At 71.1% G+C, this 56,602-nt stretch carries 58 protein-coding genes, 1 tRNA gene and 1 pseudogene (2 of these 60 cut by a window edge); 49 read left to right on the top strand and 11 right to left on the bottom strand.

Annotation, left to right across the window (positions count from 1 at the left end; all coding sequences use genetic code 11):
* Positions 1-1,249, top strand: partial view of a M4 family metallopeptidase gene (locus IE241_RS14910; protein ID WP_373300672.1) — the final stretch only. Its footprint begins 1,619 nt before the window's first position; 1,249 of the gene's 2,868 nt are visible here — the last part of the coding sequence; its start codon lies off the left edge, out of view; its stop codon occupies positions 1,247-1,249.
* Positions 1,250-1,372: 123 nt separating this feature from the next.
* Here the strand turns inward: IE241_RS14910 and IE241_RS14905 are convergent, their stop codons facing one another.
* Positions 1,373-2,242 (bottom strand): lysozyme, encoded by an 870-nt coding sequence (locus tag IE241_RS14905; RefSeq protein WP_190022178.1) that lies wholly within the window; start codon positions 2,240-2,242, stop codon positions 1,373-1,375.
* Between the two features lie 289 nt (positions 2,243-2,531).
* Here IE241_RS14905 and IE241_RS14900 point away from each other — a divergent pair, with 289 nt between their 5' ends.
* Positions 2,532-2,963, top strand: a complete 432-nt coding sequence (locus IE241_RS14900; protein WP_190022228.1) for a MarR family winged helix-turn-helix transcriptional regulator — start codon at positions 2,532-2,534, stop codon at positions 2,961-2,963.
* Between the two features lie 46 nt (positions 2,964-3,009).
* Here IE241_RS14900 and IE241_RS14895 read toward each other — a convergent pair whose 3' ends face one another.
* Positions 3,010-3,774: a protein phosphatase 2C domain-containing protein gene (locus IE241_RS14895; RefSeq protein WP_190022177.1), complete on the bottom strand. Its 765-nt coding sequence runs from the start codon at positions 3,772-3,774 to the stop codon at positions 3,010-3,012.
* 248 nt (positions 3,775-4,022) lie between these two features.
* Here IE241_RS14895 and IE241_RS14890 point away from each other — a divergent pair, with 248 nt between their 5' ends.
* From IE241_RS14890 to IE241_RS14870, 5 genes are read left to right on the top strand one after another with little or no spacing between them, the layout of a single operon-like run.
* Positions 4,023-6,725, top strand: coding sequence for a sensor histidine kinase (locus IE241_RS14890; RefSeq protein ID WP_190022176.1), 2,703 nt, complete (start codon positions 4,023-4,025; stop codon positions 6,723-6,725).
* On the top strand, positions 6,722-7,231 hold the full coding sequence (locus IE241_RS14885; RefSeq protein WP_190022175.1) for a roadblock/LC7 domain-containing protein: 510 nt from the start codon (positions 6,722-6,724) through the stop codon (positions 7,229-7,231). Before IE241_RS14890 ends, IE241_RS14885 begins: the two co-directional genes overlap by 4 nt.
* The gene (locus tag IE241_RS14880; protein ID WP_190022174.1) at positions 7,228-7,686 is read left to right on the top strand and encodes a DUF742 domain-containing protein; all 459 of its coding nucleotides are present in this window, start codon (positions 7,228-7,230) and stop codon (positions 7,684-7,686) included. Before IE241_RS14885 ends, IE241_RS14880 begins: the two co-directional genes overlap by 4 nt.
* The gene (locus IE241_RS14875; protein ID WP_190022173.1) at positions 7,667-8,317 is read left to right on the top strand and encodes a GTP-binding protein; all 651 of its coding nucleotides are present in this window, start codon (positions 7,667-7,669) and stop codon (positions 8,315-8,317) included. Before IE241_RS14880 ends, IE241_RS14875 begins: the two co-directional genes overlap by 20 nt.
* 10 nt (positions 8,318-8,327) lie before the next feature.
* Positions 8,328-9,602 carry a styrene monooxygenase/indole monooxygenase family protein gene (locus tag IE241_RS14870; protein WP_190022172.1) on the top strand — a complete coding sequence of 425 codons (1,275 nt, stop codon included), beginning with the start codon at positions 8,328-8,330 and terminating at the stop codon, positions 9,600-9,602.
* Between the two features lie 52 nt (positions 9,603-9,654).
* Here the strand turns inward: IE241_RS14870 and IE241_RS14865 are convergent, their stop codons facing one another.
* From IE241_RS14865 to IE241_RS14850, 4 genes are all read right to left on the bottom strand, one after another.
* The gene (locus IE241_RS14865) at positions 9,655-10,821 is read right to left on the bottom strand and encodes a C40 family peptidase (protein ID WP_229899253.1); all 1,167 of its coding nucleotides are present in this window, start codon (positions 10,819-10,821) and stop codon (positions 9,655-9,657) included.
* 194 nt (positions 10,822-11,015) lie between these two features.
* Entirely contained in the window at positions 11,016-11,303 is a 288-nt protein-coding gene (locus IE241_RS14860) for a DUF8847 domain-containing protein (RefSeq protein WP_229899251.1), read from the bottom strand.
* Positions 11,304-11,351: 48 nt separating this feature from the next.
* Complete coding sequence (locus tag IE241_RS14855; protein WP_190022171.1) at positions 11,352-12,104, bottom strand: TetR/AcrR family transcriptional regulator; 753 nt, start codon at positions 12,102-12,104, stop codon at positions 11,352-11,354.
* An 86-nt stretch (positions 12,105-12,190) separates the two neighbouring features.
* Positions 12,191-13,126, bottom strand: coding sequence for an AurF N-oxygenase family protein (locus IE241_RS14850; RefSeq protein WP_190022170.1), 936 nt, complete (start codon positions 13,124-13,126; stop codon positions 12,191-12,193).
* Positions 13,127-13,252: 126 nt separating this feature from the next.
* Between IE241_RS14850 and IE241_RS14845 the strand changes: the two genes are divergently transcribed.
* Both IE241_RS14845 and IE241_RS14840 read left to right on the top strand, forming a co-directional pair.
* Positions 13,253-14,380 (top strand): ferritin-like domain-containing protein, encoded by a 1,128-nt coding sequence (locus IE241_RS14845; RefSeq protein ID WP_190022169.1) that lies wholly within the window; start codon positions 13,253-13,255, stop codon positions 14,378-14,380.
* Positions 14,381-14,536: 156 nt separating this feature from the next.
* On the top strand, positions 14,537-15,370 hold the full coding sequence (locus tag IE241_RS14840) for a polysaccharide deacetylase family protein (RefSeq protein WP_190022168.1): 834 nt from the start codon (positions 14,537-14,539) through the stop codon (positions 15,368-15,370).
* An 89-nt stretch (positions 15,371-15,459) separates the two neighbouring features.
* Here the strand turns inward: IE241_RS14840 and IE241_RS14835 are convergent, their stop codons facing one another.
* Positions 15,460-17,007 (bottom strand): amino acid permease, encoded by a 1,548-nt coding sequence (locus tag IE241_RS14835; RefSeq protein ID WP_229899249.1) that lies wholly within the window; start codon positions 17,005-17,007, stop codon positions 15,460-15,462.
* Between the two features lie 116 nt (positions 17,008-17,123).
* Positions 17,124-18,095, bottom strand: coding sequence for a hypothetical protein (locus tag IE241_RS14830; RefSeq protein WP_229899247.1), 972 nt, complete (start codon positions 18,093-18,095; stop codon positions 17,124-17,126).
* Positions 18,096-18,711: 616 nt separating this feature from the next.
* Between IE241_RS14830 and IE241_RS14825 the strand changes: the two genes are divergently transcribed.
* The 4 genes from IE241_RS14825 (at position 18,712) to IE241_RS14810 (ending at position 20,912) form a co-directional block, all read left to right on the top strand.
* Positions 18,712-18,996, top strand: a complete 285-nt coding sequence (locus IE241_RS14825; protein WP_190022167.1) for a hypothetical protein — start codon at positions 18,712-18,714, stop codon at positions 18,994-18,996.
* Positions 18,996-19,241, top strand: coding sequence for a hypothetical protein (locus IE241_RS14820; RefSeq protein WP_190022166.1), 246 nt, complete (start codon positions 18,996-18,998; stop codon positions 19,239-19,241). The genes IE241_RS14825 and IE241_RS14820 overlap by 1 nt, the downstream gene beginning before the upstream one ends.
* 257 nt (positions 19,242-19,498) lie before the next feature.
* A complete protein-coding gene (locus IE241_RS14815) occupies positions 19,499-19,705 on the top strand; it encodes a type II toxin-antitoxin system HicB family antitoxin (RefSeq protein WP_229899245.1) in 207 nt (68 codons plus the stop codon).
* A gap of 268 nt (positions 19,706-19,973) precedes the next feature.
* A complete protein-coding gene (locus IE241_RS14810) occupies positions 19,974-20,912 on the top strand; it encodes a pentapeptide repeat-containing protein (protein ID WP_190022165.1) in 939 nt (312 codons plus the stop codon).
* Positions 20,913-21,215: 303 nt separating this feature from the next.
* Here the strand turns inward: IE241_RS14810 and IE241_RS14805 are convergent, their stop codons facing one another.
* Both IE241_RS14805 and IE241_RS14800 read right to left on the bottom strand, forming a co-directional pair.
* The gene (locus IE241_RS14805; RefSeq protein WP_190022164.1) at positions 21,216-22,463 is read right to left on the bottom strand and encodes an NsdA family TPR-like regulatory protein; all 1,248 of its coding nucleotides are present in this window, start codon (positions 22,461-22,463) and stop codon (positions 21,216-21,218) included.
* Between the two features lie 156 nt (positions 22,464-22,619).
* The gene (locus IE241_RS14800) at positions 22,620-22,973 is read right to left on the bottom strand and encodes a GntR family transcriptional regulator (RefSeq protein WP_229899243.1); all 354 of its coding nucleotides are present in this window, start codon (positions 22,971-22,973) and stop codon (positions 22,620-22,622) included.
* A 477-nt stretch (positions 22,974-23,450) separates the two neighbouring features.
* Between IE241_RS14800 and IE241_RS14795 the strand changes: the two genes are divergently transcribed.
* The 21 genes and pseudogenes from IE241_RS14795 (at position 23,451) to IE241_RS14700 (ending at position 38,955) form a co-directional block, all read left to right on the top strand.
* Positions 23,451-23,723, top strand: a complete 273-nt coding sequence (locus IE241_RS14795; protein WP_308433688.1) for a DUF6284 family protein — start codon at positions 23,451-23,453, stop codon at positions 23,721-23,723.
* Entirely contained in the window at positions 23,723-24,379 is a 657-nt protein-coding gene (locus tag IE241_RS14790) for a GGDEF domain-containing protein (RefSeq protein ID WP_190022163.1), read from the top strand. The genes IE241_RS14795 and IE241_RS14790 overlap by 1 nt, the downstream gene beginning before the upstream one ends.
* On the top strand, positions 24,376-25,083 hold the full coding sequence (locus IE241_RS14785) for a hypothetical protein (protein ID WP_190022162.1): 708 nt from the start codon (positions 24,376-24,378) through the stop codon (positions 25,081-25,083). Before IE241_RS14790 ends, IE241_RS14785 begins: the two co-directional genes overlap by 4 nt.
* Positions 25,080-26,153 (top strand): DUF2637 domain-containing protein, encoded by a 1,074-nt coding sequence (locus IE241_RS14780; protein ID WP_190022161.1) that lies wholly within the window; start codon positions 25,080-25,082, stop codon positions 26,151-26,153. Before IE241_RS14785 ends, IE241_RS14780 begins: the two co-directional genes overlap by 4 nt.
* Complete coding sequence (locus IE241_RS14775; protein ID WP_190022160.1) at positions 26,150-26,497, top strand: hypothetical protein; 348 nt, start codon at positions 26,150-26,152, stop codon at positions 26,495-26,497. The genes IE241_RS14780 and IE241_RS14775 overlap by 4 nt, the downstream gene beginning before the upstream one ends.
* Positions 26,497-26,883, top strand: coding sequence for an RRQRL motif-containing zinc-binding protein (locus tag IE241_RS14770; protein ID WP_190022159.1), 387 nt, complete (start codon positions 26,497-26,499; stop codon positions 26,881-26,883). Before IE241_RS14775 ends, IE241_RS14770 begins: the two co-directional genes overlap by 1 nt.
* A 23-nt stretch (positions 26,884-26,906) precedes the next feature.
* On the top strand, positions 26,907-27,158 hold the full coding sequence (locus IE241_RS14765) for a hypothetical protein (protein ID WP_190022158.1): 252 nt from the start codon (positions 26,907-26,909) through the stop codon (positions 27,156-27,158).
* Positions 27,155-27,466 (top strand): hypothetical protein, encoded by a 312-nt coding sequence (locus IE241_RS14760; RefSeq protein WP_190022157.1) that lies wholly within the window; start codon positions 27,155-27,157, stop codon positions 27,464-27,466. The genes IE241_RS14765 and IE241_RS14760 overlap by 4 nt, the downstream gene beginning before the upstream one ends.
* A gap of 1,096 nt (positions 27,467-28,562) precedes the next feature.
* A complete protein-coding gene (locus IE241_RS14755; RefSeq protein ID WP_190022156.1) occupies positions 28,563-29,228 on the top strand; it encodes a hypothetical protein in 666 nt (221 codons plus the stop codon).
* Positions 29,229-29,303: 75 nt separating this feature from the next.
* Positions 29,304-31,415 (top strand): P-loop NTPase family protein, encoded by a 2,112-nt coding sequence (locus IE241_RS14750; RefSeq protein WP_190022155.1) that lies wholly within the window; start codon positions 29,304-29,306, stop codon positions 31,413-31,415.
* A gap of 207 nt (positions 31,416-31,622) precedes the next feature.
* Positions 31,623-31,814 carry a hypothetical protein gene (locus IE241_RS14745; RefSeq protein ID WP_190022154.1) on the top strand — a complete coding sequence of 64 codons (192 nt, stop codon included), beginning with the start codon at positions 31,623-31,625 and terminating at the stop codon, positions 31,812-31,814.
* A gap of 14 nt (positions 31,815-31,828) precedes the next feature.
* A complete protein-coding gene (locus IE241_RS14740; RefSeq protein WP_190022153.1) occupies positions 31,829-32,131 on the top strand; it encodes a hypothetical protein in 303 nt (100 codons plus the stop codon).
* Positions 32,132-32,145: 14 nt separating this feature from the next.
* Positions 32,146-32,583 carry a MazG-like family protein gene (locus tag IE241_RS34800; RefSeq protein WP_190022152.1) on the top strand — a complete coding sequence of 146 codons (438 nt, stop codon included), beginning with the start codon at positions 32,146-32,148 and terminating at the stop codon, positions 32,581-32,583.
* Positions 32,584-32,598: 15 nt separating this feature from the next.
* Positions 32,599-33,054 carry a single-stranded DNA-binding protein gene (ssb, locus tag IE241_RS14730; protein WP_190022151.1) on the top strand — a complete coding sequence of 152 codons (456 nt, stop codon included), beginning with the start codon at positions 32,599-32,601 and terminating at the stop codon, positions 33,052-33,054.
* A 2-nt stretch (positions 33,055-33,056) separates the two neighbouring features.
* Positions 33,057-33,614 (top strand): annotated as a pseudogene (locus IE241_RS34795) (DNA cytosine methyltransferase); the annotation flags it as partial.
* Positions 33,615-33,872: 258 nt separating this feature from the next.
* Positions 33,873-34,421 (top strand): hypothetical protein, encoded by a 549-nt coding sequence (locus IE241_RS34790; protein ID WP_308433692.1) that lies wholly within the window; start codon positions 33,873-33,875, stop codon positions 34,419-34,421.
* 89 nt (positions 34,422-34,510) lie between these two features.
* Entirely contained in the window at positions 34,511-35,425 is a 915-nt protein-coding gene (locus tag IE241_RS14720) for a bifunctional DNA primase/polymerase (protein ID WP_190022149.1), read from the top strand.
* Positions 35,422-35,790, top strand: coding sequence for a hypothetical protein (locus tag IE241_RS34175; RefSeq protein WP_229899241.1), 369 nt, complete (start codon positions 35,422-35,424; stop codon positions 35,788-35,790). Before IE241_RS14720 ends, IE241_RS34175 begins: the two co-directional genes overlap by 4 nt.
* Entirely contained in the window at positions 35,787-37,040 is a 1,254-nt protein-coding gene (locus IE241_RS14710; protein WP_190022148.1) for a DUF3631 domain-containing protein, read from the top strand. The genes IE241_RS34175 and IE241_RS14710 overlap by 4 nt, the downstream gene beginning before the upstream one ends.
* Positions 37,041-37,279: 239 nt before the next feature.
* Positions 37,280-37,474 carry a helix-turn-helix transcriptional regulator gene (locus tag IE241_RS14705; RefSeq protein ID WP_190022147.1) on the top strand — a complete coding sequence of 65 codons (195 nt, stop codon included), beginning with the start codon at positions 37,280-37,282 and terminating at the stop codon, positions 37,472-37,474.
* Positions 37,471-38,955: a tyrosine-type recombinase/integrase gene (locus IE241_RS14700; RefSeq protein WP_373300671.1), complete on the top strand. Its 1,485-nt coding sequence runs from the start codon at positions 37,471-37,473 to the stop codon at positions 38,953-38,955. The genes IE241_RS14705 and IE241_RS14700 overlap by 4 nt, the downstream gene beginning before the upstream one ends.
* Before the next feature lie 143 nt (positions 38,956-39,098).
* On the opposite strand, the gene IE241_RS14695 is transcribed toward IE241_RS14700, so the two are convergent.
* Positions 39,099-39,170 (bottom strand) — tRNA-Arg (locus IE241_RS14695).
* Positions 39,171-39,334: 164 nt separating this feature from the next.
* Here IE241_RS14695 and IE241_RS14690 point away from each other — a divergent pair.
* The 15 genes from IE241_RS14690 to IE241_RS14620 form a co-directional block, all read left to right on the top strand.
* The gene (locus tag IE241_RS14690) at positions 39,335-39,892 is read left to right on the top strand and encodes a response regulator (RefSeq protein ID WP_190022146.1); all 558 of its coding nucleotides are present in this window, start codon (positions 39,335-39,337) and stop codon (positions 39,890-39,892) included.
* Between the two features lie 131 nt (positions 39,893-40,023).
* Positions 40,024-40,857, top strand: a complete 834-nt coding sequence (nrtL, locus tag IE241_RS14685) for an ArgS-related anticodon-binding protein NrtL (RefSeq protein WP_190022145.1) — start codon at positions 40,024-40,026, stop codon at positions 40,855-40,857.
* 15 nt (positions 40,858-40,872) lie between these two features.
* Positions 40,873-42,264, top strand: coding sequence for a diaminopimelate decarboxylase (gene lysA, locus IE241_RS14680; RefSeq protein WP_190022144.1), 1,392 nt, complete (start codon positions 40,873-40,875; stop codon positions 42,262-42,264).
* 112 nt (positions 42,265-42,376) lie between these two features.
* Positions 42,377-43,669: a homoserine dehydrogenase gene (locus IE241_RS14675; protein ID WP_190022143.1), complete on the top strand. Its 1,293-nt coding sequence runs from the start codon at positions 42,377-42,379 to the stop codon at positions 43,667-43,669.
* 8 nt (positions 43,670-43,677) lie between these two features.
* The gene (gene thrC, locus IE241_RS14670; protein ID WP_190022142.1) at positions 43,678-44,766 is read left to right on the top strand and encodes a threonine synthase; all 1,089 of its coding nucleotides are present in this window, start codon (positions 43,678-43,680) and stop codon (positions 44,764-44,766) included.
* A 355-nt stretch (positions 44,767-45,121) separates the two neighbouring features.
* Positions 45,122-46,036 carry a homoserine kinase gene (gene thrB, locus IE241_RS14665; RefSeq protein WP_058046281.1) on the top strand — a complete coding sequence of 305 codons (915 nt, stop codon included), beginning with the start codon at positions 45,122-45,124 and terminating at the stop codon, positions 46,034-46,036.
* 423 nt (positions 46,037-46,459) lie between these two features.
* Positions 46,460-48,565: a transcription termination factor Rho gene (gene rho / locus IE241_RS14660; RefSeq protein WP_190022141.1), complete on the top strand. Its 2,106-nt coding sequence runs from the start codon at positions 46,460-46,462 to the stop codon at positions 48,563-48,565.
* Between the two features lie 322 nt (positions 48,566-48,887).
* Positions 48,888-50,006 carry an LCP family protein gene (locus IE241_RS14655; protein ID WP_190022140.1) on the top strand — a complete coding sequence of 373 codons (1,119 nt, stop codon included), beginning with the start codon at positions 48,888-48,890 and terminating at the stop codon, positions 50,004-50,006.
* Between the two features lie 146 nt (positions 50,007-50,152).
* Entirely contained in the window at positions 50,153-50,374 is a 222-nt protein-coding gene (rpmE, locus tag IE241_RS14650) for a 50S ribosomal protein L31 (protein WP_168091417.1), read from the top strand.
* 106 nt (positions 50,375-50,480) lie between these two features.
* The gene (gene prfA, locus IE241_RS14645) at positions 50,481-51,560 is read left to right on the top strand and encodes a peptide chain release factor 1 (RefSeq protein ID WP_190022139.1); all 1,080 of its coding nucleotides are present in this window, start codon (positions 50,481-50,483) and stop codon (positions 51,558-51,560) included.
* 98 nt (positions 51,561-51,658) lie between these two features.
* The gene (gene prmC / locus IE241_RS14640) at positions 51,659-52,504 is read left to right on the top strand and encodes a peptide chain release factor N(5)-glutamine methyltransferase (protein WP_190022138.1); all 846 of its coding nucleotides are present in this window, start codon (positions 51,659-51,661) and stop codon (positions 52,502-52,504) included.
* Between the two features lie 52 nt (positions 52,505-52,556).
* Entirely contained in the window at positions 52,557-53,204 is a 648-nt protein-coding gene (locus IE241_RS14635) for an L-threonylcarbamoyladenylate synthase (RefSeq protein WP_058046287.1), read from the top strand.
* Positions 53,201-53,860, top strand: a complete 660-nt coding sequence (locus IE241_RS14630) for an arsenate reductase/protein-tyrosine-phosphatase family protein (protein ID WP_190022137.1) — start codon at positions 53,201-53,203, stop codon at positions 53,858-53,860. Before IE241_RS14635 ends, IE241_RS14630 begins: the two co-directional genes overlap by 4 nt.
* A gap of 94 nt (positions 53,861-53,954) precedes the next feature.
* Positions 53,955-55,229 carry a serine hydroxymethyltransferase gene (gene glyA / locus IE241_RS14625; protein ID WP_229899239.1) on the top strand — a complete coding sequence of 425 codons (1,275 nt, stop codon included), beginning with the start codon at positions 53,955-53,957 and terminating at the stop codon, positions 55,227-55,229.
* Positions 55,230-55,328: 99 nt separating this feature from the next.
* A protein-coding gene (locus IE241_RS14620; RefSeq protein ID WP_190022218.1) for an MraY family glycosyltransferase crosses the window boundary here: on the top strand, positions 55,329-56,602 show its 5' portion. The gene runs 94 nt beyond the window's last position; the window shows 1,274 of its 1,368 coding nt (coding positions 1-1,274); it begins with the start codon at positions 55,329-55,331; the stop codon falls past the right edge of the window.

Here is a 56,602-nt window from a genome sequence, read left to right as displayed (position 1 = left end):
CGGCGTGCACCTGAACTCCACCATCTTCTCGGGCGCCCTGTGGGACATCCGCGAGGACGTGGGCCGCACCCTCGCCGACAAGATCGTCTACAAGGCGCTGACCGAGTACATGACGCCGCTCGACGGCTTCACCGAGGGCCGTGACGCGGTGGTCGCCGCCGCCAAGGCGCTCGGCGTCTCCGCCAGGGACCTGAACACCGTCCAGCGCTCCTTCAACGCCCACGGCATCGTGGCCAACTGGGAGCAGGCGCTCGGCGTCGACACCGACCTGCTCTCGCCCCGGCTCAACACCGCCAACACGGGCACGGGCGCGGGCGGCGGCTGGTGGGCCGCCTCGCGGTCGAACGACGACGGCTCCGAGGCGTACTCCGTCTGGGCCGGCCGCACGGACGGCAGCGGCTCGCCGAAGCTGATGAGCCCCAACGACGGGCGCTACCACGTCTACCCGGCCACCGACGGCAAGACCGTCGCCTGGGTCGCCTACGGAGCGGCCGGCGCGGACGTCCTGACCCGGCCCCTGGCGGGCGGCCCGGTCAAGAAGGTGTACAGCACCGCCACGGGCGGGGTCTCCGGCGTGCGCGTCGAGGGCGGCACGGTCGTCATCGACATGGCCGACCCCGCGGGCGGCCGGCACGTCGGCTACGTCCGCACCGGCGACAAGCAGCCCACCTGGGTGGACGGCGGACGCGCCGAGGTGGCCACGGCCCTGCCGTCGCTGAGCGGCCAGAAGATCGCCTACGCCACCCTCTTCCCCGAGGGCGACGACTACCGCATCGGTACCGAGGTGCTGGACCTCAAGACCGGGGCCAGGACGCAGATGGGCCAGCTGGGCAAGCCCGAGGCCGTCGGCCAGACCGGCATCAACGCGACCGGCGTCTTCTGGATCGCGGACGAGACGACCGGCGACCAGGGGCAGGTGGCCGTGCGCCGCGCCGCGCTCGACGGCACCGGCGTCACGGACCTCAGCAAGGAGAAGGGCGCGGACGCCCTGCACGCCTCCGACCTGACCGTCTCCGAGAACGCGGTGACGGTGACCGCCGAGGTGCCGGACACCACGTACCGCAACGAGACGCTGGCCAAGCTGTGGCAGTTCGCGGCCGACGGCTCGTCCCGGGCGCGCGTCTCCTGCAACCGCGGAGAGCAGACCTCGGCCGCCGCGGCCGGCGGCAAGCAGGTGGTCTGGATCGACGGCACCACCGGCACCACCGACCTGGTCACCCGCACCCGCCCGGCGGGCACCTGCGGCTGATCACGGACGACGACAGGACCGGGCCCCCGGCGCCGATGTGCCGGGGGCCCGGTGTCTTTCCACGGGGGGTGTCTTCTCTGTGGGGGTGCCTTCTTGGGGGTGCCTTCTCCGTGGGGGGCGCTCTCACCCCAGGGCCAGGGCCTGGAGCCGGCTGTACGTGCCGTTGAAGCGGTTGTGGTCGCCGACGGTCGGTCCGGTGTCGGTGTACTGCCAGAAGGTGTGATACTCCCAGCCGGACGGGAGTTCACCGGCCGAGGAGCCGTAGCGGGGCACCCACAGGGGGTGGGCGGAGGCGAAGCCGCCGTAGTTGCCGGTGCACTGCTTCCACCAGCCGGTCGAGGTGTAGACGACCGCGTCGCGCCCCGTGCGCGCCTTGTAGGCGGAGAAGAAGTCCCGGACCCAGCCGACGAGTGCGCTCGCGCTCATGCCGTAGCAGGTGGCGCCGTAGGGGTTGTACTCGATGTCCAGGACGCCCGGCAGCGTCCTGCCGTCCTTGGACCAGCCGCCGCCGTGCGTGGCGAAGTACACGGCCTGGGCGGCGCCGCCGGAGTTGTCGGGCAGGGCGAAGTGGTACGCGCCGCGGATCATGCCGGCGGCGTACGAACCGTTGTACTGCTGCGCGAAGTACGGGTTGGTGTAGCTCGTGCCCTCGGTCGCCTTGACGTAGGCGAAGCGGTTTCCGGCGTTCCAGAGGGTGGACCAGGGGACGTTGCCGTTGTGGCTGGAGACGTCGGCCCCTTCGACGGAGGCGGCGGCCCGGGGTGGGGGAGGGGTGCCCGGGCCGGGGTCCTCGTGGGTGCGCAGGGTGGAGCCGAGCCAGTCCCGTTCGGGGTGGGAGGGCGGTTTCGCGCCGTGCGCCGCGGCCGGCGGCGCGAGGAGGCAGAGGGTGGTCAGCAGGGAGGCCAGGAGGGAGGCCAGGAGGAGGGAGGGGGTGCGTAACGCCGTGGGGGATCTGCGGCCCGTGCGGCCGGATCTGCATCTGAATGTGACCATGGCGTGCCTTCCAGAAGGGTCCGTGGGGGGAGTACCAATGACGCGCCGACGGCGCGGAGGCATTGGTATGGCCATGTCATAAATGACGTTATGGCGACGGACGCGCCAGGCATAGGGGGACGCGGTGCTGCCGTTGGTCTAATCCTGCGAAATACTGGCGGAGCTGCGGTGAAGACCGCGAACGGGAAAAACTTTCAACAACCGGAAAGCCGGAGAGGGCCCTGACGTGCACCAGACGACTCCCCCGTCCCCCGAGGAGGGCGGGCCGGGCGCCGCGGACAGCAGAGGTATGGACCAGGCCTACCTCTCCCTGGAACGCGAGCTGGCCGTCTTCCTGCGCCGGGCCCGGGCGTCCTCCGGTGAGATGGCCCGCGCGGTCCACCCCGAGCTGGAGGCGGCGGCCTACGGCCTCCTCGTCCGCCTGGAGGACGCCGGGCAGCAGCGCGCCACGGACCTCGCGGCGTACTTCGGCGTCGGCAAGGCCACGATGAGCCGCCAGCTGCGCGCCCTGTGCGAGCTGGGCCTCGTCTCCCGCGAGCCGGACCCGGCCGACGGGCGCGCCTCCCTGGTCCGCATCACGGACGAAGGCCGCGCCCGCTTCACGCGCGTCCGCGACGCCCGCCGCGCGCAGTACGTACGGAAGCTGGCGGACTGGGACCGCGGCGAAGTGGCGGAACTGGCACGGCTGCTGCACCAGCTGAACGCGAGCGCCGAGCAGTAGAGCGCGGCGCGATGCATCAATGAGCTGTGACCGGGGTGAAGCCCGGTCACAGCTCTACGTACACCGCCGCCGCGTCGTCGTGCCGCTTCCCGAGCCGCGCACCGCGCTCCCCGGCCTCGGCGGTCCGGACCCGCTCGATGAGCGCGTCCGGACCCTCCTTGGCCAGCGCCGCCAGGCACGCGGTCCAGTCACCCTCCCGGAACACCTCCACCCACCGCGCCGCCCCGTCCGTGAGCGCGGCCAGCGCCCGTACCTCCGCGCGCGCGAGCGAACCCGTCACGGCCCGCGCGGCCACATCCGGGTCCGCCGCGGCGGTGAAGAAGCCGCCCTCCGCGTTGCGCGCGGCGTCCGTCACCGGGCCGAGCGCCCGCAGCCGCTCGATGCGGTCGTCCAGGACGGCCGTCACCGCGCGGCCGGGCGACTCGACGAGCAGCGCGGAGTCGGAGAGCACGAGGTACTCCACGCGCGCGTCGTCCCACCGCACCACGACCGCCGTGGCCTGCGGCGTGCGCCGGTGGGTGAGGTCGCAGGTGCCGCGATGGGCCTGTGCCGTACGGGAGACGGCGGCGGACAGGCAGCGGGTAAGCGGCAGTTCCCGTTCCGCCACGGCCAGTTCGAGGAGCGCGCCGCCCAGCCGCGCCGTGAACCAGGGCACTCCGTGCACGCAGCCGGTCGCGCCGGAGGGTGGCGGCGTCACCCCGTCGAGCAGGACCAGCGCACCTCCCTTACCGGAGGCCGGCAGGGCGACGGACACGAAGTCCTCGTTCGGGTGTCGGACATCCCCCGGCCGGGTGGCGAGTTCGATGCGCATGGGGCCAGTGTGCCGGATGCCGGAAATCGACGGGGGCACGTGCGCATCCTGTCGGCGGCCTCCGCGTTGCTTCAGGTGACGTGCTGACCTGGCGCGTATGCGATGAGTGAAGCAGGCCGATTGTCAATCTCCCAGGGGGATTCACTCCTTCGAGTGGCCGGGCGGTCGATGGGCACCCCCGCCCCGCAGAGGTGCTGAAAGGGTCAAATCAGTACCAGGGGTGGGACGAGAAAAGATTGTGAGCACCGGTGCGGAAGAAGCGGCTTGGGGGCGGCGGCGGACGGAAGCCGCGGGCCACGGCGGTGCCGGAGCGCACCGCCCGCGTACGTAACCGACTGGCCGTCTCCGTCGCGGTCATCGCCCTCGCCGTGCTCGGCGCGAGCGCCTCCGGCGTCCGCGAGGCCTGGCGCGACGTCACCGAGGCCCGCCGCCTCGCCGCCCTCGCCACCGCCGACGAGTCGGCCCTCGCCCTCGCGCACTCCCTGGCCGACGAGCGCGACGCCATGGTCCAGTACGTGGCGGGCGGGCGCGCCGACTCCACCGCCGCGGGGCTCTCCGACCGCCAACGGGTCGGCGTGGACCGCCGGATCGAGCAGTTCCGGCCCGATGCGCCCGCGCCCGTCCGGGAGCTCCTCGACGCCCTCCCGCACACCCGCCGCGAGGCCTACTCCGGCAAGGGCGACGCCCTGGCCGCCTTCAACGCCTACACCCCCGCCGTGCAGGCCCTCCACAGCCTCGCGGACACCCTCGACCGGCAGGCCGGCGGCGGCGACTCCGCCGCGCTGCCGCCCCTCGCCCGCGCCACCGAGGCCGCCTCGGCCGGCCGCGGGCTGCTCCTGGGCGCCCTGGCCGCCCAGGGCCGCAAACCCGAGCTGGCCGCCGCGGCCCAGCGCGCCGACACCCGCACCCAGGACGCCCTGGCCGACTTCACGCGCCTCGCCCCCGCCGCCGCCCGCGACGCCTACGCCGAGGCCGTCACCGGCCCCGAGGTCACCGCCGCCCAGGGCCATCTCGGCCGCCTCGTCCGGAGTCAGTCGTCCGGCGAGCTCGCCACCCAGCCCGCCGAGCCCGTCCGCACGGCCCTCACCACCCGCCTCCAGCGCATGCGCGGCGTCGAGACCGCCCTCGCCGAGAGCGAGGCACCCCGCCTGGAGGCGCTGCGCCACGCCGCCATGACCGAGCTGGAGCGGCGCGTGATGGCCGCCGCGCTGTGCCTGTTCACGGCCCTGCTCGCCGGCGTCTGGTCCACCCGCTCGGTGACCCGCCCGCTCGCCGCCGTGCGGCTGGGCACGCGCCGCGTGAGCGCCGACCCCGTGACCGAGGAGCCCGTCGCCTTCAAGGGCCGCGACGACGAGTTCGCCGAGACCGCCCGCGCCGTCAACCACCTCCAGGGCAAGTTCCGGCGCCAGCAGGGCCGTATCGCCGCCCTCGAAGGCGAGCGCACCCGCCTGATCGCCGCCCGCCAGGACGCCGCCGACGAGCGCGACTCCCTGCGCGCCGAACAGCAGCGGCTGACCGAGCGGCTGGCCGCCCTGCCCGCCGAGCAGCCCGGCGGGCGCGCGGGCGAGACGGGCATCCTCGTCGGGCTCTCCCTGCGCACGCTCGGCCTGGTCGAGCGCCAACTGGCCGTCATCGAGGGCATGGAGGCCCACGAGGCCGACCCCGAGCGCCTTGAGATCCTCTTCAAGCTCGACCACCTCGCCACCCGCATGCGCCGCAACAGCGAGAACCTGCTCGTCCTCGCCGGCGCCGAGAGCGGCACCGGCCGCGCGGGCCCCGTCCCCCTGCTCGACGTCCTGCGGGCGGCCGTCGGCGAGACCGAGCGCTATCAGCGCGTGCGCATCCAGTCCCTGCCGCCGCACGCCCGCCTCGCCGGCTTCGCCTCCGAGGACGTGAGCCACCTCGTCGCCGAACTGCTGGAGAACGCCACCGCGTTCTCCCCGCCGGACGCCCAGGTGCAGGTCTCCGCCTGGCACCTGGAGGGCGGCGAGATCGTGCTCTGCGTCCAGGACGAGGGCATCGGCATGGCCCCCGAGCGCCTCGCCGAGGTCAACGCCCTGCTGGCCGACCCCGACCCCGCCTGCCCCCCGCTGCCGGTGGCCGACCACACCGGCCGGGCCGACGGCGGGGGCCGCTCCGCGCGTGCAACGCAGTCGCCGCTCGGCCTCGGCCTCTACGTCGTCGCCCGGCTCGCCCTGCGGCACGGCGTGCGCGTCCAGCTGCGCGAGCAGACCACCGGCGGCGTCGCCGCGGTCGTGGTGCTGCCCGTGAGCCTGCTGCCCGCCGGCCCCCCGGCCGTCACCGGCCTGGGCGACATCCCGCCCGTCCCGGGTGCCACGGCGCTCCCGCAGGTCCACCTCCCCGGCTCCATCGCCGAGGCCAACTCCCATGCGCTGCGCGGCCGCCCGCAGCACGCCCAGCGGCCGTCCGGGGCCCACGCCGCGCCCGCGCCCGTCCACCCGGCGGACCCGCCCGCCGCGGCCGCGGGCCCCGCGGAGCCCGTGGCGGACCCGGCGTCCGCCGAGTCGACGATGCAGCTCACCGGCTTCGCGGAGACGCCGCCGCTCGGGCCGCCGCCCGCATCGACGGGGCGCCACGCCCGCCCGGCCGCGCCCACCGAGGGCACGCTCCCACCGGCAGGCGGCCCCGGCGCCGGACGTCCCGGTGGCGCCGGACTCTCCAGTGGCGCCGGGCTTCCCGACGGCGCCGGGCTCCCCAACGGCACCGCCCTGCCCAAGCGCACCCCCAAGGTCATCGCCCAGCGCCCCGCCCCCCAGCGGGTGCGCCAGGGCGTGGACGCCGAGGCGCTGCGGCGCAAGCTGGCCGGCTTCCAGCGCGGCGCGGCCGACGGCCGCCGGGACGCCCAGGCCGAGCTGGCCGGGCGCGAGACACAACGGAATCAAGCGGGCCCGCCGGACACCGGCGGCACACCCGAGGAGGCACGCGGTTGACTGCATTCCCCCGGGGGGCGACCCCCGTATCCCCCGTCGGCCCCGTCGCCTACGGACTGAGCCACGAAGCCCGCAACCTGCACTGGCTGCTGACCAACCTGGTGGAGGAGGTGCCCGGGGTGCGGTCGGTCGCCGTCGTCTCCTCCGACGGCCTGCTCCTGCTCTCCTCCGACCCGCGCCTGGCGCACCGCGGCGAGAGACCGGAGAGTCCGCGCGGCTCCACCGCCGACCTCGCCACCATCGTCGCGGGCCTGGGCAGCCTGACGACCGGCGCCGCCTGCCTGATGGACGGCGGCCTCGTCAAGCAGACCATGGTCGCGATGGACGAGGGCAGCCTGTTCGTGATGACCGTCAGCGACGGCTCGCTGCTGGGCGTCCACGCCGAACCCGACTGCGACATGGGCGTCGTCGCCTATCACATGGCGCTCTTCGTCGGCCGGGCCGGGCACGTCCTCACCCCCGAACTCCGCAGGGAGCTGCGGCAGTCGGTGGAGGCGGTCGGATGACGGGCCCCACCGCGGCGGCCTGCGGCAAGCCGGCGCGCGTCCGCCCGTACTCGCTCACCGGCGGGCGCCCCCGCCGGTGCCGGCTGCTGCTCGTGGAGACTTTCGTGGCGGCGCTCGACACTCCCGGGCTCGACACTCCCGGGAGTGGCACCCCCGGGCTCGGCACCCCCGGGCTCGGCACCCCCGGGGACGCCGCGGGTGCCGGACCGCACGGCGACGCCGGCCCCGGCGCCCGCGTGCCGCCCGAGGCCCGCGCCATCGTGGACCTGTGCCACCGGCTGCGGTCGGTCGCGGAGATCGCCGCCCTGCTGCGGATGCCGCTCGGCGCGGTCCGCGTCCTCCTGCTCGAACTGGCCGAGCAGGGCCGGGTGCGCGTCTTCGACACCGCGCACGGCACGGACCGGCCCGACCGCGCGCTGCTGGAGAGGGTGCGAAGTGCACTCCACCGACTGTGAAGAACGCCCGGCGCCCCGCGCGGCCACCCTCGGAGCCGTCGCCGCCGACGACGCCCCGCGTGCCTGGCAGACCGACCGCACCCGCGCCCCCCTCGCCACGAAGATCGTCGTGGCGGGCGGCTTCGGCGTCGGCAAGACCACCTTCGTCGGCTCGGTCTCCGAGATCACACCGCTGCGCACCGAGGCCGTGATGACGGCCGCCGCGGCCGGCGTCGACGACGCCACCGCCACCCCCGCGAAGCGGACCACCACCGTCGCCATGGACTTCGGGCGCCTCACGCTCGACGCCGACCTCGTGCTCTACCTCTTCGGCACACCCGGCCAGAAACGATTCTGGTTCATGTGGGACGACCTCGTGCGCGGCGCGATCGGCGCCGTCGTCCTCGCCGACACCCGCCGCCTCGCCGAGTCCTTCGCCGCCCTCGACTACTTCGAGACCGCCGGCCTGCCCTACATCGTCGCGGTCAACCACTTCGAGGGCGCCGACCGCTACACCCCCGAGGCCGTGCACGAGGCGCTCGCGCTGCCGCCGCCCGTGCCGGTGGTGACCATGGACGCCCGGAAGCGGATCACGGTCGTCGACACCCTGCTGGCCCTGGTCGGCCGGGCGCTTGAGACCCTGCCCGAGTGAGGAGCGACCCGTGCGACGGATCCTCATCGCCGGGGCCGGCCAGTCCGGCCTGCAGCTGGCCCTCGGCCTGCAGTTCCACGGCTACGACGTCACGCTGATGTCCCACCGCACGCCCGAAGAGATACGTTCCGGCCGGGTGACGTCCACCCAGTGCATGTTCGCCACGGCCCTGCGCCACGAGCACGAGCTCGGGCTCGGCTTCTGGGCGGCGGCCGCCCCGCGCATCGAGGGCGTCGGCGTCTCCGTCACCGAGCCCGCACCGGGCGGGCACCGGCGCGCCGTCGACTGGCTCGGCCGGCTGGACGGCTGCGCCCAGTCCGTGGACCAGCGGCTGAAGATGTCCGGCTGGCTGGAGACCTTCGCCGACCGCGGCGGCCGGCTGGTCGTCCACGCCGCAGCGGTCTCCGACCTCGACGCCCTCGCCGGCCACTACGACCTGGTGCTCGTCGCCACCGGCAAGGGCGAGCTCGCCGAGCTCTTCGACCGCGACCCCGCCCGCTCCCCGCACTCCGTCCCGCAGCGGGCCCTCGCCGTCGCCTACGTGCACGGGCTCGGGCCCCGGCCCGAGCACCCGAGCACCGAGGCGGTGCGCTGCACCCTGGTCCCGGGTGCGGGGGAGCTGTTCGTCCTGCCGACGCTGACCGTCTCCGGCCGCGCCGACGTCCTGTTCTGGGAAGCCGTCCCGGACGGGCCGCTGGACGCCTTCCAGGACCTGCCCGGCCCGGGCGAGCACCTGGCGCGGACCCTGGAGCTGATGGAGCACTACGCCCCGTGGGAGTACGCCCGGGCGACCCGCGTCGAGCTCACGGACGCCCACGCCACCCTGGCCGGCCGCTACACCCCGGCCGTGCGCGACCCCGTCGGCCGGCTGCCCTCGGGCGGCGTCGTCCTCGGCGTCGGTGACGCGGTCGTCGCCGACGACCCCGTCACCGGGCAGGGCGCCAACTCCGCCGCCAAGTGCGCGGCCGCCTACCTCGCGGCGATCGTGCAGCACGGCGAGCGGCCCTTCGACGCCGCGTGGATGCGCACGGCGTTCGACCGCCACTGGGCCTCGGCCCGGCACGCCACCGCCTGGACGCACGCGATGCTCGCACCGCGGCAGCCGGCGCACGTACGGGAGCTGCTGGCGGCGGCGGCCCGCCTCCAGCCGGTCGCCGACCGCATCGCCAACGGCTTCGACGACCCGGCGGACTTCGCGCACTACTTCTACGAGGCGGAGCGTGCGGAGGCCTACGTGGCGGAGGTGGAGAAAACGGAGGCGGCGAAGGCGGAGGCGGGCGGCTGACCGGTCGCCCGCCCCGCCGCCGTGCCCCGCCCCGCCGCCCTGCCCCGCGCCGTCAGGCCCTCGACGGCGCCTGCGCCGATCCGTAGCCGGTGTCCGGGCCCGACAGGGCGCCCTCCGGCATCGGCGGCGGCTCGTACCGCCGCAGCGGCGCCTCGTCCGCATCCGGCCGCACCGCCCCGAGCAGCGGGTTGGCGGCGATCGGCGAGACCTTCACCGAGCCGCCGGGCCGCGGCGCCTGCATCACCAGGCCGTGGCCGATGTAGAGCGCCACGTGCGTCGCCCCTTCGAAGTAGACCACCAGGTCGCCCGGGCGCAGCTCGTCGAGCGAGACCCTCGGCAGGGTCCTCCACTGCTCCTGGCTGGTGCGCGGGATGGCGTCGCCCGCGTGGGCCCAGGCCTGGGAGGTGAGCCCGGAGCAGTCGAAGGCGTCCGGCCCCTCCGCGCCCCACACGTACGGCTTGCCGAACTGCCGGTAGGCGTAGGCGATGGCCCTGCCGCCCGAGGCGGAGGGCCGGGAGGAGCCGCTGAGCCGGCCCGAGGAGAGCAGCTTGGCCTGGGCCTCGCCGATGTTCTTGTTCTCCAGCCGCTGGACCTGGGCGAGCTGAGTGCCGGTCAGCGAGGCGAGCATCTTCTCGACCTCGCCGAGGCGCTTCTTGACGGCGTCGCGCTGCCGCTTCTGCCGGGCCGCGAGCACCTGCTGCTCGTTGAGGGCGTCCCGGGCCCGTGCGGCCAGGTCCGAGGCGTGCTTCTCGCCCTTCGCGAGGCGGTCGACGGTGGCCGCCCGCTGGCCGGCGGCGCGCTGGATCTGGTGGCCTCTGTCCAGCGCCTGCTGGGGGTTGCCGCTGAGGAAGACGGAGACGTACGGGGCGAGGGTGCCGCTCGTGCCCTGGTACTGCTCGCGGGCGAGCCGCCCGGCGGCGTCCCGGCTGCCGGTGAGGGCCACGCGGGTGAGGGCGAGCTCGTCGTTGAGCTCGTCGACCCGCTTCTGCTGGACCTTGAGCTTCTCCTCGGTCGCGTCGTAGGCCTCGGTGGCCTCCTCGGCCTTCCGGTAGAGCGACTGGAGCCGGGCGAGCAGGCTGCCGACGGACTGGCGGGACGGGCGGGACCGCTCGGGCGGGTCGTCGGGCGCGGCCGCGGACAAGGGAGCGGGCAGTGCGAGCGACGTGGCGCCGGCCATCAGCGCCACCGTGCAGACAGAACGCACGAACCGTCCTGACACGAGCTCACCTCCGGTGTGGGGCGTGATCGTTTACCCAGGTGAGGATCGTGCCACGTGCGGTCCTACTTATGGGGGCGATGTGGGCGAATCCGCCTAACCCGCTCACTCCATGGTTGCCCGGGCATCACCCGGCCGGCGGCCTCGCGCCCGCCCGCGTGCCCCGGATGCCGCCCGCAGGCGCCCTTGCGGACGGCTCAGACGTCCGCTCCGGGGCGCGGCCGCTTCGTCCACGGCCACTTCAGGCTGCGGTCCGGACGGCGCCCCTCGGGGTCGTAGACGTACTTCCAGCCCTTGTGCAGCCCCAGCCGCCGCGTCGTACCCGCCTGGACCCGGTGGTAGACGAGGACCGTCGGGGCCCCGCCGTGCTCATCCGGCACCGGAACCTCGTAGACCTTCGGCGGATGCCCGGTGTGTCCCAGCAGTACCGGCAGTACGCGCCCGTCCAGAGGGCCACCCTCGAAGGGCGTATCTTCGCTTCTCACGGATCCAGTGTCCGTCAGCCGGGGCCGTGGGCCCGCGGGCGTAGTGCATCAGAGCAGGTGCGCCGCATCCGAGACCACCGGGATGACCTGGCGGGCCAGGCGCCCCACCGGCCCTTCCGCACGCTCCAGGGCCAGCGCCGCACGCATGACCTCGGCCGTCTGCGGGTCGCTCGCCGACGTGGCCGTCAGCAGCGCCACGAAGTGGTCGACGAGCCAGTCGCGCAGCTCCTCCACCGGCGGCTGCTTGCCCTCGTCCAGCCAGATCAGGGAGGCCGCCTCCACGGCCGTGATCCAGGTGCGGACCATCATGCTCAGCCGGGGGCCGGGCTCCGGCACCTGCAGGTGCTTGAGGATCTGCGCGGCGGCCGCCCGCCGCACGCCGTCCACGATCGCGCCCGTGCGGGAGGTCTCGGCGACGCTGCCGCCCTGCAGCAGCGCACCGAAGCCCGCGTCGTGCTCGTCCACGAAGGCGAGGTAGCGGTCGAGGGCGGCGGCCAGGCGGCCGGTGAGGGGGCCCGTCTGCGGCTCGGCGAAGCACAGCTCCAGGTCGTCGGCGGCGCTGCGCAGCGCCGTCTCGTACAGCTGGGGCTTGCCCCCGGGGAAGTAGCGGTACACGAGCGGCCTCGACACCTTGGCGGCCGCGGCCACGTCGTCCAGGGAGACGTCCTCCGGGGCGCGGTGGGCGAAGAGCACGAGGGCGGCGGCGATCAGCTGGGTGCGGCGTTCCTCGACGCTGAGTCTGCGGTAGGCGGGGCGGGCGGACGGAGTCGGTGCTGCCGGGGCGGTTCCGCTGCCGTTCATGCAGGGCAGCGTAACGGTGCGGCCGCCGGTGCCCGGCCTCCGGCGCCGCAGGGATCCGGCGCCGCAGGGATCCGGCGCCGCAGGGATCAGGCCAGCAGCCCGGAGGCGCGCCACAGCCGGCGGCCGGCGCCCCGCATCACGCCGATGTCGTCCAGGAAGTCCGTGAGCCGCTTGGCACCCGTCTGCATCACCTCGCGCCGGTGGCCGCTGGCGCGCACCTGGGCGACGGCCTCGCGCCGGTCGAGGCCCACGTTCGTGTAGACGGCCGGGTTGACGAAGGCGACGGAGAAGACGCGGGCCGCCTCGCCGCAGCTGAGCCGGGTCAGCCCGGCCTCCCAGCGCGGGCAGCTCACCATCTGGCGGCGCAGCTCCTCGCGGGCGTACCGCACGTGGCGCGCCTCCTCCACGACGTGGATGCGCGTGACGCCGCGGACGAGCGGCTGCACCCGCTCGTCCGGGAAGGTGAGCCGCTGCATGTAGTCGAGGATCTCCTCGCCGAGCAGCGTGCAGGCGAAGGAACCGGGCGTGGTGGACACCGTCTTGAGGATGCGCGCGAGGTTGTGGTGCAAGGGGGTCACGGGATACGCGGGGGCGCCGCCGCGCTCGATGAGCCGGGCGAACATCTTCGAGTGCCGGCACTCGTCGGCGATCTCGGTGAGGGCGTAGCGGACGTGGGAGCTGGTGAGCGGCTTGTCGTAGATGTGACGGACCAGCAGCTGCATCAGGATCAGCTCGAACCATATGCCGAGGGAGGCGAGCGAGGCGGCCTCGTGCCGGGAGAGCTCGATGCGCTGCTCCTCGGACATCGTGCGCCACAGCGGGGTGTCGTAGAGGGAGAGCAGCTCGGGCGGCCAGAACCACTTGCCGTCCTCGGGGGGCGCGTTCCAGTCGAGTTCGGTGTCCGGGTCGAAGGAGTGTCTGGCGGAGGCCTCCAGCAGGCGCCGTGCGACCTCTTCGCGGTCCTTGAGCGGCCCGAGGGCGTCCCGCCGGAGGGGGCTGACTACAGGGTTACTTGGGGTCACACCCTTATGAGACTGCCTGTCAGCAAGGCCGTCAATCCTTTCGGGTGAGTTGATGAAGGGTTGTTGACCCGGCGGTAACCGGCGTGTGAGCCTGCGGAGAGAAGCGGGAGAGGACGGGAGACGTCGATGACGACGCGCAACCTCTACACACACGACCCGGGCGACCTCAACTGGACGGTGCCTGCGACCGGCGCGGCCCGTTTCAGCTGGGAATACGATGACGGCCGCGACCGCCTGCTCGCCCTGTACCAAAAGGGCAAGGACAAGCAGTGGGATGCCGAGAAGCGCATCGACTGGTCCCTTCCCGTCGATCCGTACGACGCGCTCGGCCTGCCCGATGACAACATGCCCGTCTACAACACCCCCTACTGGGGGAAGATGAGCGAGAAGGACAAGGCCGAGCTGCGGCGCAATTCCGCCTCCTGGCAGTTCAGTCAGTTCCTGCACGGCGAGCAGGGCGCCATGGTCTGCGCGGCGCGCATCGTGGAATCCGTCCCCGATCTCGACGCCAAGTTCTACTCCGCCACCCAGACCATGGACGAGGCCCGGCACGCCGAGCTCTACGGCCGCTTCCTCCAGGAGAAGATCGGCCTGGTCTACCCCATCGACGACAACCTCCAGTCCCTGCTGGGGGACACTCTGCGCGACTCCCGCTGGGACATGCCCTACCTCGGCATGCAGGTGCTCATCGAGGGCCTGGCCCTCGCCGCCTTCGGCATGCTGCGCGACATCACCGACAAGCCGCTGCCGAAACAGATCCTCGCCTACGTCATGCAGGACGAAGCCCGCCATGTCGCCTTCGGCCGTATGGCCCTGCGGGACTACTACCGCCAGCTGTCGGACGCCGAGCTGCGCGAGCGCGAGGAATTCGTCATCGAGGGCTGCTATTTGATGCGCGACCGGCTGCGGGGCGACGTGATTCTCACGGACTTCGGCATTCCGGCGGCCGAGGCCGCCGAGCTCACCGAAAAGTCCGAATACCTTCGGGTCTTCCGGCAGTTGCTGTTCTCGCGCATCGTGCCGTGCGTCAAGGACATCGGCCTGTGGGGTGAGCGGCTGCAGCGCGCGTACGTCGACATGGGCGTGCTGGAGCTGGGCGATGCGAGCCTGGACCTGCTCATGTCCCAGGACGAGGAGATCGCCGAGAAGCTGGACGCGGAGCGCTTCGCGGAGGAGGAGACGGTGCGCCGGGCCGAGGTCGCCGAGGCGATCGCGCGGGGTGCGGGAGAGGGTCCCGTGACGCGGGAAACATGAGGAGAGAAAGGGCACTTGAGCGCCTTGAGTGACTTGTGCCCTGCTGGAACCTTCTTTTCGGTATGGACGTCTTCGGGTGCACCTACGGGTAGGCCCACCGGCAGATCCGTGGGGCGGGTGGGGCACCGGGAGCACACACCGAGGGAGGGGACGCTCATGGCACGACCGACCGCTCGGAGGAGTCGGCAGCATCTCCTGATCGCGACGGCGTCGGCAGTGACGTTCTTCGCCACGATATCCGGTTGCGTGGCCATGGCCACGGAGGACGCGGGGACGGGTACGGGTACGCCGGGCACGGGCCGGAGCGGCGATGACGGCAAGGGGCGGCCGGGGGCCTCGTCCCCGGCCGCGCCCGGCACCGCCGGGAGCACACCGCCCGCGCGGGTCTCGGCCGAGATCTCGCACGAGAGCGAGGACCCCGGAAAAACGGTCAACCTGACCATCGACGACGGACCCGAGCCGGGCTGGACGGTGAAGGTCCTCGACCTGCTCAAGAAGTACGACGCCAAGGCCACGTTCTGCATCATCGGGTCGAGGGCCCAGGAGTACCCCGACCTCGTGAAGAAGGTCGCCGCGGCCGGCCACCGGCTCTGCGACCACTCCGTCGACCACAACACCGCCATGGACAAGCGCCCCGAGTCCTACCAGGAACGACAGGTCCTCGACGCCCGGGCCATGATCGAGAAGGCGGCCGGGCCCGGCGCCCGGGTGCTCTACTACCGGGCGCCCGGCGGCGCGTTCACCCCGTACAGCCGGGAGGTCGCCGCCTCGCACGGCATGCGCCCGCTCGGCTGGAGCGTCGACACCCACGACTGGCGCAACCCCGGCGTCGGCCACATCGTCGACGCGGTCAAGACGGGCATGAAGGAGGGCCCCGTGGTCCTCTTCCACGACGGCGGCGGCAACCGCGGCCAGACGGTCGCCGCCCTGGAGCAGCTGCTGCCGTGGTTCAAGGAGCAGGGGTACACGTTCGGCTACCCGAAGATCTGAGCCACTGAGCTACTGAGCTACGGAGCCACGGAGTCAGTGAGCTACGGAGCCACTGAGCTACGGAGTCAGTGAGCTGCGGAGCCACTGAGCTACCAGCGGAAGACATCGGTCTCCCGGGGCGGGGCGGCCGGCTCACGGACGGGGGTGGCGTTGCGCGGGTGGTGCGGATCGAGGAACCACTTGCGGGCCGAGGCGAGCCACCACACACCGGCGAAACCCAGGACGGCGGCGACCGCGATGGGCGCGTAGTTGAACGTGTCGACGGTGACGGGGCTCGCCTGCGGCAGCATGAACAGCACGGTGATCACGGCGACCCAGCCGATGGCCACCACCCCGACCGGCTTCGACCAGCGGCCCAGGTGCCAGGGCCCGCGCTCGAAGGCGTCGCCCTTGCGCAGCCGCAGCAGGGTCGGCGCGGCGTAGGCGAGGTACAGGCCGATGGTGGCGATCGAGGTCACGGCCGCGTAGGCCGTGGAGTTGATCAGATACGGCAGGCCCAGGGCGAACGCTCCGGCGGCGGCGAGCCACACGGCGTTGGTGGGCGTGCGCGTCTGCGGGTTGATCCGGTGCCAGGCGCCGGAGAAGGGCAGGGCGCCGTCGCGCGAGAAGGCGTAGATCATCCGTGAGTTGGCGGTGACGGAGGCCATGCCGCAGAACAGCTGCGCGACGATCACGACGAGCAGCAGCAGCTTGCCCCCGGCCGCGCCGAGCGCATCCATGAAGATCTGCGCGGGCGGGACCCCCGTCGCGGTGCCCGCCGCGCCGTCCCAGTCCTGGATCGCGTACGTCAGCCCGGCCAGCAGCACGAACCCGGCGATCCAGGACGCCCAGATCGACCGGACGATGCCGCGCGGCCCGGCCACCGCGGCGTCGTTCGTCTCCTCGGTCATATGGGCGGAGGCGTCGTAGCCGGTGAAGGTGTACTGCGCGACGAGGAGCGAGAGCAGCCCGACGTAGAGACCGGAGCCCCAGCCGGTGTCGTTGACGAAGTGCGTGAAGACGAACGACGCCGGCCGGTGGTGGTCCGGCACGAGCGCGAGCGCGCCCACGATCAGCAGGACGCCCAGCAGGTGCCACCACACGCTCACCGAATTGAGGAACGCCACCAGCCGGACGCCGAAGGTGTTCAGCACCGCGTGCAGCAGGAGCACCGCGCCGAACAGCGCGATCGTGTGGCCCGGCGTGGCCGCGAACCCGAACTGCAGGTCCAGATAGGCGTTCAGGAACGACGCCGCCCCGAAATCGATGCCGGCCGTCGCCGCGACCTGCCCGAGCACGTTGAACCAGCCCGTGAACCAGGCCCACGCCGCCCGCGACTTCTCCGGAGCCATCCGGTGCGCCCAGAAGTACAGGCCGGCCGAGGTCGGGTACGAGGAGCACACCTCGGCCATCGCCAGCCCCACGATCAGGGACATCGCCCCGACGCCGATCCAGCCCCAGGTGAGCATGGCCGGCCCGCCGGTGTGCATGCCGAACCCGTACAGCGTCATGCAGCCGGAGAGGACGGAGATGATCGTGAACGAGACGGCGAAATTGGCGAAACCCGACATGTGGCGGGCGAGGACCTGGGTGTAGCCGAGCTGGCGGAGGCGCTCCTCGTCGGAGACGCCGGGACCGCCGGGAAGATCGAGTGGCACGCGATTCTCTTTCTCGTGGGGAACGGTCAAGGAATGTGCGTGTTGCTGAAGCCGGTGGACGGTGGACGGTGGAGGTGGCCGGTGGCCGGTGCGGATGTCAACGCCGGCCGCGGACGTCAGCGCCGGTGGCGGCGGGGCGCATGCCGCCCGGCCCGCACGGCCCGCTCGGCCCACCCCCGGTGCCGCAGGAAGAGCTCGCCGGCATCGCCGCAGTACGACCAGGGCACCTCGGCGGCGTACGGCCCGACGGCCTGGAAGACCTCGTAGGCCTCGGCGTGCCGCCCCGCGAAGGCCAGCGCGTGGGCCAGGTAATTGGCGTCGTCCATGAACTGCGCGTGGGGCTGCGGACCGCGGTGCCGCCACCAGCCGTCCAGGACCGGATCGATGTGGGGACAGTCGATCCAGGGGTGAATGCTCAGCCCGTAACTGCCGTGACCGGCGGCATCGGTCTCCATGCGGTGCCGGTGCGACTCGGCGAGCGCGACCAGGGGCAGCACGGCGAGGGGCAGCCCCCGGGGCGCGGTGTCGGCCCGCTCCTGGGCCCAGTGGAACATCTCCGCCCCCGAGCCGTGGTTGCGGGCGAAGAGATAGGTGAGCAGCTCGTGGTGCGCCTCGCGGTTGTACGGATCGCGCCGCACGACCTCGCCCCACACCTGCTCCAGGACGTTGCGGCCCGGCGCGTGGACCCGCAGGAGCGCGAGCATCACCACCCACGGCGAGGGGTCGGCCGGCACGGCCTCGGCGGCCGCCAGACAGGTGGCCCAGGCCCGCTCCATCTCGGCCCGCCCCGCCCCGGCCCCGCTGACCATCGACCGCACGGCCTGCACATGGGCGAGCAGTGCCAGTGCGTCCCCCGACCGCGACTCGGCCCGCGCCCACGTATCGGCGAACCGCAGCCGCGCCCCGGCCCGCGCCAGCACCTGCAGCCGGAAGATCCGCCGGTCCCAGTCGGCCCCGGTGGCCGCAAGGAGATCCCGCGGCCCTTCCCACCGCCCCATGGCGGCGTCCTCCAGCACGGCCCGTAACGGCAGATCGTCCCGGGCCTGATGCAGATCCAGCCCATGACCGGAACCCCGGCGAAATCTCATCCGCCCCGCTTCCCTGAAGAGCCGTCAAGTAGGCGTGTTGCAGGAAACCTTGAAGGGCTGCGCGATGCTTCGGGATCACTCCTGCCCCTCGGGGGCGCACACTACCCCGGGGCAACGCCGGAAGAGGCGGTAACGGCAGAGGCCAATGGCGCCCACAACGAAGAAGGCCCGGCGCTGGCTAACCCGGTGCTGAGCCAGAGATTCCTGGGTGAGATCAACCGCGCCCTCCGCGCATGAGCTGCTGATCGTCTTCGCTAAGTGGCGCGAACACCGAGAGGCAACGAAAGAGGGCGGGAGTCAGTGAGACTGACTCCCGCCCTCTTCTGTCGGCATCCGCCCTGGCCAGCACATGATTTCCGCTGACTGTCGGCGAGTGCCCCCGGCAGGATTCGAACCTGCGCACACGGCTCCGGAGGGCATTGCTGATCACGTCTGGACTACGCGCCTGACCTGCGAAAACGTGGACCTGTGATCAGGCGGCGAAAAATCTCACGCGCCACTCACTCGGAGGGGACTCCGGATGGACCTGCCGGAGGACACGACGCAGCTGACGGCGAGCGCTCGGCGCGCGTACCGTAGGCGCGAAGGACGGCGACGATCGCGGGAGGCTCCGGCCGTGAGCGACCAGACATGGACCATCGAATCCATCTGCGAGGCGCTGGGCAGCCCAGCGCTGAGCCAGAGATTCCTGGGCGAGATCAACCGTGCCCCCGCGCACGAGTTGCTGACCGTCTTCGCCAAGTGGCGCACGATCGCGGCCGGCGTGGCGGGAGCAGCTGAGCGCGGGCGCGAGCTCGCCGCTGCGGAAGAGGCCACGGGAGAAACCCCGGGGGACTGGGTGGACATGACCGACCGCGTCCAGGCCGAGGCCGCCGCCGCTCGTAGCCGAGGCGCCGCCTGATGGGATACCGGCTCAAGTACGACCGGGCGGCCGAAGCTGTCCACGACGCCCTGCCGCCAGAGGCGAGCGAGCGGCTTTCGCTCGCGCTTGCCGCGGCATGCGATGACCCGATCGCAGCAACCGAGCCGTACGGCGAAGACGATGGTGTCGTGCGGATGATCGTCACAGAGGAGGCCATCGCCGTCCTCTTAGTCGGCGAGATCACGAAGACCCTCACCGTCCTGCAGCTGAGCTACACCGGTTGAGGTGGGACCCGCGAGCGTCTGTCTGGCGACACCTGCGGAGAGATGCTGCGCCCTGGTGTTTAGAAGGGACCTGGGTCGTTGCGTCTCCTTAAGCTTGTGACCTGCGGCGCTGCCTTGTTGCGCGTCAGCGATACCGCGTCGTAACCGCCAATTCACCGGAGTGCACGTCTCCGGCTGATGATCCGTGCCGCCGAGCCGAGTAGCCCTGCCCAGGCCACAAGTGGCGGGCTCGCCTAGGCCTGCTTAGCGTTGATCTCATGACCATCAAAGTCTCAGCAGTCGTGTCGCATGAATCGCCCTGGTGGGTTGCTCGGTGCGTTGAAGCAGAGGTATCGAGCCAGGGCACCTCCGAGCAGGAGGCCCTGGAGAACTTGAAAGATGCCGTCGAGGCTTACCTGAAGGCGGAGCCTATCTTGACGCTCGATGAGCCACCCCGTCTGGAGGAAATAGAGGTTGGCTCATGAACGCGTGGGGATGGCCTGACGAAATTTCTGGAAGCTTCTTTGTGCGAGTGCTTTGTGCTGCATTCGGTTTCGGTCAGGTGGGTGGCACGAAAGGGAATGTGATAATAGAGCACGAATCCGGAAACCGGCTGACCGTTGTGCCTCAAATCAACTGTCTCGCTCCCAGGACCTTGGCGCACCTCCTGCGTCAAGCCTACGTTCCTCCGGGTGAATTCTACCGAGTGGTCGAAGAGGGCAACTGGTCTACTGGCTGATTAAGGATCGACAGTTGCGCAAAAAGATCTCGATTATCGTTCTCGCGATGGCCGCGATAGGGGCATTTATTTTTCTGGCTCACGATAATTCTTCTGCCCGGGAGGCTTTCCGGGCGCTTGTGATGCCGTGGCGTCGGTCATATTGGGATCGATTGGATGTGGCCGCGAAAGCCCAGGCTGAAGGGCAGATCAGGCTGGCAGTCGTCCAGACTGTAACGGCCATTGGGGCGCTGTGTGCACTGATTTATACGGCGCGAACCTATCGACTGTCTCGTCGTGGGCAGGTTACTGACCGGTTCAACAAGGCCTTGGAAAGACTCGATTCCGACGAGATCTACGTGCGTATAGGCGGAATCTTGGCGCTTGGTGAAGTCATGGACGATCACCCTGAGCGGTCCTTGAATGCTTTCGAGGTTCTGTCTACATTTCTTTATAGTCGAACCTCTACGTCGCAACCTGCAGCATTGGCCACATTTCCGAAGAGGCCGGAGAGTGATACGCAATTGGCGCTAAAGACTCTCACTGCACCCCTTCGGCGCAGACCTGCGGATCAGTCGGTGAATCTTAAGGACCTTTATCTTGTGGGTGCGGATCTTCGCGGGGCGGATCTCAGGAATGTGCGGATGCAGCGGTCAAATTTGCAGGATGCAGACTTGGAGAGTGCGGATCTCCGTGATGCGACCTTGCACAGGACTGACTTTCGTCGGTCGACAATGTCGAGCGCCAAATTGAAAGGGGCCGAGCTTTATGGGGCCGACTTTCGTGACTCGTGGCTATCGAAGGCAGATTTTAGGGGCGCATCCCTTCAGGGGGTTCAGTTCGATGGTGCGACACTCGACTGGGCCGATTTTAGGGGGTCCTATCATTTGTCTAGTGAAAAACTAATGCAGGCGCGCAGTCTGCAAGGTGTGAAGCTTGACAGGCATCTGGCTGACGCTCTCGGGATTGGATAGTCGGTCACCGGATTCCCTGGTGCAGGGAAATATGGGCTCGCGGTGAATGGGTGGCAATAGAAGGCATTTCGGTGCCGATGTTTTGCGGGGATCTGATGGGATCTGGTGCGCTGGTTGCTCAGCTCCATATCCTGGCGAGCCGGGAGGCAGGGATCACAGCCGGGCGCTGAGCAGGTCGATCCTGTGGCGCTGGCGTGCGGAGCCCGTACGGCTTGGGAAGCTTTGACCAGTCTCCGGAGCGATGGAGCGCAGCACTCCCGGTCCCAAGCGGACACAAGGCCACTTGTAGGCGGCACACTCTTGCTACGAAGGCAGGAACCCAGGCTTAGCTTGGCCGAGGTCACGCAGATGGGACAGGTACTCCCGCGCTGCGGGCTCCGAGCTGTATCGGTCTCGGATGACCGCCGCAAGTTCGCGGCTCGTCATGATGAGGGATGGGACGGACTGCCGCTCTCCTTGGAGTGCGCGTTCCCCGTGGGTGAGCGCCTGCTCAAGGTCTCCCTCGCGAGCTGCGGTTACCCCAAGCGTGACGCGCGCCTCTGCGTTTCGCATGGGCTTGCGTTCGGTGCCGTCGAAGTCGGTGCCGGCGCGCAGTACCTCGTTTGCCAAGGTGTGGGCGAGCTTGTCCTCGCCCACTAGCCGGTAGCAATCCATGGCGTAGAAGTCGAACTTTGCCGGGTCGACCACGAAGTGGTGGTCGACGTTGTCCGGATGCGGCAGCCCTTCGAGTAGGCGCCGGCCGCGGTCGAGGGCTACCTCGACCTGTCGTCGGTCGCCGAGGCGGGCCCATGCTTTGGCCTCTTGCGCGGCGAGCTGGACGGCGACGCTGTGGTTCGGCGCCACCTCGGCCCCCGCTTGCGCGGCCGCAATGACACCGCGGTAGTCACCTGTGGTGAGCGAGAACCATGCGCGCATTTCGTGGCCCCACCCCGCCACCTCGGAGTGGTCTGCCTCATTGGCCAGGGATAGGGCGGCCCGTCGGGTGGTCTCCGCCGCGTGCCGGTCGCCAGTGTCGTACTCCACGCACCCGACGAGGAGAGCCAACCAGCCGGACAGCGCCAGCACTTCACGGTGCTGGGTGAGCGTGAGGCTCTTCGAGTGCAGTTCGACAACACGCCTTAACCACTGCCGGCCCTCAAGGAGAAGCTGTTCACTTGGCATGTACGGGTATTCCGAGCACAGCCGGTCCGTCGTGATGCGGAGCGCTTCGAGGGTGGCGTTGTCTACGTCGGACTTGTTGAGCCTGCTGACGATTTCGAGAGTTTCCATGCCGCTCGCAGCAAGGATTTCCTTGTCGCCGTCGCGTCGGGAGGAAGCGGGGAATATCGCGTGCGTCACGGTGCCGAAGGTCGCCGCGATGATCGGCTGATAGAAGTCTCCAGGCTTTGCTCCGGACTCCCAACGCTTCCACTGGCGAACCATGCTGTCGTCGGCTGGTAGCTCAGTGGGGGCGTGGGCTCTCAGAGCCTTCACCGCGTCGAGCTGAGACCAGTTGCGAGCCATCCGTTCGGCCGCGATACGCCGCGCCCATGCGGGTCGTTCGTCGCTCATGTGCCCTCCTCCGAGTGCTACTGCGAGTCTGGTCCGCCGGCATAGGGGACACGCAAGAGGACAGTGCAGTGACAGTCGAGATGTCCCCTGTCCATGCCGCTGCCCCCCTGCTGTCACTTATTGCACAGTGGCTCTTCCTTGCATGGTTGTTCCAGATCACGCACCGCCTGAGGTGGCGCCCTCTTCGAGTGCTGCCACACGTTCAGTCAACGCTTGAATCTGGAGGCGCAGTTCCATGAGCTCTTCTCCCACGTCCGGCTTACGAGCCGTCGACCCCTCGCTATCTCCCGCGATGAAGTACCCGCGGTTCCCGGCAGAGAAGATCAGTCCCTCGCCGATGAGGATGCCCAAGCCATCACGGATCGTCTGGCCTGCGTATCCGAACTCCTTGGCAAGCTCCCGTGTGGTCGGCAGCTTGCCGTCCGGGTACTTGCCGCCCCTGACGCGGGTCCGTATCGCGTCTGCCACCTTCACGGGCTTTGGTCTGGGATCGCTCGCCGCAACGCTCATGCCTACGAGCGTATCCACTGGCGCGCTCTGCAACGCGCTGCCACACAGGGGTTGCGAGCTAGTGCGCACTAGTGCGCACTAGTGCAACCTAGTTCCAGGGCGGCCCCCGGATAGTCGGCAGCCTCCAGATCCTGTTTGACCTGCCCAAACGTGTGACCGACCGCCCGGAGGGCCCCGTGAAACGGGCCAGAAGGAAGCGTCTGTTGCTTGAGAACTCAACAGTGTGCGGGTTTCTGAGCCGTCTCCCTCATAAGTGACGGCCGCGCGGATGCAAGACCGCGCACGTGCGACGACGTCAGCCTTTCCGCAACGCTTCCCATGTTGCGGCCGGTTGCCTCCTCCGCCCGTCCGGCGCCTTCCGTGCCGTACGGGCGGGGTTGAGGGGAGCCGGAGTTACCCGGTTTCACCAAAGGTGCGGCCCCGGTGCTCGAACACCGGGACCGCCAGGGCCGTTCCTGCTGAAGGGAGCACGACCCCGTGAGCCACATCATCCCTGAACCTGCCCCAAGGGCGGGATCAGTCTTACCGGACACGGATCCGGAGCCCACGGTGGCTGAACTCGATGCCATCGATCGCGAGATGCCGGTGATCAAGGCGGAGATCGACCTGTTGGACGTGCAGATCGCGCTGCTTGATCGGCCGCTGACAGGTGTGGACGTGCAGCGGCTGCGCCGGGCGTTCCGGCGGGTGCTGGATGCCCGCCGGTTCCTGGCCAACCACCCGATCGCTGGCGAGTCGGAGGCGGCGTGATGGCAGCCTTTGACCTGCTCACCGTGTCTGCCGCTGCTGGTCCGCTCGCGGCGGCCTGGTCGGTGCACACTCTCCTGCTGCGTCGGAGGCTGGCGCGGGCTCGTCTGGATCCGCTGACGGGTCTGCCGGTCCGCGACGAGTTCCAGGTCCGGGCGCGGCAGGAGCTGCGCGGCCTGGGCCGTGTGGTGGTCCTGGTGGACCTGGACGGCTTCAAGGCCGTCAACGACATGCACGGCCACGCGGCCGGGGACGCGGTGCTCGCGGCGGTTGGCCGGCGGCTGCGGCAGTGGGCCGCGGATCTGGGCGGCAGCGCCGGGCGCCTCGGTGGCGATGAGTTTGCCGCTACGGCCCATCCCGAGAGCGTGCACCGCATGCCCGCCCACCTGCGCGAGCTGTACGAGATGCTCCGCGGTCCGCTCGTCTTCCGTGACCGGCAGCTTCACGTGGGTGCCTCTATCGGCGCGTTTCCCGTCACTGATCAGCTGCGGCCGGACCTGGCCGCGGCTCTGCGGCGGGCGGATGAGGCGATGTACGAGGCCAAACGGTCGGGTGGTGGCTGGCACATGGTGTGGGGCCCGATTCCGGAGATGACGACGACCAACGGCCGTCGCACCGGTCGTCCCGGCACGACGCCCCTTCCCGGGGGTGCTCGGTGACCTGGCACTTGAACTCCGACGGCTTCCACACCCGTCACGCCCAGCCCCCTGCGGGCGCCGGGGTCTCGTATTACGGCATCGCGGCCCTGAGCGAGGGGCGCTTACGCCGGTCTCTGGCGGTGCATGAGGCGGGGCATGCGGTCCTGGCCTTCGCCTTCGGTATCCCGGTCGTGGAGATCTGCCTGAGCGCAGATCTTGGTGCGGGCCCTGGTTCGGGGCCGGCGGCCTGGGTGCAGTGGGGCAGTTCCTGGAGCATCCCCTTCGCCCGCTACTTCGCGATGTGTGCTGCGGGGGAGCGGTCCCAGGACCGGTGGATGCGGGAGGAGGGGCTGTGGACGCCCGAGCGCGCATGGGTGGTCGAGCGCACCGCTGGCACTGATCGTCAGAAGGTGGCGGAGTCGCTCCAGGAGCGCGGGATGAGCCTGTACTACGGCCACACTCCGGCCTCTGGCATGGACTACGCCACGGTGACGGACGCCGCCGATGCCGCTCTGTGCCACCTCTGGGACCGTGTCCTGTCGGTGGCCGCGGCCCTGGACGAACACGGTCGCCTCACCGGCTGGCAAGCCGCCCGGTACGCGCGCCTGACGCACGTCGCCGTCGAGTGTGACGACGAGCCGTTCTCGGTGACGGCCGTCGAGGAACGCTGCCGGGGCGCGGAAGCCGCGTCCCGCAAAGCAGCCTCGGTGAGGGAGGCGGCATGACGTCTTCCTCACCGCAACAGCCTCCGTGGACGGGCCGCGTCGAGGGGCGGTTGACGGGCGTCGAGCCCACCTCGACGCCCACCGCCGTGAGTGTGGCGATCACGGTGCTGGCGAGCGGGCTGACGATGGTCCTCACAGCCATCGCGTTCTGGCTCTCCTACGAACACCTCCAGGGCGTGGCCGCCGGCCATGGCTTGCGCGGAGCCACTGCCCGCTCTTGGGCATGGCCCGGCACGGTCGACCTGTTCATCGTGATCGGCGAACTGCTCATCCTGCGTGCTTCGCTGGCACGCCGGGTCGACTGGTGGGCTATCGGCCTGGCCACGGCCGGGTCAGGCGGCTCCATCGCCCTGAACGTCGCCGGTGTCGGCGCGGGGGCGGGCCTGCTGGACTACGTGGTGGCCGCGGTGCCCCCTGTCGCTGCTCTGCTGGCCTTCGGTGCCCTGATGCGGCAGGTCCACGCCTATCTTGCGCGCCGCATCGCCACCCCCGCCGGGCACACGGTGACGCCCGTCAACGCGCAGCCGGATCCCGTCACCCTCACCCGCGACGACGACCCCGAGGAAGCTCCGCCGGCTGCTGCCGATGAGCCTCCGGCTGTAGCGGAGCTGGAGTGGGCGCCCGAGGCCGTCATCCCCGGGGCGACGCCCGTCGAGGAGCCCTCGACTCCCGTCGACCTCCCCCACGATCCCGAACCGGCGGACGACCCGCCGGGCGGGCAGGAGTGGCTGCGGGCTGTATCCGAACCGGCGCTGCGGCCCGAGGCCGTCACCGGCGGCTCGACGCCCGTCGAGCCGCCGCCTGAGCCCGTCGAGAAGGGACCGGCGCCCGTCGACCTGTGCCCGCCGGTGATCTACCGATCCCGGGTCGATCAGCTCATCCGCGCCCTGTACGGCACGGACTTCACCCAGCCTTCCACGGCCCGGATGACCGAGGCCATGGCCACCGCAGGACTGGGCGGGTCGGAGTCGACCGCCCGCACCGCCCGCGGCCGGGTCAAGGCCCGTGAACCGCACCTGGCCGCCTTCCCCGCGGCCATCCCCAGCCTTCCCCGAGGAGAACTCGCATGATCGTCAAGATGGTTGGAGAGCTGGCGCCGCACATACAGGCGCTGTCAGTGATCTGCGCGTGCTTCCCGCACCTGCCCGCCGCGTACTTGGAGACCGGGGTCGTCTTCCTGCCGGAGGAGATGGTGTCGGGCCTGACCATCAACCTGCACGGTTGCCGGGCGGACTTCGAGGCATGGCGGGACGCCCTGGACCTCGATGCCACCAGTCCGACCGTGGAGCAGTGCTTCAACGGCGGCCGTTGCTTCCTCGCGGATGCCTATGGCGCGTTCGAGGGGACACCTGTACACCTGCGCGGCTTCATCGAGGCCGACGACGTGCTGCCCGCTCCGTCGGCCGCACCCTGATGTCCGCCGCGTTCGGCGGCTGCTACGACCCGTCCGGGGCCACGCACGGGATACCGACGTACCCGTGGCGCCTGGCCCCGGACGGGCTGGCCACCCGCCGCCAGCTCCGCGCCCGCGGCCTGCGCCCGGACGGGCAGCCCATTGCCGCGCAGGTCATGCGCCGCTCCCGCCGCCGCAAGACCGGGGTGCTGGTCGGCTACCTCTACCGCATCGACCAGGCGAAGCCCGTACGCCCGATGACCTCGGGCCGGGCCGCGGCACTGGCCGCAGCGATGCGCGCCCGCCGCACCTGCCCCACCTGCCAGCAGGACGCCGGCTACTGCATCCCCACCTCGCTCGGGGAGTGCGTGACCTGCGCTTATGCCGAGGAACAGTGCGCCGCCTGAACCCACTCTCATCGAGGAGTCTCGTGTCCAGCCCGACCGCACAGGCATCGAACAGTACGCAGGCTACAACCGCGTATCACTTCATCATCACCATCCAGACATCCGGCGGGGTGATTAACACCCGCGGGGGTGTGCTCGACGTGCCGCGCGGCATGACGCGCGCCGCGCTGCTGGACCTCATCACAAAGCCGCTGCTCGCCGAATTCGGCCCGCCGCTGGTGGTCTTGTTCTTCGACCTGCAGCCCAACGCCTTACCTGTGGGGGAGGGCCGGTGACCGCCCGGCGCATACGCATAGCCATCGCCCTGTGCGCGGGTGCGGGGATGGCGGTGGCCATGTGGGCTCGCCTGCGCCCGTACGGGCTGCCGTGGTCGCTGGCGCTGTCCTGCGTGGTGGCGGTGTCCGGGACCAGCAGCGCCGCCACGCTCCACCTCGCCGAGCTGCTCCCCATCACCACGCACCGGTGCACGGAGCCCGGGTGCCGGTTCCTGGTGCGGGTGACGGGGGTGGATGCGGTGGAGAACCGGCGCTGGCAGGAAGCCGCGACCGCGCACCCCGGACACCAGCCTCCCCGCGCCCTGTGACCGCCATCTATTGCGGGGCCCCGGCCTGCTTCCTAGGGCCTGGCCGGGGCGCCTACTCCTGAAGGGAGTACCGACCATCATGTCGGATTCCACGGTTGAGACCGTGACGGAAGTCCCTATTACTCTGGCCCCGCCGCCGGATCCGGCCACGCCTGCTCCGGCGCAGCCGGGACTGTTGCCGGGAAGGCCGTTGCTCGTGGGCGGGGCGAACGCCCTGGGCGCGGTGGCGGCAGAGGCGTTGACGGCCGGCGGCCCTGTCGGGCTGGTCGCGACCGGTGCTGCCGCGGGCGCGGTCGCTCTCGGAACGTGGGCAGGGCGGCGCCGCGCCGCCCGCGCAAACCGGGGTGGAAGCAGGAGCGCCGCGCGTCGAGAAGGTGCCACGGTCCAGAGCGCAGGTCGTCAACGCGGGGCAGCGGCAGGGCGGATGACGGGCGCCTTCTCAAGTGGTGGCCTGCGGCGCGGTAGCCGAGGTGGTAGCGGGCGGTTGAGGGCGACCGGTGCGCGGATGACAGGTGGCACGGCGCCGCGCCGGACCCCTGCTGCACCGGTCGGCAGAGCCGTCGGCAGGGCTATCGACGGCGCTGCTCGGGCTGGAGCCCGGGCAGCGGGACGCCAGGGCCGTGCCCCGGCCCGGTCGGGTGCCGTCTCGGCTGGCACGGCTGCTGCCCGCCGGGCGGCTGGCCCGGGCGGCGCACACCAGCCGGTGAGCCTGGTCAAGTCTCCCGGCCGGTCCAGCAAGCCCCGTCGTTCCGCCCGATCCGGCAAGTCCGGCCGGTCGGGTCGCTCCGCCGGGGCCGGTATGCGGGGGTCTGGCCGGTTGGCGGGTGCTGGGCGTGCGGTTGCGGGTGGGGTGGCTGCGGGCCGTGCGCGATGGCGGGCGGGTGCCCCTGCGCGCCGGGAACGTGCTGCTCGGCGCAGCGACCGCCGCACCGCTAAGGGCATCGACAAGGCCCATAAGAAGGCCGGAATACCCGCCCCAGGATCCACGCATGCCCCTGGCCGCCGGCGCGGGGGCAACGAGCCGGCGATTGGTGCTGCGCGGCGCAGTGAACGCCGTTGGGCGTTGCGTCGCTCCGCCTTGCGTCACGGGGCGCGGATGGCGGGCAGCGCGCTGGTCGCGGGCGGTGTGGGTCTGTTGTCGGGTCTGTGGAACATCCGGCGCCGTGGTGTCGCCTCCCGCCACACCAGGGGGGTGTGGCGCCGTCTGGCTGATCGTGCCCGGCGGGTGCGGGCCGCGCGGGATGCCCGGATCCTCGGCATCCCCCGGCCTGGAGAGACCTCCATCCCGGCCGAGGCGGTCAACGACCCCGCACGTCCCGCCGCCCGGGAGCGGGCCCGCGTCCAGCCGTCCCGCCCCGTACCGCCTCAGCTGCTGGGCAAGCCCAGCGAAGGAGCCTCCATGACCGACGTCCCGGACGCCGCTCTCACTCGCCTGTCCGACGCAGCCGAAGTGATGCTGCAGGCCGCAAGCACCTTCGACCCCGATGTGATGCCCGAGTTCGAGGCCCTGATCAAGGACCTGCCCGATGCGATGCGCACGGTCCAGGAGACGCTCCGCGTGCTGGCCGAGATCGCCCACGAACAACTGCCCGTCGATGACCGGGTGGTGGAGGAGATGGGCGAGGGATACCGGGCGATGAACCGGGTGATCGACGCGCTGGAGGAAGTGCTTCCGGTCTACTACCGCCTCCACGAAGCCGACATCGACCGCCAGAACAACCCCCGCAAGGGCATCGACGGCGAACGCAAATGGAACGTCTAGCGCCACATCCTCCGGCTGTCCACGGCTCCGGCACCGCCTCGGGCGGCGCCGGAGCCGTCTTGCGGAAAGGACGTCATGAGCAGCAAGAAGGACCCTGCGCCGCGGGTGGACTGGAGTGCCGGGCACGGCATCGTGACCGGCACTCTGAACGCCACCGCGGGCACCCTCGTCACCACTTCCCTTGCCTCCACCGCCGGGGCATCCGCGGGATGGGCCCTGGTCGCCGGCCTCGCTGGAGCCGCGGGTACCGCGGCGGCGGGGTGGCGCACGCGTATCACCCGCGCCACCCTGGGCTTCCGGACCGTGTGCTGGCTGGCCGCGGGCACCTGGTCCTCGTGGGCTCTGGCCGGTGACGGCCCCCTGACCCTGCCTGCCGTCGCCTCCCTGGCCGTCGCCGGTGTCGGCGCGGGCACGCTGGCCGTGGGGTTCGCCGCTCACGAGGAGACGGAAGCGGCACGCCGCTCGACACTGCTGCTGCTCGGTACCCGCCGCGCCCTGGCCGCGGAGTGGATCGCCCGCATCGCCCGGGTCTGCCGGGTGGAGGGCGCCGAGGTCGTGGGGATCGAGCACTGGCCGTCCGGCCGCGGCTACACCGTTGAGATCAAGCTTCCCGAGGGCGGCACCACCCGCAAAGCCATCGCCGACCGCGCCGACGCGCTGGCCGCCGACCTGGACCTGCCCACAGGGTGCGGTCTGAGCGTCCACGAGGGCATGTCGCGACGCCTGCTCCTGATCAAGGTCACCACCAAATCAGCGGCCGGTACCGAGATGCCCTACCCCGTGGGGGAGGCGGCCGAGGAGCTCACGGTGAACAACCCGCTCCCGGCAGCGCTCCTGTCGGACGGGGGACGCTCTGAACTGGACCTGCGCCAGGCGTCCACGATCGTTGCCGGATCGACCGGCACGGGCAAGACCAACTGGCTGCACACCCTGATCGCCCGGTTGTCGCAGACCAACGACACGCTGGTGTGGGTGATCGACCTCAACGGCGGCTCTCTCGGACTGCCCTGGCTCCACGCCTGGCGCGAGGCTCAGCAGAACATCGAGGGCACCCGCTGGGCCGGGGCCGATATCCCGGTGCCGGGCGTGGACTGGGTGGCCAGCACCCCGGCCGAGGCCAAACGCATGCTGGACGCGGCGATACGGATCGCCAAACAGCGCAAGGTCACCTATCAGGACCACATGCGGGCCGAGGACGACGACAAACTCCCCGTCGGCCCCACCATTCCCGAGATCGTCCTCATTACCGATGAGAGCGCGGAACTCTCCGCCACCCGTGAAGCCAAAGCCGTCATGGCAGGCATCGCCGAAGTGATCCGCATCGCCCGGGCCATGGCAATCCGCGCCGTGGTGTCCGTGCTGCGCGTCACTCAGGATGTGCTGCCGGATCCGATGGTGCGCAAGATGGCCTCGAACCGGGTCTGCACCGGCGCAACCGAGGACTCCGAGCTGGGGCACATGTTCGGCTGGCGTGCCCTGTCCGCGGAGAACTCCTTCGAGGGTCCGGGGTCGCTGCTGGTCGGCACGGAGGGCAAACAGCCCGACAAGGCCCATCAATGGCGCATCACCCCGAGCCTGATCGAGGAGATCTGCGCAGCGACCGCGCACCGGCGGCCCGCACTCGATGAACCCTCGCTGATCGCCGCCGGGGCGGACTACGCCGAACGCTGGACACTGGAGCGCTGCGGCCACCTGTGGGCCACCACCCCCGCCACCGCGGGCGCCCCGAGGACCGAGACCGGATCGGGAACCGCACAGCGGGAGTGGAAGGCCACTGCCGGATGGGACACCCCCCGCCCGCCCGGCGACCTCCTCACCCCCGACCCGGATGAACTCGAACGGCTCTTCCGACTGCCTTCGGTCGAACCTGGCGCCGCCCCGGCCGGTGATGACGGAACGGACTGGTCCGACCCTGCGACGTGGACGACGGGACGCCAGCGCGACGAGCCTGAGCAGCCTGACGCCCGCCAGGCCGCGCTGATGCTCATCCTGGCCGCGGGCCCGCAGGGAACCGGTGCCTCGGCGATCGCCCGGGCACTGGCCGACGACTTCGGCACCCGCCGCCCGGTCATCCAAGGCTGGCTCAAAGAGTGGGCCGCACTCGGTGAAGTTGTCCGCGTCGGAGAGGGCAGCAAAGCCCGCTACGTCCACCGCCAGCACGCCCCCGGCAACGACACCGGAGCCTGACGCTCCCGGCCTGTCTGTCACCTGTCACCCACCCCGCGAGGGACCCGTTCACGGCGCCCGGGAGGGCTGTACCCCCTGTCTGACCTGCGTCTTACAGGTGACAGACAGGTGACAGGGACAGACAGCTGACAGGCCGCCCGAACAGGCACGTGACAGGGGCGGCCCCGCGTGCGGGCCGCCCCGCCCCGCGCGAACGGAGATCACACCATGACCCTGACCGTTTCCGCAGCCGTCCTCCTCGGCATCGCCGCCATCGCCATCCTGCGCGGCCGCTACGTCGGCCCCGGCGCCGCCGCTGTCTTCTTCCTCTTCGGCTTCTTCACCGCCGGCACCGGCGCCTACGGACCCATCAAGAGCTTCTGCACAGCCGTCGCCAACGCGATCACCCAACTCACCTGACAGGAGCAGACCACATGCGCCAACCCCCGCCGCCCGATGTGACCTTAGGCGGCATCGCCCCGCACATCCCCGCCGACCTCTACCACCAGGCCGACGGGCGCCCCTTCATCATCGTCCAGACCGCCCCGACCCCGCCCCGCTCCTACACCCGGCCCGTGTTCATCAGCCTGGCCATCGCGATCGGTCTGATGGGCGCGACCGCTGCGGCCCTGGCCCTCTTCGAGTTCGCGATCCGCACTGCGGCCATCGTCGGTTCACTCACCGGGCCTCTCAGCATCGGTCTCACCCTCAAACTCGCCCGCCCCGCAGTCAAGTAGGAAGGGGACCCGTCGTGACCGAGATGCCCTGGCTTCACGCGCGCACCGTCGTGGCCTGGCTGGACGCCATCAACGGCACCGGCGCCCACGAGAGGTCGATGCGTCTGCTGAAGGTGACCGAAGAGGCGGGGGAGGCCGCCCAGGCTTACCTGGGCTGGCAGGGTCAGAACCCGCGCAAGGGCACCACCCACACCCGCGGCCAGGTCGCCACCGAGCTGTGTGACGTGATCCTGGCCGCCATGGTCGCTCTCCACGACTTCCACGACGACCCCGCGGCCTTGCTCACCCACATTGCCGCGGCCCGCCAGGAACGCCTGGCCGCCCTGATCGACGGCGCGGACGACACCCGCCGGCACTGCCCCGCCCCGATCGAATGGATCGACTGCCCGACCGGCGGATGGTGGCCGCACGACGACGGCCACGACGCCGTACCCAACCCCGCCAACAGCTGACCCCGAGGAGTCCGCATGTCCGTCGGAGAGACCCCGATCACCATCATCGGCAACCTGACCGCCGACCCGGAGATCAAGTTCACCGCCTCCGGAGCCGCCCTCGCCCGCTTCACCGTCGCCTCCACCCCGCGCACCTTCGACAAGGACTCCGGGCAGTGGCGCGACGGCACGTCCACCTTCTTCCGCTGCGCGGCGTGGCGCTCACTGGCCGAACACGTCGGCGACTCCCTGACCAAGGGTGCCCGCGTCGTGGTGTCCGGGCGGATCCGCCAGCACGACTGGCAGACCCCGGAAGGGGAGAACCGCTCGATGCTCGCCGTCGAGGTCGATGACATCGGCGCGAGCCTGCGTTTCACCACCGTCACGATCAACGGCAAGCACCCCGCCGCCGGTGCTGGCACGTCGGATGACGCGTGGGCCCCGGCGGGTGCCCCGGCGGTCCAGAAGACGGCCGAAGAGCCTCCGTTCTAGCCATGCCCGGGGCGACCGCCCGATCTCGCCAAAGACACGCGGTCGCCCCGGCCAACCAGTCCACTACAGACCTGTTGGAGGCATCCAGCATGACCTACCACCCTGCCGCGTTGCCGGAGGGCGGCAACATCAGTCTGTGTACCGGGTCCGGTGCTCTGGACCTGGCCGTCGAAGCTGTCACGGGGCTGTCCACGGTTGTGGTCGCCGAGAAGGACCCGGCTGCGTCCCGGCTGCTGGCCGCCCGCCTGCCCCGGGCCCGCAACCTGGGGGATATCACGGCGGTCGACTGGCCGGCGCTGTCCGCCTCGCAGCCGCGCCCGGCGGCGCTGACCGCGGGCTTTCCCTGCCAGGACATCTCCAACGCCGGACCTCGGGGAGGAATCGCCGGTGACCGCTCAGGACTGTGGAAAGTCATCGCCCAGGCCATTCGCCATCTTCGACCCCGCCTGGTGTGCCTGGAAAACGTCGCCGCCATCCGCAGCCGAGGACTCGACGTCGTCGCCGCGGACCTGGCCGCGTGCGGGTACGACGCACGGTGGATGTGCTTACGCGCTGGAGATCCCGGAGTCGGGGCCTGCCACCGGCGCGACCGCTGGTTCGCCGTCGCGTATCCCGCTGCTGAAGACCCCCACCTCCCAGTTGGGCCGCAACGGGGGGCCTCAGCACCCGGACAAACGCAAGGCGGGCGGGCACGGGCCGACGCTGGAGGACGAAGTGGTCTTCTTGCTGCCCCCGACGGGCGGTTGAGCCTGCTGCCCACTCCGGCTGCCGCCGACGGGACCGGCGGTCCCGGGACGTCCCCCAAGCGTAAGGGCGGCATGAACCTGCGTACCGCCGTGACGCTGCTGCCCACCCCCGCAGCACGCGACTGGAAGTCCGGCGCCTCCAATCTCCTGGGAACCAACTCCCGCCCGCTGAACGAGGTGGTGGTCAACTTGCTGGCCACTCCCAAGGCGTCCGACGGGCCGCACGGCGGGCCCAGCCAGCGCGACAGCACCGGGAACTACTACCTCCCCCGCCAGGCCGTCCGTCTGGACGGGCGGTGGGTGGCCCCCAACGGCACCGACTACGGGCCGGCCATCCGCCGCTGGGAGACCGTCCTGGGGCGCCCGGCGCCCGAGCCGACCGAGCCCGGCACCAAGGGCAACCGCCGCCTGTCCCCGGCGTTCGTCGAGTGGATGATGGGCGCCGCCCCCGGCTGGGTGACTGGCGCCGACCTGGGTCTGTCCCGCTCCGATCAGCTCAAGATCCTCGGTAATGGCGTGATCATCCATCAGGCCGTCCACGCCTACCGCGCACTGCTCGCCGCCGACGCACCCGAAACCGCAGGCCCCCTCGCGTCGCAGCTCGCCCTGGATATCGCCTAGCAACGCCCGGGGCGACCGCCCGATCTCGCCAAAGACACGCGGTCGCCCCGGCCAACCAGTCCACAACAGACCTGTTGGAGGCATCCAGCATGACGCATCCCAGCACCCTGCGGCGAGTACACCTGCTCTCCGCCGCCCTGGCCGCCGCTGTCCGCGGCTGGTACGTCCACCCGCTCCGCCCCGGCGCCAAAGGCTCCGCGCTGCACGGCGAACGCTCCTGCCCCAAGGCCGGCGAATGCGCCGGCGAGCACCGCAAGTGGGAGCAGCGCGCCACCACCGACCCCGACCGGATCCGCCGTGCCTGGGCTGCGGGGGCGTTCAACGTCGGCATCGCGACCGGGCCCTCCGGCCTGCTCGTCGTCGACCTGGACGTCCCGAAGGGCAAGGATGGTTCGGACGCGCCTTGCGGCGCGACGTCTTTTCAGGCGCTCTGCGAGCGCGCCGGGCAGTCTTGGCCGGGCACCTACACGGTGCGGACGCCCAGCGCAGGCCTCCACCTGTACTTCCACGCCCCCGCCGGTGCCCGGTTGCCCAGCACGACGAAGACCGTGGCGCCGAACATCGACACGCGCGCGTGGGGCGGCAACATCGTCGCCGCAGGCAGCGCCACCAGCCAGGGCACGTACGAGACCGTGAACGACGGGCCCGTGGCGGAACTTCCTGGCTGGCTGCTGCACCAGCTCGACCCCCGCCCCCAGCCGCCCAAGCCGCTTGCCGCTCTGCGGATCTCCGCCCGGGCCACACGTCGGGCGGAGGTGGCTCTGGAGCGGGAGGTGGCGACCGTCCGGGCGGCCCGGAAGGGGGAGCGGCACAAGCTGCTGTTGGCCCGGACGATCGCCATGGGGCGCTTCGTGGTCTGGGGCGATATCCCCCGCGACGTGGTCGAAGAGGCGTTTGGGGCGGCGGGGGAGTCCGTGGGACTGCCGGCGGCCGAGTGCAGCGCGACGATCCGCGATGCCCTGGCCTACTCCGCCCGAACCTGCCGGCCCCGGGAGACGGCATGACCCCCACCCCGCCTCCCCGCCACCCCAAACGCCACCCCACCACCACCGAACCGGACTCCGCCGACACGACCGCGCCCCCGGCTTCGGAGTGCGGCCAGGGAAAGGCCGCCCGTCAGGGCGTCCTTTCAGCCCTTCCCGCCGACCAGCACCCGAGCACCCCGCCGCGTGGCGACGGACGCGTCCCCGTGGCCTGGCTGCACATCCGCGCACTCCAAGGCGCCGTCCCGAGCGCCAAGTCGACCTGCGTATGCGGCCGGGACCACCAGGTCGTCGGTCACGGCAAGGTTCTCGCGCTGATCGAGGAGCACACGGCCCACCGCGGCAGCTGCCCGCTCCGCCACGGCGGAAGGAGGAAGGCCGGATGACCACCCCCACCCCCGAAACGCCGCCCGCGGACGGTGCCGCGCTGCTCGATGAGGTCGAAGCGTTCCATCGGCGCTTCAACATCTTCCCCAGCGAAGGCGCCTACGTCGCCGTGACCTTGTGGGACGCCCACGCCCACCTGCTCGACTCCTTCGACTCCACCCCGCGCATCGCGTTCCTGTCCCCGGAACCGGGCTCGGGCAAGTCCCGCGCACTGGAGATCATGGAAACCCTGGTGCCCAACCACATGGCCGCCGTGGACGCATCACCCGCCGCGCTCTTCCGTGCCGTCTCCGGCGTCGACGGAAAACGCCCCACGATCCTCTTCGATGAGATCGACACGGTGTTCGGCCCCAAGGCCGGGGAGAACGAGCAGCTTCGCGGGTTCCTGAACGCCGGACACCGGCGCGGCCGGCTCATGTACCGGTGCGTGGGCGACGGCGCCAACCAGACGGTGCAGGGCTTCCCCTCGTACTGCGCGGTCGCCATGGGCGGACTGGGCTCCCTGCCCGACACGATCCTGACCCGCTCCGTCATCATCCGCATGCGCAAGCGCGCCCCCAACGAGAAGGTCGAGCCCTACCGCGAGCGCATCAACAAGCCGGAAGGCCACGCCCTGCGCGAGCGGCTCGCAGCCTGGGCCGACACGGTCAAAGACCACGTCACCGACGCGTGGCCAGTCATGCCGGAAGGGGTGGCCGACCGGCCCGCGGACGTCTGGGAGCCTCTGCTGGCCGTCGCCGACGCGGCCGGCGGCCACTGGCCGGAGCGAGCGCGCGCCGCGTGTCTGGAGCTGGTGCACGCCGCGCAGGACAACACCGAGGCCTCCCTCGGCGTCCGCCTCCTGACCGATCTGCGCGACCAGGTCTTCAAGGGCGCCGATCGCATGCCCACCGCCGTCATCCTCAAGCACCTGCTGGCCCTGGATGACGCGCCCTGGGGCGACCTGGACGACAAGCCCATCACCTCCCGCATCCTGTCGAAGCTGCTCGGGCAGTACGTCACACCGGCGAACAAGCCGATCAGACCGCGCAGCATCCGGGTCGGCTCCGAGACCCCGAAGGGCTACTACGCGGAGGATCTCTCGGACGCGTGGGAGCGGTACTGCCCCCCTCCCCCCGGAGAATCCGCAACAGCCGCAACGTCCGCAACACCGCAGGTCAGCGGGGGTGAATGCGTGGCGGATTCGCCCTCCGGCATCCGCCACACGATCGCGGAAACCGACACGCGTCCGCTCAAAGTCGCTGGCTGACCAAGCCCGGGCTCACCGGTGCCGCCGCGCGCTCGCGCGGCGGCACCTATCCGCAACACAACCGCCATCCGCCACAAACACAAGCCGCTGACCAGCAATGTTGCGGTGTGGCGGATGTTGCGGATTTCCCGGAAGGGAGCCGGGCCGAATATCGCACGCCAAGGGTGTCGTTCGGCAATACCGCCAGCTCGTCGCCTGCAGGCGTTCCACCTTTCTGACCTCTCGTCCAAGGAGAAGTTGTGGCCAAGCCCCGCGACGAACTCTTGACCATTCCCCAAGTACTGAATGAACTGCCCGGCGTATCCAGGTCCACCTTCTACCGCTGGCGGCAGCTGAGGAAGGGTCCCAAGTCGATCAAGCTTCCGAACGGATCGGTGCGCATACGGCGTTCCGAGTTCAATCGGTGGCTCGCAGACAGGGAGGATGCTGCGTGATCGACCGGCGGGGGAGAAGCCTGCAGAGTTCCACGAGCAGCGCTGATCCTGCGGATGCCGGCGAGACCACCCTCTCTACGGACGTTCGTCTGTGGAAGGTGAGCAAGGTCAATAGCAAAAAAGCGCCCTATCAGCTGCGTTGGATCGTGGCGGGGAAGGTGATGACAGCCAGCTTTGCCACGGTTGCGCTCGCCGACAGTCGCCGTTCGGAACTGTGGCAGGCGATGAGACGGGGCGAGGCGTTCGACGCTGACAGTGGTCTGCCCGAGTCCGAGTTGCGGGCCGCGGCTGAGAAGGCGAATGTCCGCCCGGATCCGAACTGGTGGGACTTCTCGCGTGAGTACATGGTTTCCCGATGGCGGACTGCAGCTGCGAAGACGCGGGAAGGGCTGGCGGACAGCCTTGCCACGGTGGCCTTGGCCATGGCGGGGGAGGGCGCTGGTGCCCCGGAGCCGGAGCTGGTGCGGTTGGCGATGCGCTGGGCTGTCGTTCCCGCACATGGGGATGAGGGGCCCCCGCGGGAACTGCGTTCCACCTGTGAGTGGCTTGCCGAGCAATCTCTTCCGCTCTCGGCTTTGCTGGAATCGAGGGTGGTCAGGGACGTTCATTACCGGCTCTCGTTCAAGCTGGACGGCACCTCGGCGGCGGCCGAGACGTACAAGCGCCGGAGGCGGGGGTTCAACACCGCCATGGAATATGCCGTGCAAGAGGGATACTTGGACGCCAATCCCCTGGTGGGAATGAAGCGTACGGGGCCTTCACGCAGCGGTGCGGTTGATCCGCGAGTGCTGGTGAATGAAGTGCAGGGGCGGCAGTTGCTGACGGCTGTCTCGTATGTCGGATCCGTTCACCGGAACCGTGGCCGACGGCTTGTGCCCTTCTACGGCTGCATTCTCTACGGGGCCACGCGGCCGGCCGAGGCAGTCGCTCTGAGAGAACCACAGTGCTTCCTCCCCAGGACGGGCTGGGGAACGATCACGCCCAAGGAGACCCGGCCGGTTGCAGGGAAGAGCTGGACGGATTCCGGCGAGCGTCACGACGCTCGGGGACTCAAGTCGCGGGACGTCGATGCGGATCGCACGACACCCATTCCGCCCATCCTGGTATGGCTCCTCCGGGAGCACGTCGCCGAGTTCGGCTTTGCCCCCGACGGCCGGTTCTTCGCGAACGAGCGAGGGGGGCTTGTGGGGAGCTCCAGCTACTGGCGTGTCTGGCAGGAGGCCCGGGAACTCGCGCTGCCGCCGGAGAAGGCGGACTCGCCGCTCGCCCGGCGCCCGTACGACCTCCGGTCGACCTGCATCACCAACTGGCTGCGCTCCGGGCTACCGGTGGCCGAGGTGGCCCGGAGGGCCGGCAACTCGCCCGAGGTCATCCACAGGAACTACGCCGGCTGCATAGACGAAAGCGAGGAGGCCAACAACCGGAAGATCGAAGAGACGATGGGCTGGGACTCGGACCCGGAGGCGAGCAGCAGGCTGTGACGGCCGCCTGAAAACTCACTCGCCACTCACGCGTGAACAGCGGCAGGCAACGACAAAGGCCTGGATCCAGTGGGACTGGGTCCAGGCCTTCATGCTTGGCACTTCTGCAGGTCAGCCGCCTTGCGGTGCTGCTCTCTGCGAAGTGCCCCCGGCAGGATTCGAACCTGCGCACACGGCTCCGGAGGCCGTTGCTCTATCCCCTGAGCTACGGGGGCGTGTCGTCCGCGTCGTGCGGTGACGGGTAGAACATTACCAGCTTCGGATGGGTGATCCGCAACGTCGTTCGGCGGGGTTCCGGGCCGGGGCCGGGGGCCGGGGGTAGCGCACGGGGTGGGGGAGTGCGGGGCGGTCGGGGAAAGCTCGCCCGCACGGGGTGGAAGTGGGGAAAACCCGGACGCAGCGTGGCGGGCGCGCTTACTCTCGGGGTGTGCCTGGCTTGTCCGGCCGGGTCCTTGTCGTCGACGACAACAAGGTCATCCGGCAGCTGATCAGGGTCAACCTCGAGCTCGAAGGCTTCGAGGTCGTGACCGCGGCCGATGGTGCCGAGTGTCTGGAGATCGTGCACCGCGTGCGTCCTGATGTGGTGACGCTGGATGTCGTCATGCCCCGGCTCGACGGGCTGAACACCGCCGCCCGCCTCCGGGCCGATGCCCGTACGCATGACATACCGATCGCGATCATCAGCGCCTGCACACAGCTGGAGGTCGAGGGCGGTCGTTCCGCCGGGGTCGATGCGTTTCTGGCGAAGCCGTTCGAGCCGGTCGAGATGGTCCGGGTCGTCCGCAGGCTCATGCGGCACCGCAAGGGGGAGCGGGGCGACGGGATGCCGGGGGCCTCGGCCCCCGGGGATGCAGGGGCCGTGCGCGGGGTTCAGTCCGTTTGTGGGGCGGATGTCGGGGTGGATGTCGGGGTGGATGTTTTTCGGGGGAGCGAGTAGTCCGCCCCCCCGGGCCCGTACGTCTTCACCTTCGCTCCGTTCCTTCGCAGGGGACCCGGTGACGTCTTCGCCGTCTCGGTCGGCGAAACCCATTCGCCCCGGCCCCACCCCTCTCCCCTAGGCTTGGCCCCGTGACCCCGGCCGATCTCTCCCGCACCGTGCTGCACGCCGTGCACTGCGCCGTCGAGGCCGACGAGCTGCCCGCCGCCGTGCCCACGCGGGTCACCGTGCGGGTCCCGCCCCGCCCCGGGTGCGGGGACTACGCCACCAATGTCGCCCTGCGCGTGTCCCAGGACACCGGCCGGCCCGCCGGCGAGGTCGCCGAGGTGCTCCGCAAGCGGCTGGCCGCGGAGCCGGGGATCGCCCGGGTCGACATCGCCGGGCCCGGGTTCCTCAACATCACTCTTGAGGGGATCTCGTACGTTCAGCTCGTACGGGAGCTGCTGAGCGCACCGCCCGGCGCCGGCGAGCCGCTCCCGCTGCCCGCCCCGGACCCCGCGCTCCTCGCCCGGCTCGGCTCCGACGCCGCCCGCTGGAGCCTGCTGTGGCCCGCCGGCGCAGGCCGCGCCGAGCTCCTCGTCCAGCGCGACAGCAACCCCCTCTTCCGCGTGCGCTACGCCCATGCCCGTACGCAGGGGCTGCTGCGTAACGCTCGTGACCTGGGGTTCCGCTCCGAGGCGGCCGAGCCGGCCGAGTACGAGCACACGGCGTCGGCGACGCTTCTCGCCGCCCTCGCCGACCACTCCCGCATCACCGCCGCCCGTGACCCCGAGCGCCTCGCCCGGCACCTCGACCGGATCGCCGGCGCCTTCCTGAAGTGGCAGACGGGCTGTGCCGTCCTGCCCCGCGGTGACGAGAAACCCTCGGCCGTCCACCGCGCCCGCCTGGCCCTCGCCGAGGCCACGGGCAACGTGCTGGCCGACGGCCTCCACCAGCTCGGCATCACCGCACCCGCACATCTGTAAAAGGGGATCGCCACCATGAGCCGCTCCGCCCACCCCGCCGGGCCCCGCTACGCCGACGTCCTTCCCGAGGGGCACTACACCGCTCCGCCCGCCGACCTCAACGCCCTCGATGCGAAGGTGTGGTCGCGCACGGTCGACCGCGACGGGGACGGCGTCGTCACCGTCGGCGGCATCCCCGTGACCCGCCTCGCCGAGGAGTTCGGCACCCCCGCCTACTTCCTCGACGAGAGCGACTTCCGCGCCCGCTGCCGCGCCTGGCGCGATGCCTTCGGGGCCGACGCGGACGTGTTCTACGCAGGGAAGGCGTTCCTGTCCCGCGCCGTCGTGCGGTGGCTGCACGAGGAGGGACTCAACCTCGACGTCTGCTCCGCCGGCGAGCTCGCCACCGCGCTGGCCGCCGGCATGCCCGCCGAGCGGATCGCCCTGCACGGCAACAACAAGTCCGCCGAGGAGATCACCCGCGCCGTCGAGGCCGGCGTCGGGCGCATCGTCCTCGACTCCTTCCAGGAGATCGTGCGCGTCGCGCACATCGCCGAGCGGCTCGGCAAGCGCCAGCGCGTGCAGATCCGGGTCACCGTCGGCGTCGAGGCCCACACCCACGAGTTCATCGCCACCGCGCACGAGGACCAGAAGTTCGGCCTCGCGCTCGCCGGCGGGCAGGCCGCCGAGGCCGTCCGCCGGGCGCTGAAGCTCGACGGCCTGGAGCTCGTCGGCATCCACTCCCACATCGGTTCGCAGATCTTCGACACCTCCGGCTTCGAGGTCGCCGCCCACCGCGTCGTCGGTCTGCTCAAGGAGGTCCGCGACGAGCACGGCGTCGAACTGCCCGAGATCGACCTCGGCGGCGGCCTCGGCATCGCCTACACCTCCGACGACGACCCGCGCGAGCCGCAGGAGATCGCCACCGCCCTGCGCGAGATCGTCACCCGCGAGTGCGCGACCGCGGGCCTCGCCGTGCCGCGGATCTCCGTCGAGCCGGGGCGCGCCATCGTCGGCCCGACCGCTTTCACGCTCTACGAGGTGGGCACGGTCAAGGAGCTGCCGGGCCTGCGGACGTACGTCAGCGTCGACGGCGGCATGTCGGACAACATCCGCACCGCGCTCTACGACGCCGAGTACACCGTCGCGCTGGTCTCCCGGACGTCCACCGCCGCGCCGATGCTCTCGCGCGTGGTCGGCAAGCACTGCGAGTCCGGCGACATCGTCGTGCGGGACGCCTTCCTCCCCGCCGACGTGGCGCCGGGCGACCTGCTCGCGGTCCCCGCCACCGGCGCCTACTGCCGCTCGATGGCCAGCAACTACAACCACGCGCTGCGCCCGCCGGTGGTGGCGGTGGCCGACGGCGCGGCCCGTGTGATCGTCCGGCGCGAGACCGAAGAGGACCTTCTCCGTCTCGACGTCGGCTGACGGAAACACAAGTCTCGGATACTGGACAGGGGGAGGAATCCCCCGTCCAGTGAGTGAGACTGGTGCACAACCCAAGATGTATAAGGCTGTATCGATGAGAAGCAGGGGTCGGATGATGCGTACGCGTCCGCTGAAGGTGGCGCTGCTGGGCTGTGGAGTGGTCGGCTCTGAGGTGACGCGCATCATGACGACGCACGCCGACGACCTCGCGGCCCGCATCGGTGCGCCCGTCGAGATCGCCGGCATCGCCGTCCGCCGGCCCGGCCGGGTCCGTGCGGGGGTGCCCGAGGAGCTCATCACCACCGATGCCACCGCGCTGGTCAAGCGCGGCGACATCGACGTCGTGATCGAGGTCATCGGCGGCATCGAGCCGGCCCGGTCCCTGATCACCACGGCCTTCGAGCACGGCGCAAGCGTCGTTTCGGCCAACAAGGCGCTGCTCGCCCAGGACGGCGCCGCGCTGCACGCCGCCGCAGAGAAGCACGGCAGGGACCTCTACTACGAGGCCGCCGTCGCCGGCGCCATCCCGCTGGTCCGGCCGCTGCGCGAGTCGCTCGCCGGCGACAAGGTCAACCGCGTGCTCGGCATCGTCAACGGCACGACCAACTTCATCCTCGACAAGATGGACACCAGCGGCGCCGGCTACTCCGAGGCGCTGGACGAGGCCACCGCGCTGGGCTACGCCGAGGCCGACCCGACCGCCGACGTCGAGGGCTTCGACGCCGCCGCGAAGGCCGCCATCCTCGCCGGGATCGCCTTCCACACCCGCGTCCGCCTCGACGACGTCTATCGCGAGGGCATGACGGAGGTCACCGCAGCAGACTTTGCTTCCGCAAAACAGATGGGTTGCACCATCAAGCTGCTGGCCATCTGCGAGCGGGCCGCCGACGGGCAGTCGGTCACCGCCCGGGTGCACCCGGCGATGATCCCGCTCAGCCACCCGCTGGCCTCGGTGCGCGAGGCGTACAACGCGGTCTTCGTGGAGGCCGAGGCGGCCGGCCGGCTGATGTTCTACGGGCCCGGCGCGGGCGGCTCGCCGACCGCCTCCGCGGTCCTCGGCGACCTCGTCGCCGTCTGCCGCAACAAGCTCGCCCAGTCCACCGGCCCCGGTGAGTCCGCCTACACGCGGCTGCCGGTGAGCCCCATGGGCGAGGTGGTCACGCGCTACCACATCAGCCTCGACGTGGCCGACAAGCCGGGTGTCCTCGCCCAGGTCGCCACCGTCTTCGCCGCGCACGGGGTGTCGATCGACACCGTCCGCCAGACGGGCAAGGACGGCGAGGCCTCCCTCGTCGTGGTCACCCACCGCGCCGCCGACGCCGCCCTCTCGGCGACGGTCGAGGCGCTGCGCAAGCTGGATACGGTCCGCGGTGTCGCGAGCATCATGCGGGTTGAAGGGGAGTAACAAAAGCAATGTCCGACAACAACGGCCGTCCGGCCTCCCGTACCCACCAGTGGCGCGGCATCATCGAGGAGTACCGCGACCGGCTCCCGGTCACCGCGGACACCCCGGTGGTCACCCTTCGCGAGGGCGGTACGCCGCTCGTCCCCGCGCAGGTGCTCTCCGAGCGCACGGGCTGTGAGGTCCACCTCAAGGTCGAGGGCGCGAACCCCACCGGCTCCTTCAAGGACCGTGGCATGACCATGGCCATCACCCGGGCGAAGGAGGAGGGCGCCAAGGCCGTCATCTGCGCCTCCACCGGCAACACCTCCGCCTCCGCCGCGGCCTACGCCGTGCGCGCCGGCATGGTCTGCGCCGTCCTGGTCCCGCAGGGCAAGATCGCGCTGGGCAAGATGGGCCAGGCCCTGGTCCACGGCGCCCGCATCCTGCAGGTCGACGGCAACTTCGACGACTGCCTGACGCTGGCCCGCGGCCTGTCCGAGCAGTACCCCGTGGCGCTGGTCAATTCGGTCAACCCGGTGCGTATCGAAGGCCAGAAGACCGCGGCGTTCGAGATCGTCGACGCGCTCGGCGACGCGCCCGACATCCACGTCCTCCCCGTCGGCAACGCCGGCAACATCACCGCCTACTGGCGCGGATACCGGGAGTACGCCGCCGACGGGATCGCCTCCCGCACCCCCCGCATGTGGGGCTTCCAGGCCTCCGGTTCGGCGCCGATCGTGCGCGGCGAGGTCGTGAAGGACCCGCACACCATCGCCACCGCCATCCGCATCGGCAACCCCGCCTCGTGGCAGTTCGCCGAGCAGGCGCGCGACGAATCGGGCGGTCTCATCGACGAGGTGACCGACCGACAGATCCTCGCCGCGTACCGGCTGTTGGCCTCGCAGGAGGGCGTCTTCGTCGAGCCCGCGTCGGCCGCGAGCGTGGCCGGGCTCCTCAAGGCCGCGGAACTCGGGCTGGTCGACCCCGGGCAGCGGATCGTCTGTACGGTCACGGGGAATGGCCTCAAGGACCCGGACTGGGCGGTTGCGGGGGCGCCCCAGCCGGTTACCGTTCCGGTGGATGCGGTCGCCGCCGCGCAGCAGCTCGGGCTCGTCTGACCTTCCAGGTGCCCGCCCGTGGGGTGGGATGGGTGCGGGCACGCCGTCCGGTTGTGCCCACCCTCCCCCAGCTACCGCCGGGAGGTGCCCCCAGCCCCGCGGGACGATTGCCCACAACCGGGTGCGGGGGACCGGGCGGCCCCGAGCCCGCCTGCCCCGCCGCCCGCAAGCCCGTCGCAGGCGACACGCGTCGTGCGCCTCCCGTGCGCCCTATGTCGCCGCAGAACCTTCCTTCGATAGGCTGTACTCACTCCGCCCCGTCGCAGACCGCCGCCGTCACCTCCGGCGTCGCCGTCGCGGCCCTTGCGGACGTTGCACGCCCCACCAAGGCCAGACCAAGGAGAGTCATCGAGCGATGGCCGGTCCCGCGTTCCGCGCCGCCGCTGTCCGCGTGCGCACCCCTGCCACCAGCGCAAACCTCGGCCCCGGCTTCGACGCCCTGGGCCTCGCGCTGGGGCTCTACGACGACGTCGTGGTCCGGGTGGCCGAATCCGGGCTGCACATCGACATCGCCGGGGAGGGCGCCGACACCCTCCCGCGCGATGAGAGCCATCTCCTCGTACGGGCTCTGCGCACCGCCTTCGACCTGCTCGGCGGCCAGCCGCGCGGCCTGGAGGTCGTCTGTGCCAACCGCATCCCGCACGGGCGCGGCCTCGGCTCCTCCTCGGCCGCCATCTGCGCGGGGATAGTCGCGGCCCGCGCCGTCACCATAGGCGGGGCCGAAAAGCTCGACGATGCGGCGCTGCTCGAGCTGGCCACCGAGATCGAGGGACACCCCGACAACGTCGCCGCGTGCCTGATGGGCGGTTTCACCCTGGCGTGGATGGACGCCGGAGTGGCGCGGGCCATTCGGATGGACCCTGCGGATTCCATCGTTCCGGTGGTCTTCGTCCCGTCCCGGCCGGTGTTGACCGAGACCGCCCGCGGGCTGCTGCCGCGCAGCGTCCCCCATGTGGACGCGGCGGCCAACGCCGGCCGGGCCGCACTGCTGGTCGAGGCGCTGACCAGGCGCCCCGGGCTGCTGCTGGCGGCCACCGAGGACCGGCTCCACCAGGAGTACCGCGCCCCGGCGATGCCGGAGAGCGTGGCCCTGGTCAACCGACTGCGCGCGGACGGCGTCCCCGCGGTCATCTCCGGCGCGGGCCCCACGGTCCTCGCGCTGGTCGAGAGCGGTGCGGCCGACAAGGTCGCACGACTGGCGGGCGAGGGGTGGGCGGCCAACCGGCTGGCTCTCGACGCCGGGGGGACGAGCGTGCTGCCGCTCGCCTGACAGCGGAATCCGGGCGAAATCCGGCCCCGCGAAAAATAGCGGTTGCCGGTCTTGGAGAGGGGGAATGTTTGTGGGATCCGGTAGTGTTAACCTCAAGTCTGCACTCGACGCCACATCGGCTCGGTGCTCTGTGTCCCGATCAGGGGCCGCTTTTCTTCCGGGAGCCTCCCAAACTGCCTGAGCAGCCTGCCTGAGCAGCTTCGAGCACGCTCCGGAATCGGCGTGGGTGACATGAGTGAAGCCGATACTCCATGTCTTCACCTCATTCTTCACGCCGGACCAATGAACTGATTCTTCCGCCGTACCAGCCGTACCGGCGGACCACCGCCCCGGCCCGGTCCGCAACCGCCAGACCGTAGCCGGACAGCACAACCGGTCGCCGAGCCAGACAGGCCGACGCCCGCTCCAGGGAAGGACCCCTTCGTGAGCGACACCACCGATCTGATGGGCGTGAACGCCGGCGCCACCGGCAATGCCTCCGCGCCCGCCACGGACGCTCCCGCCGCGCCTGCCACCGGTGCTGCCACCGCCCCCAAGCGGCGCCGCTCGGGCACCGGCCTCGACGCCATGGTCCTGGCCGAGCTCCAGCAGCTCGCCTCGAGCCTCGGCATCAAGGGCACCGCGCGGATGCGCAAAGGCCAGCTGATCGAGGTCATCAAGGAGAGGCAGGCCGGGGGAGGCTCCGCCGCGCCGGCCAAGGCCGAGACCGCTGCCCCCTCCGCGGACGCCGAGACCAAGCCCAAGCGCCGCGCCACCTCCAAGGCCCGTACGGGTGAGGCGGCCGAGAAGGCCGAGGCCAAGCCCGCCGAGAAGGCTGCCGCCCAGCAGCAGATCGAGATCCCGGGCCAGCCGGGTGGGGGCACCGCCCTGCTCGAGCGAAGCCGAGAGCTCGGGGGAGACGAGCAGCCGGTCGCCGAGCGCCGCCGGCGCCGGGCCACCGCGCCCGCCGGCAGCCCCGACGCCACCGAGGTCAAGGCCGAGGCCCGCGTCGAGGAGCGCGTCGAGGCCAAGGCCGAGACCGCCGTCGACACCGCCGAGGGCAAGGCCGCCAAGGGCGACCGCCAGGACCGCGGCGAGCGCGGCCAGAAGGGCGACCGCCGTGAGCGCGGCGAGCGCGGCGACCGTCAGGACCGCGGGGACCGCGGCGAGCGCGGCCAGCGCGACCGCCGTGAGCGCGGCAACCGCGGCGACGATGCCCAGCAGGGCGCCGGCCGCCAGCAGCGCGACGGCCGTGGCGCGCCCCAGGGCGCCCAGGGTGGCCAGGGCGGCCCGCAGGACGAGGACGACTTCGAGGGTGGCCGCCGTGGCCGCCGTGGCCGCTACCGCGACCGCCGTGGCCGTCGTGGCCGCGACGACTTCGGCAACGAGCCGCAGGTCTCCGAGGACGACGTCCTGATCCCCGTCGCGGGCATCCTGGACATCCTCGACAACTACGCGTTCATCCGTACCTCCGGTTACCTGCCGGGCCCGAACGACGTCTACGTCTCCCTCGCCCAGGTCCGCAAGAACGGCCTGCGCAAGGGTGACCACGTCACCGGTGCGGTGCGGCAGCCGAAGGACGGCGAGCGCCGCGAGAAGTTCAACGCCCTTGTGCGCCTTGACTCGGCCAACGGCATGTCGGCCGAATCCGGCCGCGGGCGCCCCGAGTTCAACAAGCTCACCCCGCTCTACCCGCAGGACCGCCTGCGGTTGGAGACGGACCCGGGCGTTCTGACGACCCGGATCATCGATCTGGTCGCCCCCATCGGCAAGGGCCAGCGCGGTCTGATCGTGGCCCCGCCGAAGACCGGTAAGACCATGATCATGCAGGCGATCGCCAACGCGATCACCACCAACAACCCCGAGTGCCACCTGATGGTCGTCCTGGTCGACGAGCGTCCGGAAGAGGTCACCGACATGCAGCGGTCGGTCAAGGGCGAGGTCATCTCCTCGACCTTCGACCGCCCGGCCGAGGACCACACCACCGTCGCCGAGCTGGCCATCGAGCGCGCCAAGCGCCTCGTGGAGCTGGGTCACGACGTGGTCGTCCTGCTGGACTCGATCACCCGTCTGGGCCGCGCCTACAACCTGGCCGCCCCGGCCTCGGGCCGCATCCTGTCCGGTGGTGTCGACTCGACCGCGCTCTACCCGCCGAAGAAGTTCTTCGGTGCCGCGCGCAACATCGAGGACGGCGGCTCGCTGACCATCCTGGCCACCGCGCTGGTCGAGACCGGCTCGCGCATGGACGAGGTGATCTTCGAGGAGTTCAAGGGCACCGGCAACATGGAGCTCAAGCTCGACCGGAAGCTCGCCGACAAGCGCATCTTCCCGGCCGTCGACGTGGACCCCTCGGGTACGCGCAAGGAGGAGATCCTCCTGGGCGGCGAGGAGCTGGCGATCGTCTGGAAGCTGCGCCGGGTGCTGCACGCGCTCGACTCCCAGCAGGCCATCGAGCTGCTTCTCGACAAGATGAAGCAGACCAAGTCGAACGCCGAGTTCCTGATGCAGATCGCGAAGACCACGCCCTCCTCGGGCAACGGCAACGACTGATCCGTATCGCGGTAATCGCGCAGGCTCAAGGAGGCCCCTCGTCACCTCGGTGACGGGGGGCCTCCGCCGTGATCTTCCTGTGACATTCTGAGATCTGCGCCACAGGCGAGTGGCTCCCCAATGGCCGGAACCGGTGCCTTTCAATTGGCCGAAATCGCAGGTGGCGAGGGGTAGTAGAGATCACTTGCCGCTCCGTCCGGCGGAGCGTTTCTAAGGCAGTCCTCAGAATCCGCTGTGCAACCCTGTCGCAGACTTCCCCGTCAATCAGCGCAGGGGGGCAAGCCGGAGCGATACCGGGAGACCGTGGAGGACTGAGGAGCGCATGGCCGACGAGAGCAGCGGCACGTCAGCGGGTTCGCACCGCCGCCGTGCCGGCGGGACCCGCGGCCGGCGTCGCAAGGCCCGCCCCCGCCGCAAGGGCTGGCGAATAGCCGCCTGGACGGCCACCGGCGTCGTCCTCGCGGGCGGTGCCGGGGCAGGGTTCCTCTACTACAAGTTCAACGGGAACCTCAGCAGCGTCGACATCAACGCGGCCCTGGGCAAGAACCGGCCGGAGAACGTCGACAACGGCTCGCAGGACATCCTCGTCCTCGGCTCGGACTCCCGGGCCGGCGACAACGGCAAGTACGGACGGGACGAGGGCAGCTCCCGCTCCGACACGGCGATGATCGTCCATGTCTACGCGGGTCACAAGAAGGCCAGCGTCGTCTCGATCCCGCGCGACACCATCGTCGCCCGGCCCGAGTGCAAGACCCCCGAGGGCAAGACCAGCCCGGCGGTCAAGCGCGGGCAGTTCAACGAGGCGTACTCCATCGGTGGCGCGGTGTGCGCGGTCAAGACCGTCGAGGCGATGACCCAGATCCGTATGGACCACTACCTGGAGGTCGACTTCGCCGGCTTCCAGAAGCTCATCGACAAGCTGGGCGGCGTGGAAGTCACCACCACCAAGGCGATCCACGACAAGTCGAGCCACCTCGACCTCGCCGCCGGCACGCACAAGCTGAACGGCGAGCAGTCCCTCGGCCTCGTGCGCACCCGCAAGGCGGTCGGCGACGGCAGCGACCTCGGCCGGATCAAGCTCCAGCAGGCGTTCATCAAGGCGCTGCTGGACCAGGTCAAGCAGGTCGGCGTCTTCACCAGCCCCACCCGCCTCTACGGGATCGCCGACACCGCCACCAAGGCGCTCACCACCGACCGCGAGCTGGCCTCGGTCGACAAGCTGTACTCCTTCGCGAACGGCCTCAAGGGCATCGGCTCGGGCGACATGCACATGGTGACGCTGCCGGTGGGTGACGACCCCGCCGACCACAACCGGGTGATTCCGTTGACGGAGGCGAGCGAGGAGATCTGGACGGCGCTCCGCGCGGACCAGCCCATTCCGGAGTCCGCCCTCAAGGACGGCGCGGGCACCAGGACGGGCGCCGACGACGTCGTCAGGTGACCCTTGGGGACCCTTGGGAATAACCGGCCGCGACCTCCCGTTTTGGGGGATGCGGCCAGTACTGGCAAACTGGTCCGTCGGCCCCGGTTCACGTAAGGCAATCCCGCCTCTACGACCCGGAGCCCTCCCGAACCTAGGAGAACCCCTTGAAGCGCGACATCCACCCGGAGTACGTCGAGACCCAGGTCAGCTGCACCTGTGGCGCCTCGTTCACCACGCGTAGCACCGTCAACGACGGCACCATCCGTGCCGACGTGTGCTCCGAGTGCCACCCGTTCTACACGGGCAAGCAGAAGATCCTCGACACCGGTGGCCGCGTGGCCCGCTTCGAGGCCCGCTTCGGCAAGGCCGCCGCTGCCAAGAAGTAGCGACCCGCAGGCGCCGGTCCTCGGTCGCCCTCCCGTATGCGAGGGCGACCGGACCGGCGCTTTGTCGTCCAGCAGGCCCGTCACTTCCAGCAGCTAGGGAAACCCCATGTTCGAGGCAGTCGAGGAACTGATCGGCGAGCACGCCGACCTCGAGAAGCGGCTCGCCGACCCCGCCGTGCACGCGGACCAGGCCAATGCCCGCAAGCTCAACAAGCGCTACGCCGAGCTGACGCCGATCGTCGGGACCTACCGCTCCTGGAAGCAGGCCGGGGACGACATCGAGACCGCTCGCGAGTTCGCCGCCGACGATCCCGACTTCGCCGCCGAGGTCAAGGACCTGGAGAAGCAGCGCGAGGAGCTCACCGAGAAGCTCCGCCTGCTCCTCGTCCCGCGCGACCCCAGCGACGACAAGGACGTCATCCTCGAGATCAAGGCCGGTGCGGGCGGCGACGAGTCCGCGCTGTTCGCCGGCGACCTGCTGCGCATGTACCTGCGCTACGCCGAGCGCGTCGGCTGGAAGACCGAGATCATCGACTCCACCGAGTCCGAGCTCGGCGGCTACAAGGACGTCCAGGTCGCGGTGAAGACCAAGGGCGGCAACGGCGCCACCGAGCCCGGCCAGGGCGTGTGGGCCCGGCTGAAGTACGAGGGCGGAGTCCACCGCGTCCAGCGCGTGCCGGCCACCGAGTCCCAGGGCCGCATCCACACCTCCGCCGCCGGCGTGCTCGTCACGCCCGAGGCCGAGGAGGTCGACGTCGAGATCAACATGAACGATCTGCGCATCGACGTCTACCGCTCCTCCGGCCCCGGCGGCCAGTCCGTCAACACCACCGACTCCGCGGTCCGCATCACCCACCTGCCGACCGGCGTCGTCGCCTCCTGCCAGAACGAGAAGAGCCAGCTCCAGAACAAGGAGCAGGCCCTGCGCATCCTGCGCTCGCGGCTGCTCGCCGCGGCCCAGGAGAAGGCCGAGGCCGAGGCCGCCGACGCCCGCCGCAGCCAGGTGCGCACCGTCGACCGCTCCGAGAAGATCCGGACGTACAACTTCCCGGAAAACCGCATCTCGGACCACCGCGTCGGCTTCAAGGCGTACAACTTGGACCAGGTGCTCGACGGCGAGCTGGACCCGATGATCCAGGCGTGCGTGGACGCCGACTCCGCCGCCAAGCTCGCCGCCGCGGGCTGACCGAAGACCGAGAAGCCCGTCCGCGGCCGCCGGACGACCCCGCAGGCGGGGCCGCCCGGCGCCGGGAGACGACGATTCGAAGACGCGAGAGGACCACTGTGAATCTGCTGCTCGCCGAAGTGGCGCAAGCCACTCAGCGGCTGGCCGACGCCGGCGTACCTTCTCCGCGCTTCGACGCGGAGGAGCTCGCCGCCTTCGTGCACGGCGTCAAGCGGGGTGAGCTGCACCTGGTCGCGGACGCCGACTTCGACGCCCGCTACTGGGAGGCCGTCGCCCGCCGCGAGGCCCGGGAGCCCCTCCAGCACATCACCGGCCGCGCCTTCTTCCGCTACCTGGAGCTCCAGGTCGGCCCCGGCGTCTTCGTCCCCCGCCCCGAGACCGAGTCGGTCGTCGGCTGGGCCATAGACGCCGTACGGGCCATGGACGTCGTCGAGCCCCTGATCGTCGACCTGTGCACCGGCTCCGGCGCCATCGCCCTCGCCCTCGCCCAGGAAGTGCCCCGCTCGCGCGTGCACGCCGTCGAGCTGGACGAGACCGCCCTCGGCTGGGCCCGCAAGAACACCGAGGGCTCCCGCGTGACCCTCCACCACGGCGACGCCCTCACCGCCCTGCCCGAGCTCGACGGCCAGGTCGACCTCGTCGTCAGCAACCCCCCGTACATCCCGCTCACCGAGTGGGAGTACGTCGCCCCCGAGGCCCGCGACCACGACCCGCAGCTCGCCCTGTTCTCCGGCGAGGACGGCCTCGACACCATCCGCGGCATCGAGCGCACCGCCCACCGGCTGCTGCGCCCGGGCGGCGTCGTCGTCATCGAGCACGCCGACACCCAGGGCGGCCAGGTCCCGTGGATCTTCACGGAGGAGCGCGGCTGGGCCGACGCCGCCGACCACCCCGACCTGAACAACCGCCCCCGCTTCGCCACCGCGCGGAAGGCCATGCCGTGACGACGGCACCCCTGACATCTGCCCTGTTCGCCCCGTACGAGGAGGTCCGTTAATGGCACGGCGATACGACTGCAGCGACGCGACCGACCGCAAGACCGGCCTGCGCGAGGCGGTCGCCGCGGTGCGCCGCGGTGAGCTGGTCGTGCTGCCCACCGACACCGTGTACGGCATCGGTGCGGACGCCTTCAGCCGCGAGGCCGTCGGCGATCTCCTGCAGGCCAAGGGCCGCGGCCGCGGCATGCCCTCGCCCGTCCTCGTCGGCTCCCCGAACACCCTGCACGGCCTCGTCACGGACTTCTCCGAGCAGGCCTGGGAGCTCGTCGACGCCTTCTGGCCCGGCGCGCTCACCCTCGTCGCCAACCACCAGCCGTCCCTGACCTGGGACCTGGGCGAGACCCGCGGCACCGTCGCCGTCCGGATGCCGCTGCACCCGGTCGCCATCGAGCTGCTCACCGAGTTCGGCCCGATGGCCGTCTCCAGCGCCAACCTCACCGGCCACCCGGCGCCGCAGGACTGCGACGCCGCCCAGGAGATGCTCGGCGACTCCGTCTCCGTCTACCTCGACGGCGGCCCGACCCCCGCCGACGTGCCGTCCTCCATCGTGGACGTCACCGGCAAGGTGCCCGTGCTGCTGCGCGCCGGTGCGATCAGCGCCGAGCAGCTGCGCGAGGTGGTACCCGACCTCGAGGTGGCGAATTGATCGCCCCGCAGGGGCGTGGCATAGCGGGACCGGACACGGCGGCCAAGGCCGACACCTTCCGCATCCTCCACGTCAGCACCGGCAACGTCTGCCGCTCGCCCATCACCGAGCGGCTGACCCGCCATGCCCTCACCGACCGGCTCGGCGACCCCTTCGCGGGCGGCCTGGTGGTGGAGAGCGCCGGCACCTGGGGCCACGAGGGGGCCCCGATGGAGGCGCACGCCGCCACGGTCCTCGCCGACCTCGGCGCCGACCCCGACGGGTTCACCGGCCGCGAGCTGCTCGACGAGCACGTCATCCGCGCCGACCTCGTCCTGACCGCCACCCGCGACCACCGCGCCCAGGTCATCTCCATGGGCCATTCGGCCGGGCTGCGCACCTTCACGCTGAAGGAGTTCACCCGGCTGGTGCGGGCCATAGACCCCGCGACCCTCCCGGACCCCGAGCGGGCCGGCGGCGTGGTCGAGCGGGCCCGCGCCCTGGTGCAGGCCGCCGCCGCCCTGCGCGGCTGGCTGCTCGCCCCGAACGCCGAGGCCGACGAGGTCCACGACCCCTACGGCGCCCCGATCACCTTCTTCCGCTCCATCGGCGACGAGATCAACCAGGCCCTCGACCCGGTCCTCACCGCACTCACCGGGCGCACCGCCGGGTCCTGACCGCCCTGCGCCGGCGCGGGCGCGGGCCTACATTGGGTGACACGCACCGCATCTTCCGATGTCCCGTGCACCACCGAGGTCCGGAGCGCGCGCCATGCCGGTCACCGCAGCAGCACCCCACACCCACTGGAGTCCCGACTTCGACGCGCTGCGCCGTCAGGACCCGGAGCTGGCGGGCCTGGTGCTCGCCGAGCTGGAACGCCAGTCCACGGGCCTCCAGCTGATCGCCGCCGAGAACTTCACCTCGCCCGCCGTCCTCGCGGCCCTCGGCTCCCCGCTGGCCAACAAGTACGCCGAGGGCTATCCCGGCGCCCGCCACCACGGCGGCTGCGAGCTGGTCGACCTCGCCGAGCGCGCCGCCACAGGCCGCGCCAAGGCCCTCTTCGGCGCCGAGCACGCCAACGTCCAGCCCCACTCCGGCTCCGCCGCGGTGCTCGCCGCCTACGCCGCCCTGCTGCGCCCGGGCGACAAGGTGCTGGCCATGGGCCTGCGGCACGGCGGCCACCTCACGCACGGCTCGCCCGCGAACTTCTCCGGCCGCTGGTTCGACTTCACCGGCTACGGGGTCCGCCGCGACACCGGCCTGATCGACTACGACGAGGTCCGTGCGCTGGCCCGCGAGCTGCGGCCCAGGGCGATCGTCTGCGGCTCGATCTCGTATCCGCGCCACATCGACTACGCGGCTTTCCGGGAGATCGCCGACGAGAGCGGCGCCTTCCTGATCGTGGACGCCGCCCACCCCATCGGCCTGGTCGCCGGGGGAGCGGCGCCGAACCCCGTGCCGTACGCCGACGTGGTGTGCGCGACCACCCACAAGGTGCTGCGCGGCCCGCGCGGCGGCATGATCCTGTGCCGCGGCGAGCTCGCGGGCCGGGTCGACCGCGCGGTCTTCCCCTTCACCCAGGGCGGCGCGCAGATGCACACCGTCGCGGCGAAGGCGGTGGCCTTCGGGGAGGCGGCGGCACCGGCCTTCACCGCGTACGCCCATCAGGTGGTGGCCAACGCCCGCGCCCTTGCCGCCGCGCTGGCCGCTGAGGGCCTCGCTGTGACCACGGGCGGCACCGATACGCACCTCATCACCACCGACGTCTCCGGGCTCGCCCTGGAGGCCTCCACGGCCCGCGGCAGGCTCGCGGCCGCCGGCATCGTCCTGGACGTCTGCGGGCTGCCCCACGGCACGGCGCACGGCCTGCGCCTGGGCACCGCGGCCGTCACCACACAGGGCATGCGGGAGCCGGAGATGGCCCGGATCGGCGCGCTGATCGGGGCGGTGCTGCGGGGCGCGGGGCAGGACGGGGGCCTGCGCGGGGAGGTCGCCCGGCTCGCGGGGAGCTTCCCGCTCTACGCTCCTTATCCCGCGCACATCTGACGGCTGCAACCATCGCGGGTGGCCGTACGTCTACAGCTGTATTCACGGATCGGGGGCGGACGCGAATATGGTGTGGGGCTGTGATGTCCAGCGCGACCTCTGGGGCAGCCCGTGCGTGAATACCTGCTGACGCTGTGCGTCACCGCGGCAGTCACCTATCTGCTGACGGGACCGGTGCGGAAGTTCGCGATCGTGGCCGGCGCGATGCCGGAGATCCGCGCGCGTGACGTACACCGGGAACCGACGCCGCGGCTCGGCGGTATCGCGATGTTCGGCGGCCTGTGCGCGGGCCTGCTGGTGGCCGCCCACCTGTCGAACCTGGGCAAGGTCTTCGAGCTGCACAGCGAGCCGCGGGCGCTGCTCTCGGGCGCCGGGCTGATCTGGATCCTCGGCGTGCTGGACGACAAGTGGGGCGTGGACGCCCTGGTCAAGCTGGGCGGTCAGATGATCGCCGCCGGTGTGATGGTGCTCCAGGGCCTGACGATCCTGTGGATCCCGGTGCCCGGCGTGGGCACGGTCGGGCTCACCCCCATGCAGGGCACGCTGCTGACGGTCGCCCTCGTCGTCATCACCATCAACGCGGTCAATTTCGTCGACGGCCTGGACGGTCTGGCCTCCGGAATGGTGTGCATCGCCGCCGCCGCGTTCTTCCTCTACGCCTACCGGCTCTGGTTCGGCCACAACGTGGAGGCGGCCGCGCCCGCGACGCTGTTCGCCGCGATCCTGATGGGCATGTGCCTGGGATTCCTCCCGCACAATATGCACCCTGCACGTATCTTTATGGGTGATTCGGGCTCGATGCTCATCGGCCTCGTGCTCGCCGCGGGCGCCATCTCCATCACCGGCCAGGTCGACCCCGATGTGCTCAACGCTTTCACGGGCGGTTCGGAGCGCGCGGTCGTGCACGCCACGGTGCCGGTCTACATCCCGCTGCTGCTGCCGCTGACCGTGATCGCGGTGCCCGTCGCGGACCTGCTGCTCGCCATCGTGCGGCGCACCTGGAACGGGCAGTCGCCGTTCGCCGCGGACCGCGGCCACCTGCACCACCGGCTGCTGGAGATCGGCCACTCGCACAGCCGTGCGGTGCTGATCATGTACTTCTGGTCCGGGCTCATCGCCTTCGGCACGGTCGCCTACTCCGTGCACTCGGCGAGCACCTGGATCCTGCTGCTGATCGTCGCGCTGAGCGCGGCCGGCCTCGTCCTCCTGCTGCTGCCGCGCTTCAAGCCGCGCGCCCCCCGCTGGGCCGAGGCGTTCGTGCCGCCGCGCTACCGCCGCCGCAAGGTCGCGGCCGCGGCGCCGGAGGCGGCCGGGGCTCTGGATGCGGCGGAAGCAGCCGGGGCGGCGGAGCCCGCCGAGGAGCCGGCGGAGCC

The organism is Streptomyces hiroshimensis (assembly GCF_014650335.1).
Classification (GTDB): domain Bacteria; phylum Actinomycetota; class Actinomycetes; order Streptomycetales; family Streptomycetaceae; genus Streptomyces; species Streptomyces hiroshimensis.
The sequence above is the reverse complement of the archived record's forward strand: the minus strand, read 5'-3'. Positions and strand labels throughout refer to the sequence as shown.

Bases quoted from the DNA above. Each gene is read 5' to 3' on its own strand.
- IE241_RS14905 (WP_190022178.1), bottom strand. From the start codon at position 2,242: ATGGTCACATTCAGATGCAGATCCGGCCGCACGGGCCGCAGATCCCCC.
- IE241_RS14900 (WP_190022228.1), top strand. From the start codon at position 2,532: ATGGACCAGGCCTACCTCTCCCTGGAACGCGAGCTGGCCGTCTTCCTG.
- IE241_RS14895 (WP_190022177.1), bottom strand. From the start codon at position 3,774: ATGCGCATCGAACTCGCCACCCGGCCGGGGGATGTCCGACACCCGAAC.
- IE241_RS14880 (WP_190022174.1), top strand. From the start codon at position 7,228: ATGACGGGCCCCACCGCGGCGGCCTGCGGCAAGCCGGCGCGCGTCCGC.
- IE241_RS14855 (WP_190022171.1), bottom strand. From the start codon at position 12,104: ATGAACGGCAGCGGAACCGCCCCGGCAGCACCGACTCCGTCCGCCCGC.
- IE241_RS14845 (WP_190022169.1), top strand. From the start codon at position 13,253: ATGACGACGCGCAACCTCTACACACACGACCCGGGCGACCTCAACTGG.
- IE241_RS14840 (WP_190022168.1), top strand. From the start codon at position 14,537: ATGGCACGACCGACCGCTCGGAGGAGTCGGCAGCATCTCCTGATCGCG.
- IE241_RS14830 (WP_229899247.1), bottom strand. From the start codon at position 18,095: ATGAGATTTCGCCGGGGTTCCGGTCATGGGCTGGATCTGCATCAGGCC.
- IE241_RS14820 (WP_190022166.1), top strand. From the start codon at position 18,996: ATGGGATACCGGCTCAAGTACGACCGGGCGGCCGAAGCTGTCCACGAC.
- IE241_RS14815 (WP_229899245.1), top strand. From the start codon at position 19,499: ATGACCATCAAAGTCTCAGCAGTCGTGTCGCATGAATCGCCCTGGTGG.
- IE241_RS14805 (WP_190022164.1), bottom strand. From the start codon at position 22,463: ATGAGCGACGAACGACCCGCATGGGCGCGGCGTATCGCGGCCGAACGG.
- IE241_RS14800 (WP_229899243.1), bottom strand. From the start codon at position 22,973: ATGAGCGTTGCGGCGAGCGATCCCAGACCAAAGCCCGTGAAGGTGGCA.
- IE241_RS14790 (WP_190022163.1), top strand. From the start codon at position 23,723: ATGGCAGCCTTTGACCTGCTCACCGTGTCTGCCGCTGCTGGTCCGCTC.
- IE241_RS14780 (WP_190022161.1), top strand. From the start codon at position 25,080: ATGACGTCTTCCTCACCGCAACAGCCTCCGTGGACGGGCCGCGTCGAG.
- IE241_RS14775 (WP_190022160.1), top strand. From the start codon at position 26,150: ATGATCGTCAAGATGGTTGGAGAGCTGGCGCCGCACATACAGGCGCTG.
- IE241_RS14770 (WP_190022159.1), top strand. From the start codon at position 26,497: ATGTCCGCCGCGTTCGGCGGCTGCTACGACCCGTCCGGGGCCACGCAC.
- IE241_RS14755 (WP_190022156.1), top strand. From the start codon at position 28,563: ATGGCGGGCAGCGCGCTGGTCGCGGGCGGTGTGGGTCTGTTGTCGGGT.
- IE241_RS14750 (WP_190022155.1), top strand. From the start codon at position 29,304: ATGAGCAGCAAGAAGGACCCTGCGCCGCGGGTGGACTGGAGTGCCGGG.
- IE241_RS14745 (WP_190022154.1), top strand. From the start codon at position 31,623: ATGACCCTGACCGTTTCCGCAGCCGTCCTCCTCGGCATCGCCGCCATC.
- IE241_RS14740 (WP_190022153.1), top strand. From the start codon at position 31,829: ATGCGCCAACCCCCGCCGCCCGATGTGACCTTAGGCGGCATCGCCCCG.
- ssb (WP_190022151.1), top strand. From the start codon at position 32,599: ATGTCCGTCGGAGAGACCCCGATCACCATCATCGGCAACCTGACCGCC.
- IE241_RS34790 (WP_308433692.1), top strand. From the start codon at position 33,873: ATGAACCTGCGTACCGCCGTGACGCTGCTGCCCACCCCCGCAGCACGC.
- IE241_RS14720 (WP_190022149.1), top strand. From the start codon at position 34,511: ATGACGCATCCCAGCACCCTGCGGCGAGTACACCTGCTCTCCGCCGCC.
- IE241_RS34175 (WP_229899241.1), top strand. From the start codon at position 35,422: ATGACCCCCACCCCGCCTCCCCGCCACCCCAAACGCCACCCCACCACC.
- IE241_RS14710 (WP_190022148.1), top strand. From the start codon at position 35,787: ATGACCACCCCCACCCCCGAAACGCCGCCCGCGGACGGTGCCGCGCTG.
- lysA (WP_190022144.1), top strand. From the start codon at position 40,873: ATGAGCCGCTCCGCCCACCCCGCCGGGCCCCGCTACGCCGACGTCCTT.
- IE241_RS14675 (WP_190022143.1), top strand. From the start codon at position 42,377: ATGATGCGTACGCGTCCGCTGAAGGTGGCGCTGCTGGGCTGTGGAGTG.
- thrC (WP_190022142.1), top strand. From the start codon at position 43,678: ATGTCCGACAACAACGGCCGTCCGGCCTCCCGTACCCACCAGTGGCGC.
- thrB (WP_058046281.1), top strand. From the start codon at position 45,122: ATGGCCGGTCCCGCGTTCCGCGCCGCCGCTGTCCGCGTGCGCACCCCT.
- IE241_RS14655 (WP_190022140.1), top strand. From the start codon at position 48,888: ATGGCCGACGAGAGCAGCGGCACGTCAGCGGGTTCGCACCGCCGCCGT.
- prfA (WP_190022139.1), top strand. From the start codon at position 50,481: ATGTTCGAGGCAGTCGAGGAACTGATCGGCGAGCACGCCGACCTCGAG.
- IE241_RS14635 (WP_058046287.1), top strand. From the start codon at position 52,557: ATGGCACGGCGATACGACTGCAGCGACGCGACCGACCGCAAGACCGGC.
- glyA (WP_229899239.1), top strand. From the start codon at position 53,955: ATGCCGGTCACCGCAGCAGCACCCCACACCCACTGGAGTCCCGACTTC.